This window comes from Mesorhizobium sp. W067, assembly GCF_054719525.1.
In genome coordinates, this window is record NZ_JBTTII010000001.1 from 5,790,811 (window position 1) to 5,848,308 (window position 57,498).

The following is a 57,498-nucleotide window of genomic DNA, read 5'->3' on the forward strand; positions in this document are numbered from 1 at the left end:
AAGCCGTGGACACGCTTGCATGACCAATGTCGCCCTGACCGGACTGGCCCGCGATCTCGCCAGGCGCGCCGCCGAGGGCCGCCCGGTGCGCATCGGCGTCATCGGCTCCGGCGAAATGGGCACCGACCTGGTCACGCAAGGCATGCTGATGCCCGGCATCTCGGTCGCGGCCATCTCGACACGCCGCCCGCACACCGCCCGTGACGCCATCCGCATCGCCTATGGCGATGAGGCGATGGCGGTCGAGGCGGACAGGGGCTCGAAAGTCACCGCGGCGATCGAGGCGGGCAAAATCGCCATTACCACGAACGAGATGCTGGTCACCAATCCGCTGATCGACGTCGTCATAGACGCCACCGGCAAGCCTGGTGTCGCCGCCGATTTCGACTTGAAGGCGATGGAGCACGGCAAGCACCTGGTGATGATGAATGTCGAGGCCGACGTCACGATCGGCTGCTACCTCAAGCAGCAGGCAGACCGGCTCGGCGTCGTCTATTCGGTCGGCGCCGGCGACGAGCCGTCGAGCTGCATGGAGCTGATCGAGTTTGCCTCCGCGCTCGGCTACACCATCGTCTCGGCTGGCAAGGGCAAGAACAACCCGCTCAACCACGATGCCGTTCCGGATGACTATCGCGAGGAAGCCCTTCGCCGCAACATGAACCCGCGCATGCTGGTCGAGTTCGTAGACGGCTCGAAAACCATGGTCGAGATGTGCGCCATCGCCAACGCCACCGGGCTGGTGCCCGATGTGCCGGGCATGCACGGGCCCAAGGCCGACCGCGACCAGCTGGCCAAGGTGCTGATACCGCGCGCCGATGGCGGCATCCTGTCGAAGAAGGGTGTTGTCGACTACACGATCGGCAAGGGTGTGGCGCCGGGCGTGTTCGTCATCGTCGAGGCGACGCATCCGCGCATCGTCGAGCGCATGGACGATCTGCATATCGGCCACGGCCCCTATTACAGCTTCTTCCGGCCCTACCATCTGACCTCGCTGGAAGTGCCGCTGACGGCAGCGCGTATCATGCTCTACGGCCGCCCCGACATGGTGCCGCTGCCGAAGCCGGTGGCCGAGGTCTGCGCGGTCGCCAAGCGCGATCTCGCCATGGGCGAGACCTTCGATGCCATCGGTGAGACCTGCTACCGCTCCTGGACAATGACCGTCGAAGAGGCCCGCGCCGTCAGCGCCGTCGCGGTCGGCCTGCTCGAAGGCGGCAAGGTGCTGAAGCCGGTCAGGAAGGGCGAGCTCATCACCACCGACAACGCCACACCCGACCGCACGACCAGGCTGTTCGCTTTGCGCAAGCTGCAGGATGAGATGCTGTACGGGAGCTGAGATTGGATGACAGGCCAGTCGGGCTGGCCTTGTCATGACAACTCCCTATGTTGTAGTCGCACCGAACGGAGGCTTCCAGAATGAATCTCCAGATCAGAGACCCGCGCGCCCGTGACCTCGCCCGGCAGCTTGCCGAAAAGCGAAAGATTTCCTTGACCGAAGCGGTGATCGAAGCGCTCGAATCCGAGCTTCAGCGCGAACGTGAACGAGTTCCGCTGGCTGAGCGGCTGGCCGCCATATCGAACGATCTGAAGGCCAAGGCGGGAAGCGGCGGCAGGGATTTGACTAAGGATGAGATCGACGAGATGTGGGGACATTCCTGATGTTCATCGACACCTCGGTGGTGATCGCTGTCCTCGCCGGAGAGGAAGACGCCGCCGATTGGAGCCGCCGGATCGGGCAGGCCTCGATACGGATAACATCTCCGCTGGTCGTGCTCGAAGCGGCGATGCGGTTTTCGTCGAAGTTGGTGGTGGAGCCGCTCTCGCCGAAAGGGCAATAGGAGACTTCCTGCTCGAAGCCGCGATCGAGGTGGTTCCGATCGAAAGAGGTGATGCCAAGCTCGCGATCCAGGCTTTTTCGAACTATGGCAAAGGTCGCGGCCACCCGGCTCAGCTCAATCTCGCTGACTGCCTGTCATATGCCTCGGCAAAAAGCCGTGGGATGCCCTCGCTCTACAGAGGGAAAGGCTTTTCCCACACCGATCTGGCCTGATCCTACTCCCCCAGTTCCACGATTCGGTCAGCAGCTTCGTCAGCCGCTCCCGCCCAGCAGACCAAATGCTGCCGCGGTCGCGCCATGGGGCTGTTGACCTGCTCGCGCAACACGCCTGATCATTGCGCTCGTGCTGACGACGCAGACCATCGGCTGCCATTGTATGATCCATTCATATAGTCTGTCTTTTTGATCCGGGTTTTTCAAACGATGCCGAGATGCCAATCTCCGAACGATCAGTTGAACCCCATTGAGGTTGAAATCTTGCAAACCATTTGGACAAGACGCGAAACAATGAAAACCCTTCTGGCAACGGGCATGGTTGCCATGCTTCAGCCTCTGGCTTTTGCAGCCAAGGCCGCCGCCAAGCTGGAATGGACCTATTTTCAGGCTGACGAGAAGGGTTTCCGCCGCACGCCGGTGCTGCTGACCGGTGAGAAGGAAGCCATCCTCCTCGATGGCGGATTTACCCTGTCGGATGGCCGTGCGGTCGCGGATGCGATCAAGGCGACGGGCAAGACTCTGACCACGATCTACGTCAGCTGCAGCGACCCTGACTATTATTTCGGCCTGCGTCCCGTCGCGGATGAATTCCCCGGCGCCATGATCATCGCGGCCGCTGCGACGGTGGCTGCCATCAAAGCCAATGTGCAAGCCAAGCTGGATGTCTGGGGCCCGCAGCTCAAGGACAATGGACCGAAGGTCCTGGCGGATGTCGTCATTCCCGAGGCATCCGATATCACCTCACTTGAAATCGAAGGAAACAAGATCGAGATCGTCACCGTCGCCGATCTGAAAGACCGGCGGTATCTCTGGGTGCCCAGCCTTGAAGCGGTGTTCGGCGGCGTGCTGATCTCGTCCGGCGTACATGTCTGGGTTGCCGACGAGCCAACCGTAGACGACCGCAAGAAATGGATTGCCGCGCTCAACGAAATCGCGTCCCGCAAACCCAACATCGTGGTGCCGTCCCATCAGGTAGCCGGTGCACCGGACGGTCTGGCGGCCGTGGAATTCACCCGCGCCTACCTCGAAGCTTTCAATAAGGAAGCCGAAAAAGCGAAATCCAGCGTCGAGCTGATTGCAGCGATGAAGCGGCGCTATCCCGATCTTCTTGACGTCTCGTCCCTGGAACTGGGCGCAAAGGTCGCCAAGGGTGAGATGAAGTGGGGCTGATACGGCCCCGCGAGCGTCTCGGCTACTTCCCCAATTCCACCGACCGCAGCCGCGCGGCTTCCACCGCCTCGGTCAGCAGCTTCGTCAGCCGGTCTTCGCCCATCAGCACGGCAAGGGCGGCTGCCGTGGTTCCGTTGGGGCTGGTCACCTGCTGGCGCAGGACGCCGGGCTCCTCGCCGCTTTCGGCAGCGAGTGCAGCAGCGCCATAGACGGTCTGCATGGCAAGCAGCCTGGCGGTCTCGACCGGCAGCCCCGCCTTCTCGGCTGCAACCGTCAGCGCCTCGATGAAATGGAAGATGTAGGCCGGACCGGACCCCGAAACCGCCGTCACCGCGTCCATCAGGCCTTCGTCGTCGATCGTCGTCACCACACCGCTCGCCGACAGCAGCTCGGCAACGAAACGCCTGATGTCGTCGGTCACCAGCGGGTTGGAATAGACCACCATCATGCCCTTGCCGATCGCGGCCGGCGTGTTGGGCATGCAGCGGATAACAGGCGCGAGATGGCCGAGGATGTGCTCGAAGGTGGCGACCGGCGTGCCCGCGGCGATGCTGACGAAGGTGGTCCTGCCGTCGCCGAAGCGCTTGTAGGCGGCGGTGACGTCGCGGATCACCTGCGGCTTGACGGCGATGACGACGAGGTCGGGCTCTGCGTCGGCGGGGATCCCGTTCGCGCCCGCGGCGACACTGCAACCGAGGTGCTCGGCGCGCTTGCGCAATTCGGCATTGGGCTCGACCACGAACACGGCTTGCGGGGCAAGCTTGCCGGATTTCAGCCAGCCCGCAAGCATGGCGTAACCCATATTGCCGCAACCGGCGAGAACAAGCCTGATCGTCATTGAGAGCCCTCCGAGACAAGGGTTCTCCTTAGACGCTAGCGGGCAGACGGGAAAGCCCCTCAAGGGGTGCTGGATCAGGCCAGCCGGTCAAGGTCGCCGGCGTACCGCGATCGGCCGCAGCGACACTTGCCGCAAGCCAAGCACGCCGAGCACGAAGAACAGCCACACCGGGTCGCCGCGATGGAAGAAGAAGGTTTCCAGGAACGCGTTCAGCGCCGTGAACAGCACCACCATCATGAAGAAGTCACCGAGATAGATGTTCTCCTTGCGCGGCGGGATGCGCATGTAGTCGCGCAGCGGCGCGATCACGAAAGTGTAGACGGCAACGCACAGCGCCGGGATGCCCATCAGCACCGCAATGTCGAGATAGCCGTCATGGCCATGCACGATGGTCCGGATGTCCCAGGCCCGGTCGAAAGGCTGGTCCTGGCTCAGCAGCAGCGGCGTGCCCCAGAAGCTTTCATAGCCGTAGCCGGTCCAAGGCTTCTTCGCCAGCATCTCGCCGGAGAACTCCCACAGCGTCGTGCGCCCGGTATAGGTGAGGTCGGGGAAATAGGTGGCCGCCAGCTCTTTCACCGGCGGGATGAAGACGATGCCTAAGGTACCGATGGCCGTCGCAATGATCGCCAGTGCAAACAGGATCGGCGTGCCGAACCGCATGCCGATCAGGCCCGGCAGCACGACGATCAGGATCGAGAACGGCACCAGGCCGGCCGTCGTCTTGGATCCGGTGTGCAGCATGAAGATCATCGCCGCGCCGAAGATCGCCACGCCCCAGAATTTCTGGCCGCGCCGGAAGAGATAGAGGCCGGCGAAGCTGAAGCAGGCCATGATTGGTCCGGCAATGTTCTTGTGGGCGAACACACCACGCCACAGGCCGGCATGTTCGGGCTCCTGCGAATCGGCCGTATGCAGGGCCTCATGCGGAAAGACGATGAGGCCGATATAGGACAGGCCGATAACGACGATCGCGCAGAATATGATGACTTTCGAAAAACTGTCGGCATCGCGCGGCAGCACCAGGACCGTCGCTATCGTCAGAACGCCAAGCAGCGTGAAGAAGGCCGCGCGCATGGCCGAGGACGGGTCGGTCGCGTTGATGACCGAAAGCATGAAAAAGCCGAGCATCAGAATCCAGGACGGGCTGAGCAGCGAGCGCACCACCTTGGGGTCGGCGAACGTCAGCAGTGAGAAGATCGAAATGGCGCCGAGCGAACTGAAGCCGAGCTGGTTGACGATGTCGCCGCCGTCGCCGGTCAGTTCCGCGCCTGCCGGCTGAAACGGCCGGAACGACACGATGACGACGGCAAACAACAGCGCGGCAATCGCCGTCGCCACGCCGTCGCGGGTGACGATGCCGCCCAGCAGCAGCTCGTCAGTTCTTCTCAGGCTGCCTGTATTGCTCATTGGCGTATCCGAATTCGGCAAGCACGCGGCCGAGCGAGACATAGACGGGGTAAAGCGCCGTCGACAGCGATCCTGTCCGCGCCAATTTGATTGCGCCGCGCACGGGCGAGGCTATCAGCAGCGCCAGGCTTTTTGCAAACACCTTGGCGCCGGCGAATGGCGTGCCGGCGCGCTTCTTCTTTTCGACCAGCGTCGAGATTACACCGTTGCGTAAGGATCGGGCGCGGATCCAGTCAGCCTCGACGCGCCGGGCCGGAACGCCTTCGCGCACCTTTGCCTCGGCGCACCAGCCAAGCACGAAACCTTTCTGCGCCGAGCGGCTGAGGAAGTCGGAATCGCCGCCGCCCATGAAGTTGAACCGCAGGTCGAGGAAGGGTGGCCCCATGATGGTGAGCACATTGCGCCCGACCAGAAGGTTGCCCGAGGAATAGAGTGCGGCCACGCGCCCGGTCTGGCGATAGGGCGGCGCAAACACCGGGTGCTCGGCCCATTTGGCGTGAGCAGGATCGGTAAACACCGGCACTTGCGGGCCACCGACAATGTCGGCGCCAAGCGTCTCCGCCGTCCTGCACATGCGCTCCAGCCAGTCCGCGTCGGCGATCTCGTCATCGTCGATGACCAGCAGGTGGCGGAAATCCGGAAAATGCAGGATCGCCGTCTGCCAGCCAGCATTGTAGGCACTGCAATTGCCCCGCTCATGCGCGATGATGACCATGCCCTTCATATCGTCGCGTTCGAACAGCGGCACGGCCGCCTGGGCGCCCTCACGCGCCTCGGCCTCGTTTTCGATGACGATGACGGCGAAGCGCCGGCTGGTTTGCTGTGCCTTCAGCGACGCCAGCGTTTCGAGCAGCAGTTGCGGCCGCTTGAAGGTCGGCAGCGTGACGACGGCTTCCATCGTCTCTGCGGCGAGCCCCGGAGAGCGTCCCGCAATCGATACCGAACCGTCCGATGGCAAAGGGATCATCCGCTCCAGCCGCATGTTTTGAATCTGGCTTTCGATAACACCGCGACGATAACGTTTCGTTAATCACCTTTCGCAGCGGCGCCTGCCGGTCCGCGCCTTTCAGCCGTTGCGTTGCGTGATTTAATCAAGGGTTCACCCAGCTTTGCTAGTCGCTGACGCCTGGATAGGTGAGATGCATCTGCTGTTCGCCACATCGATCGTGCCCGACGGCGCTCTCGCTTCGGGCTATGAGATCGCCAATGCTGCGATCATCGCCGCCTTGCGGCGCGCCGGCGTGCGCGTCACCGTCATCGGCTTCATCTGGCCGGGCAAGGCGCCCAGCGACCCCGAAAACACCATCGTGCTCGGCGCCGTCGACGTGCGCACGGAAAGCGCCTCGGCGCGGCAGAAGCTCGCCTGGCTTGGCAAGGCGGTGCTGTCAGGGCTCACCTTCGCTTCCGTGAAGCTGCGCGCGGTTTCCGACAGCGAAGTCCGTGCCGCGATCGAGCGCGCCGGTCCCTTCGACGGCTATGTCCTGAATTCGGTGCAGTTCGCCGGCGCCTTTGACAAACTGTTCGCCGACCGTCCCTCGATTTTCGTCGCCCACAATGTCGAACATGGTTCGGCCAAAGAGAATGCGGCAGCAGCAAACAGTCGCTTCCAGCGCCTGCTGTTTGCCCGCGAGGCCAGGCTGCTCAAGACCATGGAGGAGCGGCTCTGCCGCCGGGCTCGCTTCGTCTTCACGCTGGCCGAGGAAGACCGCGCCGCACTCGGCGTTGCCAGCGACGACCGCTCGGCGGTGCTGCCGCTGGTGACCACTGCCACGGCGCCAAAGCCGGTCAAGCCGCGCCGCATCGATTGCGACGCGGCGCTGATCGGCACTTGGACCTGGCAGCCGAACCGCATCGGCCTCGACTGGTTCCTGGAAAAAGTCGTGCCGCATCTTCGCCGGAGCTTTCGCATCAGGGTCGCCGGCAACATGCCGTCGGATATCACCTCTGCCCATCCCGGTGTCGAATTTGTCGGCCGCGTGTCCGACGCCCAGAATTTCGTGCGCGGCGCCGCCGTCATTCCACTGATCAGCACCGCGGGCAGCGGCGTTCAGCTCAAGACCATCGAAACCTTCGAGCTCGGCCTGCCGTCGGTCGCCACCAGCCGTTCGCTGCGCGGCATCGATCATCGCCCGGCAAATTGCTTCGTCACCGACGATCCGGCCGCCTTCGCCGGCGCGCTGGAGGCAGCGGCGGCCGATGTCAAGGATGTCGATGGCAGCGCCTTTCACCGCCGGCAGATCAAGGCACTGGATGCCGCCATCAGGCTCGGCCTGGAAAAGCTCGGGTCGGTGGGGGAGGAGGTGTTTGCATGAACATGCACACCGCCCGCGCCGCCTTCGGGCTCGATACGCTGAAGACGATCCTTGGCATTTCGGTCCTTGCCATCGGCTGGGATGACGCGATCGCGCTGCTCGCTCGTCTGATTGCCGAGCGGCGCTTCACCAAGGTCAGTTTTCTCAACGCTCACAACGCCAACATCGCCTCTACCGATCCGGTCTTTGCCGAGGCGCTCGACGATTTCCTCATCCTGCCTGACGGCGTTGGCGTCGATCTGGCGGCAAAGCTGCTCTACGGCGCGCCGTTCCCGGACAATCTCAACGGCACTGATCTCATTCCGGCCTTTCTGCAGGCATCGGCGAGGCCGCTGACCGTCGGGTTGCTTGGCGCCACCCGCGCCAACGCCGAGGCGGCGTCGGTCAGGCTAGCCGCGCTGGCGGTGCAGCACGAATTCGTCGTCATCCATGACGGCTATTTCTCCCCCGCCGAAGAGCAGGCGATCGTCGATCGCATCGAGGCATTGCGGCCCGACGTGCTGCTTGTGGCCATGGGCGTGCCGCGCCAGGAATTGTGGATCGCCCGTCATATCGATGCCCGCCACTGCACGCTGCCGATCGCCGTCGGCGCGCTGCTCGATTTTCTCTCCGGCACGGTGCCGCGGGCGCCTCTGTGGATGCGCCAGCTTAGGCTCGAATGGTTGTTCCGTCTGTGCATCGAGCCCGGCCGGCTGTGGCGCCGCTACGTCGTCGGCAATCCGGTGTTCCTGCTGCGTGTCGTCAGGCAGAAATTCTCACATCGGCCCGAGCCCGCCGGAGAGTTGCGGTGAACAGCCGCGTCGTGCCGAGCCCTGCAGCCGAGACCGGTGCCCTGCCGCAAACGCCGACGGCGGCGGTGGTGACCGCCAGCTATGCGCCGGATTTCGAACGCTGCCGCCTGTTGTGCGAGACCCTCGACCGCCATGTCTCCGGCGTGGCGCATCATTACATTCTGGTCGAGCACCGCGACGTGGCGCTGTTTCGCCAGTTGGAAAACGACCGCCGCAGCGTTGTCGACGAGCGCGACCTGCTGCCGCGCTGGCTGCGTGTGTTCGACGATCCGATGAGCCTCTTTCGCCGTCGCATCTGGCTCAGTTTCAAGGCCCAGCCGCTGCGCGGCTGGCATGTGCAGCAGCTGCGCCGCATCGCCATCGCTGCGCATGCTGGAGAAGACGTGCTGGTCTTCTGTGATTCCGACGTCGCCTTCCTCAAGCCATTCGATCTGAGCGCCTTCTGGCGCGACGGCAAGGTGCGGCTGTTCCGGCGCGACGGCGTGCTGTCGAGCGACGGTCACGACGAGCATCGCATCTGGTCGCGCAATGCGGCCTCGGCGATTGGTATCGATGCATCCGAGGTTTCGAACCACGACTATATTTCGACGCTGATCGCCTGGCGCCGTCAGACCGTGACGGCGATGTGCGCCGAGATCGAGAAGGTGCACGCGCGCGGCTGGGTCGAGGTCATCGCTTCAGTGCGCCGGTTCTCCGAATGCATGATCTATGGCCGCTATGTCGACGATGTGCTGAAGCGCGCTGGCCATTTCCACGGCTCGGAGGAATTCTGCCGCGTGCACTGGACCGGCGAGGCGCTGTCGGATGACGAATTCCGCAGCTTCGTCGCCGCCATGGCACCGGGGCAGGTGGCGATCGGCATGCAATCCTTCATCGGCACCGATATCGGCCGCATCCGCCGCCTGATCGGATTGGCTTAGATTGCCTTGGCGGGCTTGCGCAGCGCCGAATAGGTCAGCAGCGCCGAGGCGAGATAGAGCAGCAGGAAGACGACATTGAGCGATACGACAAGCCTGGGCGTGTCGGCAATCGTGGTCAGCACATAGGTCAACAGCACCGCCTTCAGCCCCGCCAGCAGGCCGAGGTTGAGCGCCCTGAGCGCGGTCTGGCCGCGCGCGAACAGCAGCTCGGCCTGGTATTCGACCAGGTTGCGCAGTCCCGGCACGCCGATTGCCAATGCCACCAAGGGCGCCGCCTCGGCGACATTCCGGCCAAGTGCATTGGGGAAGAAATGCAGCACGATGCCGAGTGCGGCCAGCGCCAATGTCGATACCAGGAACACGCCGGCTTCGATACCGCTCTTGACCCGCAGTCGCGACAACAGCTCCGGCGACCGCATCATCTTCTGCACCAGCATCATCGAGAAGGTGCGGATCGGTATTGCCGTCAGGTCGACCAGCCGCATGATGATGGCATAGATGCCGGCCAGATGCGGCCCGCCGATCGCCAGGACGAGCAGCTTGTCGAATTCCGACTGCAGGTAGAACAGCACTTCGGCGCCGGCAACATAGATCGAATCGGCAAGCCGCCTGAGATAGAGCTCGGTGCGCAGCCTCAGCCGCTGGCGTGGATAATAGAAGCCGAAGGCCAGCAGCAGCGAGGCGGCGTTGGCGCCGATGTAGAACAATGACCAGATCCAGACGCTGTGCTGCCCCGACAGCATGAACAGCACGGCGCCCAGCGCACGGAACGCCGTGGTCACGATCGACAGCACCGCGGCGCGGCCGAATTTGCCGAGCCCGTTGTTGACGATCAGCACCACCTCGACCGGCCGCCACAAAAGCGCTTCGGCAAAGACGATTGCGGCAAAGACGGCCAGAGGCACGGTGCTGGCGAAGAAGATCAGGTAGACGCCCCAGGAGGCCGCCGCCAGCAGTGGTAAGGACACGGCGCCAAGCAAAAGGAAGCCGGCGGTGAAGGTGCCGATCAGATTGGGGCGGATGGTGGCTGTGCGGTAAAGCGCCGAGATGAAGCCGAAAGCGAGGATGCGCGACAGCATGACGCCGGCCGCCGAGGCGGTGGCGAACATGCCGAACTCGGCAATCGACAGCGTGTTGGCAAGTGCGATGAAATAGGCAAGCGAGAACACCAGCCGCCCGCCGGCGCCGCTGATGGCTGAAAGATAGTCGCGAACCAGCCCCCGTCTTTCGGCAAGGAAGGTGCCGATGCGGGCGAGTGTCCGCCTTTGCGGTATGTCGCTGGCCTGCGTCATATCGAGGAAAGCCGTAAGCCGGAAAGCTTAACGTGCGGTTCTGACGCCATTTTACAGATCCCGGCAATGCGTGGCGAAGCGAGAAACTTTCACTTGCAGACTTCGGAAATTAACCTTTTGTTTCCCATGCCTGTTTAGCGTGACTTAACGATTGGCCGACCGCCGCTCCCGCGCCGTCGAAGGTAAAGTTTCGAGACAATGGTCGACAGGGAAAACCGTGAAGACTGGAGGCGCGAGCGCTCCCTCCTGGCGCTCGGCAAAGCTGTGCGCGGCGATGAGGCGGCGGATGCGTCGGCGGTCTCGATCGGTGACCTGGTGGATCCGTCATGGCGCGAGGATGCCGCCACGCGTCACCGCATAGCCCGATCGCAACGCGAGGCGCGGTCGAATCCGGCGCCAACGTCACCGCCCGAGCCGCCGCAGTTCCAGGCCGACGGCGAACCCGTTTCGGCCGCCAGCGCGCGTGAGGAGCCTGTTTCCGGCCGGCGTCAGGAGCCTCGCTCCCGCGCGGCCTATGAGCCCCGCTCTTTCCACGAGCAGCAACCGGACCGCGACGACGATGACGGGCAGGAATGGAAACCGCTGATCGATCCGCTCCAGGTCGTCCGCGGCATTAGTCGTTCCAAGTTGCTGATCGTCTCGACGACGATATTGGGGACGGTGCTCGGCGTCGCCGTCGCCGTTTCGACACCGAAGAAATACGAAGCCACCACACAGATGGTCATCGAGCCAGGCGACCTGAAGCTTTCCGACAACGATCTCACCCAACCGGTCGGGCAGCCCGATGCGGCGCTGGCTGTTGTCGAAACCCGCATCAAGATGGTGACATCCGGCAAGGTCCTCGACAAGGTCGTGGCCGATCTCAATCTCGTCGACGATCCGGAATTCAACGGACAGGGCTCTGGCGGCCTTGGCGTCCTGTCGCTCATTCGCTCGATACTGTCGCGCCAGGATGGCCCTGGCGGCGGCGGTGAAGTGCGCCGCCAGGCGCTGGCGGTCGGCAATCTGGCCAAGAGCCTGTCGGTTGAGCGCAGCGGCAAGAGCTTTGTCGTTTCCATCAGCGCCACCACTCAAAGCGCCGACAAATCGGCGGAGATAGCCAATAGGACCAGGGACGTTTTCCAGCAGGAGGCGGCCCAATACCAGTTCGGGATGGCCGGGCGCGCGACGGACCAGCTGACGGCCAAGCTCGATGACCTGCGCAAGAATGTCGAGACAGCGGAGCGCAAGGTCGAGGATTTCAGGGCCACGCATGATCTCGTCGACGCGCAGGGCCATCTGATCAGCGACGACCAGATGCTGAAGCTCAACGAGCAGCTCTCAGTCACCCGGGCCCGTACGCTGGAACTCAATGCCCGGGCCGCGTCGGCGCGTTCGCTGGACGTCAATTCGGTCATCAACGGCACCTTGCCGGAAGAAATCAATTCCAACACGATGAGCGAACTGCGCGCGCAATATGCAGCTTTGAAGCAGGAGGCCGACCGCGCCGCCGTGCGTCTGGGACCGCGTCATCCCGAATACCAGGCGCTCAACGCCCAGCTCGGCGGCTCGCGCGAGCGCATCGCAGGCGAACTGCGCCGCATCGCCTCGTCGCTGCAGGTCGACTTGAAGCGCTCGGTCCAGCTTGAGCAGGATCTCGCTTCCCGCCTGGCTCAGGCAAAGGTCCAGAGCGGCGACGTCAACAGCGATCTGGTCAGCCTGCGCGAACTGGAGCGTGATGCCACGGCCAAACGCTCCGTCTACGAACAGTACCTTCTGCGCGCCAAGGAGACCGGCGAACAGCAAAACATCAACACCACCAACATCAATCTGATGACCCCCGCGCAACCGCCGGTCGAACCCAACGGACCGTCGCGGGCTGTAATAGCGATGGCCGGCCTGCTGCTCGGGCTTGCTTCGGGCATCGGTGTCGGCGCCATGCGCGGCGCCTTTGCCAGCCTGCACGGCGGTGCCAATTCGCGTTCGCGCGGCACAATGGACGAGCGCCGCCCTCCGGTCGAGGACAAGGTCTATCGCGCGCCGCTGCCTGTGGCGCCGCCACCGGCAGCACCTCCGGTGTTGCCGACCGCGGCCGCTCCCGCCCGGAGCCCAGGTCTGTTCGACGGACTGTTCTCGGCGATGCGCAAAGCCGCGCCGGGTAGCGGGACGTCAGGCGAACCCGTCGAGACCTACCGCGCCCAACCAGCCGCCGAATATACAAGGCCGGTGCAGGAGCCTGTGGGCTATCGCCAGCCGGACTTCCGGAACGAGGTTCCGCACGCCAATTCCCCTGCGCAGCAGCCTGGCTACGCGCAGCCTCGTCAGCCGGCTGACTATGCCTATTCGCAGGCTCAGCCGATGCCCGCGGCGTCCGGGCCGTGGTCTTCTCTGCAGCCCGCTGGGGCGGCGCCGGAAGACCAGCAGGCGCAAATCGACGATATCCGCGCCAGCCTGCGCGAATTTCGCGAAGCGGTGCGCGAACTCACCGAAAGCCGTTCGCACCGCCGCTATTTCTGAGCAATTCCAGGAAAAGTGTGAAACGGTTTTCCCGGGAAAAGCGCGTAGCGCGCTTTCCCTTGGGAATTGCGTCAAAACAAGAAATAGAGCGGTTCAGCCTTTCCGTGAAAGGATGAGTCGCTCAGAGCCCGTCAGCACAGAATAAAAGCTGCCGGTTTCGAGTTTACGGCATGTGACGGCGCTTTGACGGGATTGCTTAGGCCAAATTTCGTGACAATGCCGCGCAGCATGGCGCCCAAAAAGCGCTGCCGTCGGGCTTTACCCGAATGGGCGGAACGTTTGGAACAACGACATGCACGAAGCAACGTTCAAGGCGCGCGCCGCGCCTTGGCTGGAATGATGTCGAGGATGGTTCATGGCCGAAGTGATTGACGGAAAGATCGTCGCCGCAGACGTGGTTCAGAAGGTCAAGGCCTTGACCGAGGACCTGGTCGCCAAGGGAAAGGCCCAGCCCGGCTTAGCGGTGGTCATCGTCGGCGAGGATCCGGCAAGCCAGGTCTATGTCGCGTCGAAGTCGCGCACCGCCAAGGAATGCGGCTTTCATTCGCTGCAGCACACGCTGCCGGCCGACACGTCCGAAGCGGCACTGCTGAAGATCATCGGCGAACTCAACGCCGATCCGGCCATCAACGGCATTCTGGTGCAGCTGCCGCTTCCCGCCCATATCGATGCCGGCAAGATCATCCAGGCCATCGCACCGCAAAAGGATGTCGACGGCTTTCATTTCATCAATGTCGGCAAGCTCGGCACCGGCGAACTCGAAACAGCCTTCGTGCCCTGCACGCCGGCCGGCTCCATGCTTTTGATCGAACGCGTGCGCGGCAAGGATCTTTCCGGCCTCAACGCGGTCGTCGTCGGCCGCTCCAACATCGTCGGCAAGCCGATGGCAAATCTGTTGCTTGCCGCCAACTGCACCGTCACCATCGCCCACAGCCGCACCAAGGATCTGCCGGCACTGGCCCGCACAGCCGACATTCTGGTTGCCGCCGTCGGCCGGCCCGAAATGATCAAGGGCGACTGGGTCAAGCCCGGCGCCACCGTGATCGATGTCGGGATTAACCGCATTGCCGCACCCGAGAAGGGCGAAGGCAAAACCCGCCTCGTCGGCGATGTAGCCTATGCCGAAGCGGCCAAGGCCGCCGGCGCCATCACCCCCGTGCCCGGCGGTGTCGGACCGATGACCATTGCCATGCTGATGGCCAATACGTTAGCCTCAGCCTACCTTGCGGCCGGCTTGAAGCGGCCTTCCTTCTGACCCAGAAAGCAGCTTCTTTGCCGAACCTTACTATACCCTCTGAACGGCCGGTCGTGGATGATCCCGTTCAAGGGGGCCGGCAATTCGCGTTCCTGCTGGTCGACAAGTTTTCGATGTTTTCGTTGGCAGCGGCGATCGATACCTTCCGCTCGGCCAACCGCCTGCTCGGCCGCGATTTCTATGGCTGGACGACGGTCTCGGCCGACGGCGATCCCGTCATGGCCTCCAACGGCCTGCCGCTCAAGATCGACTATGCCGTCGCCGATTTGCCACCGGTCGATATCCTGTTCGTGTCGGTGGGCCTGTCGGTCGAGTTCCCCGGCAAGAGCAAGGTGCTGGCGGCGCTGCGCAGCTGGGGCCGGCGCGGCAATGCGCTCGGCGCGCTGTCGGTGGGCTCTTACCTCCTGGCCGAAGCCGGTCAGCTCGAAGGCTATCGCTGCACCATCCATTGGGAAAACCGCGCCGGCTTCGTCGAGCGCTTTCCCGACATCAATTGCACCGGCAACGTCTTCGAGATCGACCGCAAGCGCTACACCTGCGCCGGCGGCACGACCTCGATCGACCTGATGCTGGAGATCGTGCGTGGCGACTTCGGCTCGAACCTCGCCAACGGCGTTGCCAACCAGTTCCAGCACGAGCGCATCCGCTCCGCCGGCGACCGCCAGCGCGTCGGGCCGGAGCGCGACCTGACCGGCAAGTCGGAGAAGCTAAGGCGCATCGTCGAACTGATGGCCGACCATCTCGACGAGCCGCTATCAGCCGTGCAGCTTGCCAAATCGGCGGGCCTGTCGGTGCGCCAGGTCGAGCGCTTGTTCCTGCGCCATTTGAGCGTCACGCCCGGTCGTTACTACATGCGGCTCAGGCTTGAGCGGGCGCGCGAACTGCTGCGCCAGACCAACATGCCGATCCTCGACGTGGCCATTGCCACCGGCTTTACCTCGCACTCCTATTTCGCGCAGAGCTATCGGCTGCAGTTCGGCCGTCCGCCTTCCGAAGAGCGGCGCACCACCTACTGATTTCGTGCTACCAGCTCTGCCGGCGCCGATCCTGTTACACTGCAACCGTTAGAAGCATGATCCCAAAAAGTGGGTGCCGGTTTTTGGAAAAGATCGTGCTCTAACAAAGGGTAGATCATGATGAGATTTCATCCAAATCTCATCATGATCTAGTAACCCGCTCCAGGCTTGTGTCCGGACGCGCTGTCAAATAGCTTCCGGCGCGGATCAGAGGGCGGCCTCAAGGAGATTTCGATGGCGGGACTTTTGCGGAGCGTAGCTGCGGCGCTGCTCCTTTTGTCGATGACTTCGCTCGGCTTTGCCGCCAATAAGGTTATCATCATTCTTGACGCTTCAGGCTCGATGTGGGCCCAGATCGACGGCAAGCCGAAGCTCGAGATCGCGCGCGAATCGCTGAGGACCGTACTGCAGTCGGTCCCGGGCGACGACCAGATCGGCTTAATGGCCTATGGCCACCGCGAAAAGGGCAGCTGCGACGACATCGAGCTGATCGTGCCGCCGCAAGCCGGCTCGGCTAGCGCCATTTCGGCCGCTGCCGACAGCCTGAAATTCCTCGGCAAGACGCCGCTGACCGCAGCCGTCAAGCAGGCGGCCGAAGCTCTGAAATACACCGAGGACAAGGCGACCGTGGTTCTCATCACCGATGGGCTTGAAACCTGCGAAGGTGACCCGTGCGCGCTGGGCAAGGAACTGGAGGCCTCAGGCGTCGATTTCACCGTCGACGTCGTCGGCTTCGGCCTGACCGCTGACGAGGGCAAGCAGATCGCCTGCCTTGCCGACAACACCGGCGGCAAATATATCCAGGCCTCGGACGAGAAGGCGCTGCAGGAAGCACTGGTCGAAACCGTCGCCGCGCCGGCTCCGGCGCCGGCACCCGAACCCGCTCCGGCGCCTGCCCCTGAACCGGCAAAGCCCGAATTCAATTTCATCCCGAGCGTGGTCATGGCGGAAGGCGGCGATCCGATCACCGACGGCAATGCCTGGGAGGTCTACAAGGCCAAGGCCGATGGCACGCGCGGCGAGGCCGTCACCACCCAGTACAACAACTACGAGGCCAATCTCGAGCCGGGCGAATATGTCGTCGTCGCGCGCGCCGACGAAGCTCAGGCGGAACAGAAGGTCAAGATCGAGGCGGGCCAGGTCTACAAGCCGCTCTTCACCTTGAACGCCGGCACCATGCTCATCCATCCGAAGCCAAGCCAGGGCGCCGAGATCAGTGACGAAGCCCATGTCGACTTCGCCTTCCCGGGCGGCAGCACCACCCACTATGGCGACACCAGGATCATCGTGCCGGCTGGTGAGCAGAAGGTGACGGTTGCGATCGGCAGCGGCTCGGTGACCGAGAACATCCAGCTCGCCGCCGGGCAGACTGTGGAAAAAGACATAGTCGTCGGCGTCGGCCATGCCGCCGTCAACGCCTACTACACTGCAGGTGGCGACAAGGCCGACTCCTCGGGCATCAGCGTCCAGATCGTCAAGGCCAAGAAAAAGATCGACGGCTCGCGTGACGATGTCGCTCACTCCTATGGGCCCGACAGCAAGTTCTGGCTGCCGCCGGACGACTATGTCGCGGTCACCTCGCTTGAGCTCGCAACCGTCGAGCAGCCTTTCAGCGTCAAGGTTGGCGACGTCAGGGACGTCAAGGTGACGCTCGATGCCGGCGTGCTGGTGATGTCGGCGCCGGGCGCCTATTCGATCGAGGTGCTGTCGTCGAAGAAGGATATCCAGGGCAACCGCAAAGCGCTCGGCCTGAACTATGGCGACACCTGGCAGCAGACTATCCCAGCCGGCGACTATGTCGTCCTCCGCCACATGTCCGATCAAGGCCATGACAAGGAAATGCCGGTGACGGTCAAGGCCGGCGAACGGAGCGAGATTACGGTTCAGCCGTAATCGCCATCCATCCCTCACCAAAGGGCGGCCTCAAACCGAGCTCGAGCCGCCCTTTTTACAAAATAGGCAATCTGGTCAGGCTGCTCCGAAAGCACTGGCGCCATGGTCGGCGCGGCCGACCAGCTGGCGGAAACCGGCGAACAGCTCGCGGCCGAAACCGAACTCGTTGCCGATGAGATCGATGTCGGCCGTGCGGCGCAGCGCGAGCTCGGGCCCCGGCACCAGCACTTCCAGCGTGCCGGCATCGGCGTCGAGCCGGATGATGTCGCCGTCATGGATCCTGGCGATCGGCCCTTCCTCGACCGCTTCCGGCGTTACATGGATCGCCGCCGGCACCTTGCCGGAAGCGCCAGACATGCGCCCGTCCGTGACCAGCGCGACGCGCTGGCCACGATCCTGCAGGACGCCGAGCACGGTGGTCAGCTTGTGCAGTTCCGGCATGCCGTTTGCCTTCGGGCCCTGGAAGCGGATGACGGCGATGAAGTCGCCGGTCAGCGTGCCGGCCTTGAAGGCTTCGTTCAGTCCCTGCTGGCTGTCGAACACCTTGGCCGGCGCCTCGATGACGCGGCGTTCCGGCTTCACGGCGGACGTCTTGATGACGGCGTGGCCGAGATTGCCGGCGAGCACTTTCAGGCCGCCGGTCGGCTGGAAGGCCTTCTTGAACGGCGCCAGCACCTTCTCGTCGCCGCTCTGCAGCGGCGAGGCTTCACGCACGACGCCGCCATCTTCGCCGAGCCGGGCCTCGACCGCATAGGGCCTCAGGCCTTCGCCCCATACCGTCTGCACATCCTCATGCAGGATGCCTTCGTCGAGCAATTCGCGGATCAGGAAGCCGAGCCCGCCGGCGGCATGGAAATGGTTCACGTCGGCAAGCCCGTTCGGATAGACGCGCGCGAGAAGCGGCACCGCTTCCGACAGGTCGGAAATGTCCTGCCAGGTAAGCGTGATGCCGGCCGCCGCGGCCATGGCGATGAGATGGATGGTGTGGTTGGTAGAGCCGCCGGTGGTGTGCAGGCCGACGACGCCATTGACGAAAGAGCGCTCGTCGATCATGCGGCCGACCGGCGTGTAGGCGTTGCCGAGCGCGGTGATCGCCAGGGCTCGCCTGGTCGCCTCGCGCGTCAGCGCGTCGCGCAGCGGCGTGCCTGGATTGACGAAGGACGCGCCGGGCGTATGCAGGCCCATGATCTCCATCAGCATCTGGTTGGAATTGGCGGTGCCATAGAACGTGCAGGTGCCCGGCCCGTGATAGGATTTGGACTCCGCTTCGAGCAGTTCTGCGCGTCCGGCCTTGCCCTCGGCATAGAGCTGGCGAACCTTGGCCTTCTCGTCGTTGGGCAGGCCCGTCGTCATCGGCCCGGCCGGCACGAACACCGCCGGCAGATGGCCGAAGGTGAGAGCCGCGATCACCAGCCCCGGCACGATCTTGTCGCAGACGCCGAGATAGACGGCGGCGTCGAACATGTTGTGCGACAGGCCGATCGCCGCGGACATGGCGATGACGTCGCGCGAAAACAGCGACAGCTCCATGCCGGGCTGTCCCTGGGTCACGCCGTCGCACATGGCGGGCACGCCGCCGGCCACTTGCGCGATGCCGCCAACTTCCTTCGCGGCTTCCTTGATCAGCGCCGGGAAGGTTTCGAAGGGCTGATGCGCCGACAGCATGTCATTGTAGGAGGTGATGATGCCGAGGTTCGGCACCTTGTCGGCGCCGAGCGCCAGCTTTTCAGACGGGCTGCAGACGGCAAAGCCATGCGCGAGGTTGCCGCAAGACAGGACGCCCCGGTTGGCGGTGCGGCTGGAGGCCTCGGCGATGCGGCCGAGATAGCGCTCGCGGCCGGCTTTCGAGCGTTGGCGGATGCGTTCCGTGATGACTTCGATGTCGCGTCTGGCTGTCATGGTCGGTCCTTTCGAGCCCCGGAAGAACGTCCTCCACCGTCTGCCGGGACTGCTTTGCGTGAAATCAGGGTGCCCAGAACACCTCTACCGGGGTGGGTGCCGCTTCGAGGACTTTGCGGATGGGCTTTTTCGCACCCGGTCCCATCGCATCCTCGAAAGCGGTGCGCTTGTCCTCGCCTTCGATATGCAGCGCGATGAAGCCGGCGGCGACGATGCGCGCCATCGATAGAGTCAGCCGCGGCTCGCCGCCGCTTGGTGCATGCACCGGCAGCACGATCCTGCGCGAAGCTGGATCGAGCAAGGCGGGTAGATTCTCGGCGTCGGGAAAGAACGAGGCGGTGTGGCCGTCGCCGCCCATGCCGAGCACGACGACATCGAGGGGCCAGGGCAGAGCCTTCAGCGCCGCATCGTCGGCCGCCGCGGCGGTCTCGATCCTTGCCGCCTCATGGTAGAGCGGCACGAAGTGCGCGGCAGCCGCCTTGTTCTGCAGCAGGTTGGCCGCGACCAGCCCCGCATTCGAGCGCGGCGAGGAGGCCGGCACGAACCGTTCGTCGACCAGCGTCACCGTCACCTTGTTCCAGGCGATCGGAATGGCCGAAAGTGCTGCAAAGAACTTTGCCGGCGTGGTGCCGCCGGAAACGGCAAGCAGGGCCGTGCCGCGCTCGTCGATGGCCTTGGTCAGGCGCGCCGCGACATTGCCGGCAAGGGTTGCCGCCAGATCCTGGCGCCCGGCAAAGCCGTTCCAGTTGTAGACGGGCTCGCTCAATTGCTTTCGTGCCATGTCCGCCCGTCGCGTTCGATCAGCGCAATCGAGGCCGAGGGACCCCATGTGCCGGCCGTATAGCCTTGCGCCTCCTGCCTGGCGCTTTCCCAGGCGTTCTGGATCGGGTCGATCCACTTCCATGCCGCCTCGACCTCGTCGCGGCGCATGAACAGCGTCTGGTTGCCGCGGATAACATCCATGATTAGCCGTTCATAGGCGTCCGGCGCGCGGCCGTCGAAAGATGTTGCAAAGCTCATGTCGAGCGGAATCTGGCGCAGCCGCATGCCGCCCGGGCCTGGATCCTTGATCATGATGAACTGCTTGACGCCTTCGTCGGGCTGCAGCCGGATCACCAGTTGGTTGGCTGAGATCGGCCCGGCGCTGTCGCCGAAGATCGAATGCGGGATCGGCTTGAACTCGATGACGATTTCCGAAACGCGGGTCGCCAGCCTTTTGCCGGTCCTGAGATAGAATGGCACGCCGGCCCAGCGCCAATTGCCGATCTCAGCCTTGATGGCGACGAAAGTCTCGGTGGAGCTGTCTTTGCCAAGTTCTTCGACATAGCCTTTCACCGCGCCGCCTGCAGAGGCGCCGGCGCGGTACTGCCCGCGCACGGTGTGCTTGGGTGCCTCATTGCCGTTGATGCGCTTCAGCGCCCGCAGCACCTTCAGCTTCTCGTCGCGCACGGCATCGGCATCCATCGACGATGGCGCCTCCATGGCAACCAGGCAGAGCAGCTGCAGCATGTGGTTCTGCACCATGTCGCGCAGCGCGCCGGCCTTGTCGTAGTAGGTGACGCGGTCTTCAAGACCGACGGTCTCGGCCACCGTGATCTGCACATGGTCGATATGGGCAGAATTCCAAAGCGGCTCATAGAGTGCGTTGGCAAAGCGCAGCGCCATCAGATTCTGCACCGTCTCCTTTCCGAGATAGTGGTCGATGCGGAAGATCTGGCTTTCGTGGAAGTCGTCTCCAACCACGTCGTTGAGCTTGCGCGCCGAATCGAGGTCGCGGCCGATCGGCTTCTCCAGCACGATGCGCGAATTCGGCGTGATGAGATTGTGGGCTTTCAGCTGGTGCGAGATGTCGCCGAACAGCACCGGCGCAACCGCCAGATAGAAAGCGCGAATGCGGTCGCTTTCGCCGATCGCCTTTTTCAGCTTGTCGAAGCCGGCACCCGTCGTCGCGTCGGCCGATACGTAGGACAGCCGGGCAAGAAATGTCTTGAGTTCCTCGGCGTCGATGTCGGCCGGCTTAACATGCTGGGAAATCGCCTGCTTGGCGAAAGCCTGGAATTCCTCGTCGCTCATCTTGGAGCGCGAGGTGCCGATGATGCGGGTCGGCTCGGAAAACTGGTGGTCGCGCTGGCGGTGGTAGAGCGAGGGCAGCAGCTTGCGTTCCGACAGGTCGCCGGTGCCACCGAAAATGATGAAGTCGAAAGGCTCGACGGGAATGATCTGGCTGGTCATGGTCTGTCCGCTTTGACGCCGCTCGCTGTGACGCGGCAGGATATAATCTAATCGATTTAAACTATCCAGTGCCATGGTGTCACATCGAGGCCAAATCACTGCATATTGATTCGCTCCAAATGTGCCTTGACACTGGCTGCCACCCGGAGGCTTTTCGTCAAGCGATGGTCCCGGGGCTTTCGCGCCTGCAACATAAAGCGGGAATGTGACGAAAGCTAATGCGTGTCGCCCAGAAGTGCGAAGCGGTTCTGGGAGACAGACACGCATCAAACAAAAAGGAAAATGCGCTTGCGAGGTGGGTCTTCAATGAGCGGAAAAAGCATGCGTCTGGAAAACAAGGTTGCCGTCATCACGGGTGCTGCGTCAGGTTTCGGCGAAGGCATGGCCAGGCGCTTTGCCGAAGAGGGCGCCAAGGTCGTCGTCGCCGACCTCAACGCCAAGGGCGCGGAGCGCGTTGCAGCAGAGATCGGCCAGGCCGCGATCTGGACCCAGACCGACGTTTCGCAGCGTTCCGAATTCGACGAGATGGTCTATGCCGCAAAAAGCGCCTTCGGCCGCATCGATATCATGGTCAACAATGCCGGCTACACCCATCGCAATGGCGACATGCTCGACGTCGACGAGGCGACCTTCGACCTGATCACTTCAGTCAACATGAAGGCGATCTATCACGCCGCACTTGCCGTGGTGCCGATCATGGAGCGGCAGGGCGGCGGCGTCATCCTGACCACGGCTTCGACCGCCGGTCTGCGGCCGCGGCCGGGGCTCACCTGGTACAATGCCTCGAAGGGCTGGGCGATCACCGCGACCAAGTCGATGGCGGTCGAACTCGCGCCCAAGAACATCCGCGTGAACTGCCTTTGCCCGGTCGCCGGCGAGACCGGCATGCTGGAGAAATTCATGGGCACTGACACGCCGGAGATCCGCGAGAAATTCCGTGCCTCGATACCGCTCGGCCGTCTGTCGACGCCGCTCGATATCGCCAACGCTGCGCTTTGGCTTGCGTCGGACGAAGCCGCCTTCATCACCGGTGTGGCGCTGGAGGTCGACGGCGGCCGCTGCATTTGAGCAATTCGGGAAGTACCTCGCTGTTCGCAATGCATGGCAGACAGAGCAATGTCGGCAAGAGTTCGCATCGGTGCGCCGGCCGGCCGAGGAACGAACAGTTGACGTCGTCACGCCGGACCCCAGTTTGACTTCTCGATCCCCCGAAAGGCATAACGGATCGTGGATAGTGTTGGCGGGTGATGAAGATCAGGCAGCAGAAAAGTCGCTACGATCTGGGATGGCGGCTGCGGCTTTACCTGGCCAAGCGTGCGCGGGCGAGAAGCAAGGCAATTTTCATCGGTGTTACCGGAAGCTCCGGCAAGACGACGGCGGGAAGCCTGCTTGGACACATCCTGGCTGGCCAGGGTTCGGTCCACACACAGGTTCTGGCCAACACTATGAAACTGTTGGTCTCGACCCTATCCAGGCGAATGGGAAAGGGCGGCAAAACCGACTACGTCGTCTTCGAGGCTGCTGCATTCGGCCCGGATACAATGAAGCCCATGACCGAGTTGCTTCGCCCCGACGTGGCTGTTGTCACAATGGTCCGGCTGGAGCATCGGGCCAGTTTCAAGACTGTGGAAAACGTCGCTCGAGAAAAGAGCGCCCTAGTCGCGGCGCTGGAGCCGGGCGGCTTCGCGATGCTCAATGCCGATGACCCTCTTGTGATGGGCATGGCCTCGGCGAGCTATTGCCGTTCCGTCACATTCGGCACATCGGGGCAGGCGGATTATCGCGTCAGCGATATCGAGGCAGCCTATCCCAAGCCGTTGCGGTTCTCGCTCCACTGGCGCGGCGGTGTGCTCGATATCGAGACGTCGTTCCCCGGCCAGCATTTCTGGCTGCCGACGTCAGCGGCGGTTGCAACCGCTCTTGAACTGGGCGTTCCTGCGCAGATGGTCAAGGACAGAACCGCGACGTTCCAGCCTCTGGAAAATCGCGGCCAGGTGCTCGTCCCCGCGGGCGGCCCCCACTTCATCGTGGATGACGCCCTGGCATTCGCTGAGCCTTGCCTTCGACATGGTAGCCGGATCGACATTCGGGCGATATCTGTTATTCGAGCCGGAAAAATCCGATAGCTGGCCAAGAACGATACGGCCCATCGCTCCAAGGCGAACCAGGCAGATCGCGACAGCGGCCGCTTCATCGAATTGCGCACGGCCAGGGAAGTGGTCGGACTACATCGCCCAAACCGCGCAGCCTGACGAGTTGATCCTGCTCAAGAGCTCGTCCAATCTGCACCTCGAGCGTGTCGCTCTTGCCTGGACCCACGACGTCCAGTGCTGGGTTTCGGTATGCGGCAAGACCGAGGGAATGATCGCCGGCATAAATCACCTGGTCTGCAATCTCGCGCGCGCTGCTGTAGGCTTGGGCATGCGAGCAATGCGGCCTCTATGAAGTGCCGTTTGAGCAGCACCGTGAGTTTGTGGCGCAGAGAAAATCGAAGCGCCGCAAGCACAGACTGCTGCGGCTCCTCGGCCGCTAGAATCTTTGGCTCAAGCACGCCAGCGCCCGTTTGACTCTGGAACTTGGCACGACGCATATTAGGCTGGGCTAAAAGCTGGCGGGGTGTGAAACTGGAATTGCTGAAAATTCGCAAGGACTTGGGCTGGGCGCTGCGACGGCTGCAGGCGCGCTGGGTGCGGGCGCGTAACAAGGCGACGTTCATCGGCATTACCGGCAGCTCCGGCAAATCCACATCCACCAGCCTGCTTGCACACATACTGGTCGCCCAAGGCAAGGTGCATCTACAGGCCCAGGCCAATACAATGCCTGCGCTCATCCGAACGCTTTACAAGCGCCTGAGGAAGGCCGGCAAAGTCGATTACGTCGTTTTCGAAGCCGGCGCTTCCGACTTCGGCACGATCAGCACCATGGCGCAGATGCTGAAGCCGAGTGTGGCGGTGGTTACGATGATCCGTCTGGAGCATTTCGGCAAGTTCAAGACTCTGGAAGCTGTGGCGGGAGAGAAGCGGGCGCTGGTCGGGGCACTCCAACCTGATGGACTTGCGGTTCTCAATTGCGATGACCCACTGGTGATCGGCATGGCGTCTGGCGCGAAATGCCGGATTGCGACCTTCGGCCAGTCCGGCGAGGCAGACTACCGCGTGAGTGACGTGCATGCCGCGTATCCGGAATTGCTGCGGTTCACCCTTCATTGGCGCGGTGGCAGCCTGAATATTCAAGCGCCTTTTCCCGGCGAGCAATTCTGGCTGCCGACTGCAGCGGCTGTTGCCGCCGCCTTGGAACTTGGCGTCCCGCCAGAGCAAGTCGTAGCGAGAACGGCATCGTTTGCACCACTGCCCAACCGCTCTACGGTGCAAGAGGTATCCGCGGGTCCGAAATTCCTGGTCGATACGGCCAAAGCGCCCTGGCATTCGCTCAACATTGCCCTGGAGATGATTGCAAAGGCCAAGGGTGCTCGCAAGCGCATTGTGCTGGGGCAGATATCCGACTACGCCGGCTCGTCGAGGAAATACGGGGCCGCCTACAACATCGCGCGCGAAATCGCCGATGAGGTCATTTATACCGGCGACAATGCGCATCGCTCGCGCGCCAGCCAGGCCGACCGCGACAGCGGCCGTTTCATTGAGCTTCGCACTGCCAAGGAAGTTTCGGATCATATCAAACGGACGGCAGTCCCAGGAGAACTGATTCTGCTGAAAAGTTCGTCCAACCTTCATCTGGAAAGGATCGCGCTCGCCTGGACACACGACGTCAAATGCTGGGTCCCGATATGCCGCAAGTCGGAAAGCTGCCAAATGTGCGGCCTCTATGAGGTGCCGTTCGAGGAACACCGGGATTTCCTGGCGAAGCGCAAACTTGCTCGCAGGAGACACCGTTTCAGGTGGTTGCTCGGCGGCTGACCAGATCTGGCGCCTTGCGTCTCAAGCCCCGGTCTTGATGTAGCTCTTGTAGATCCAGCCGCGCTTGCCGTTGTAGACGATCTGGCACCATTTCTTGCAACTCACCACCTGCACCGACGACTTGGCGGGCACGGTCCCCATGGCGGCGGCGTTTTTCTGCGGACCGCTGCGCATTGTCACCGCCCTGAGGATGCGTCCGGTGCCGGCGGCAGCAGCCACCTTCTGTGGCTTGGCCTTGGCCTGGGTATCGTTCGTTGCGGCGGAAGATTGCTCGTCTGGAAGTTGCGGTTTTGGCGTCGGTATGGCGGCGGTCTCGGCGTCGTCGTCATTGGCGGGAGCAGCGACCTTTGACAGCTGCGTCGTGGCGTCGCTCTGCGCCGCCGGTTCTTCGAATGCCGCGGCATCAGACGGTTTGGCGGCAGCCTGCTCGGCAGGCGCCTGATCGGATGGCGTCGCGGCAGGGTCGCTGTTGGATTGCGCCGCAGTCCAGCGCGGATCGTTCGCCGACAGCGGCGGCATGGCAGCCCCACCGGCAGCGACCGTCGATGAAACCGCATCGCCCTTGCGCGCGGCTTGTGGCGCCGCTACCGCGGTAGCCGTCGCCGCGACCGGGGCAATCTTGGTCGTCTTGACCGGAAAAGTCGGAACGTTCTGCTGTGTGCTGGCGATCGCTTGCCGGTCGTTGGCCGGCAATGCCAGCCAAAGCGCTATGCCCGCCACACCAAGCAGCGCTGCGGTGCCGACCGCGGCGATCACCAGATGCGAATTCGTGCGCACCCCCTGCCAGAAGGAGGGCCGCATGTCATAACCGAATTGCATGGCGAAGCGCCGACGTTCCGGCGCGCCGAAACTGAAGGGCTCGTTCACTCTTGCCACCTCCAAAAGATGAGCCGGTGTTCTTTCGATCGGCGCCGGCAGCCCGGCATTCGATCGGCATCGGTCCCAACAACAAAGCGGGCAGGCCCGCAGAAATCCCCGTTCAATCGCCCAGAACCGGCATCCTTTGCCCTTGATTGTGGCATCAGTGCGCCCTCAGGGGAATTGTGCGCTCTTGTTAAGGATTCTGCAACGTCTCGCTGCGGCAACCAACAGCTCAATAGAATCAGCTCAGTACTCAGCCACGGCTGATATGAGATACTTTCCCTATATTCGGTCCCTCAGGGCAAACCAGTTCAGTGCCAAGAACAATAATGGCGTTCTAAATCGCCGGCCGCCGGGAAAAGCCGGGATGTTCAGGTCCTCGATCAGCTTCAGTCTGTCGCGGTTGCCGGCGACGGTCTGGGCATAGAGCTTGCCGAAGAAGTTCGACAGCATCACGCCGTGGCCGGAATAGCCTCCGGCCGAGATCACATTGGGCATCACCTCGCGCACGAACGGTTTCCTGGGCATGGTGATGCCGACATAGCCGCCCCAGCCATGGGTGATCTCGACATCGCTCAGTTCCGGATAAAGCTCGGCTATCTGCCGGCGGATATGGACATGGATGTCCTTCGGATCGTTGACGCCATAGACCTCGCGCCCGCCGAACAGCAGCCTTCCATCCCTGGATTTGCGGAAATAACGCACGACGAAACGCGAATCGTCGACCGCCTCGCCGCCCGGCAGCACTTTCGAATCGACGCCCAGCGGCACCGTCGCGCCGATGAAGGAACCGATGGGCATGATGTGCGCGGCACTCACCGGCTCGAGCGTGCCGCCATAGGCATTTACACCGATCAGGCATTTCTGCGCGGTGATGGTGCCTCTCGGAGTCGTCACCCTGACCTTGCCGCCGCTGGAGGTGACACCGGTCGATAGTGTCTGCTCGAACAGGTGCGCGCCGGCCGCTGCCGCGACCTTTGCCGTGCCGATCACCAGCTTCATCGGGTGGATGTGTCCGGTGCCGGTGTCGCGGGTGCCGCCGAAGTAGCGTGTGGAGCCCAGCCGTTCGGCCGTTTCCCTGGCATCCATGAAGGCGATGTGCGGATAATTGAAGCGGCCGGCCATGATCTCGGCATGCGCCTTGTAGTCGTCGAGATAACGCGGCTTGTGCGCCACGGACAACTGGCCGGGCATATAGTCGATGTCGATCTGGTTGACGGCCGCGAATTCGAGCAGGTGTGCTTTCGCCTCCTCGGCAAGGTCGAACAGCGCCTTGGCGCGGGAGAAGCCGTATTCCGCCTCCATCTCTTCGGCCCAGGCGCGCTGGCCCGTGCCGAGCTGGCCGCCATTGCGCCCTGAAGCGCCGTCGCCGAAGCGATGCGCCTCGATCAGAACGACGTCGGCTCCCGCGTTCGCCAAATGAGCGGCCGCCGACAGCCCGGTGAAGCCACCGCCGACGACGACGACGTCGCAGCTGCGGTCGCCGTCCAGGGCAGGGTACTCAGGGCGTGGTCCGGCTGTGTCTTCGTACCAGGAGCGACCGGGGGAGATAGGTGATTGGTAAGGCATGGGGACACCAGCCAATGGTGAATGGTGAATGGTGAATGGTGAATGGCTGCGAGACGCACGTCGTCTGCGCTCATCCATCCAATATGAAACTACTCAGCATTCACTATTCACCATTCACACGACGAAGTCGCCGCTCACACGTTGAGCAACAGATACTCCCGCTCCCACGGGCTGATCACTTCCATGAAGGTCTCGAACTCCGCCCGCTTGATCGCTGCATAGGTTGCGGCAAAGGACTTGCCCAAAAGGGCGCACAGCTCCTCGTCGCCCTCAAACAGGTCGACGGCTTCGAGCAGGCCGCGCGGCAGGTCGATCTCATCGGCGTTTGCGGTGGTCAGCACCGGAGGCTCGGCCTTGATCTTGTTGGTGATGCCGATCAGCCCGCAGGCAAGTGAGGCCGCCAGCGCCAGATAGGGGTTGGCGTCGGAAGACGGGATGCGGTTTTCGACACGCCGCGCCGCCGGATCCGAGCGCGGCACGCGGAACGCCGTGGTGCGGTTGTCATAGCCCCATTTGTTGTTGACCGGCGCCGAGGCCGACTGCGTCAGCCGGCGGTAGGAATTGACGTAAGGGGCAAACATCACCAGCGCGTTCGGCACATGCTTCTGCATGCCGCCGATGAAATGGAAGAAGTCGTCGGTTTCCGAGCCGTCCTTCGCCGAAAAGATATTCAGCCCGGTCTTCTTGTCGATGATCGACTGGTGGATGTGCATGGCAGAACCTGGCTGGCCCTGGATCGGCTTGGCCATGAAGGTGGCATAGATCTCATGCTTGAGCGCTGCCTCGCGGATGGTGCGTTTGAACATGAACACCTGGTCGGCGAGCTCGACCGGATCGCCGTGACGCAGATTGATCTCGAGCTGGCCGGCGCCTTCCTCGTGGATCAGCGTGTCGATCTCCAGGCCCTGGCTTTCGGAGAAATGGTAGATGTCGTCGATCAGTTCGTCGAACTCGTTGACGCCGGCGATCGAATAGCCGGCGCCGCCGCCGATTGCCCGTCCGGAACGCCCGACGGGTGGGGTCAACGGATAATCCGGGTCGGGGTTCTTGCGCACCAGATAGAATTCGATCTCGGGCGCCACCACCGGCTTCAGCCCGCGCTTGTCATAGGCTGCTACCACGCGCTTCAGGACGTTGCGCGGCGTGAACTCGACCGAACGGCCATCCTGATGGACGAGGTCGCAGATGACGGCGGCCGTCGGGTCTTCTTCCCACGGCACGACGGTCAACGTCGACAGATCCGGCATAAGCTTCAGGTCGCCATCATCCTCCGGATAGTGGAAACCGTTGCCATCCTCGGGATAGCCGCCCGAAATCGTCGTCATGAACACTGCCGATGGCAGCGCCAGCGAGGTGTTGGAAGTGAATTTCTTCGACGGCATCATCTTGCCGCGCGCGACGCCAGCCTGATCAGGCGTGATGCATTCTATGTCTTCGATGCCGCGCCATTCCAGCCAAGCGCTGACTTCCTTCCAGTTCTTCACGCCGCGTTGATTTTTCACGAAGGCAGGCGTTCGGACGCGTCCTCCGCGGGTCGACGGACGGACTTCCTTTTTCGCAGGCGGCATCATTCACCAGTTTGGGTTGCAATTATCACAGTATAGCTGTTGCCGGTGATGGAAGGGAAGGGGAGCCGGCCCGATAGGTGCGGCAACGAGGCTGGACGGCCTCTGTCAGACGGCCTTGCCGGGCAGCGCATTTGCATCCAGCCATCTGCGCAAGGCACCGGCATAGAGCCTGCGCCATCCGCTTTGCGGCGCGGTCAGGAACCAGGATTGGCTGAGGTCCCAGCTGTCTGCGCACAGATCCCTGAGCCTTGTGTTGATGATGCCTTTGCCGGATAGCGGATAGACCGAGAATTCGGAAAAGAAGATCGCGCCGTTGATTTCGTAGAAATCGCAACGCATGTGATCGAACGGCACGGTCAGCCGCTCGGCGATGGCAAGCATGCGCGGGAAGGATGCCGGCAGGTCGATCCGGACCCACTGGGGGCCGCTGCCTGGCGGTGGCGGCGCATAGGTTCCGTCCCGGTCGAAATGACATTTCTGTTCGTTGCCGTGCTCATCCCGACGTGCGGCATAGACATAGGCCGTCGTCCCGTTGGACACGTGGAATTTGTACTCCAAAGCGACAGGCTGACTGTCCTGAAGGAGCATCTCTTCCACAAGGATGCGCCTGCTGGCGTACTTGTAGCCCCATTCGCCGAATTTCCTGCCGTAGCGACGGCGCATCCAGCGAGCTGTACGCCGGCGCAGCCTGGCTCTGTCCACCTCACCGTTGCGCACCATCATGTTCCAGCGGCAGCCATGATTGGCCTTCACCATGACATTGCCGGCAAGAACCTCCGCCGGAATCTTTGTTGCGTCTTCCCCGGACCATAGGACCTCGGCAGTCTTTAGTTCGGGGCAGGTGGACAAAGCGTAGGTTTTCGAGGCGAGCTTGTCGCAAGCTGTCGTGAAAAACGGATTGTGATCGAAAAGCTTTCGCCACAGGAACTTGTCTGCATAGGAAGCCGGTCTCGCCGGATCCGGCAGCATGCCGCTATGGTCGAATGTGCGTTTGCAAATCATGGGATGGCGCACCAGGCACCATGCCCGCGCCAGGGCGAGGATCACTCGATCGCTCTTTCCAAGAGCCGACACGATCAGCCCAGCTGCCGGGTCGAAGATGAACCGTCTCGTCGGGCGACGAACACGTCTCTGGTCATGTTTCGCGAGATGCTCGTGCGGCCGATGACCTCTAGCCGAGGGTCAAGTGTGCGTTCCGCATTTTCAGCCCAAAGCCTGCCTAGCGAAACAGGCTCCCACAAAACGATCTGCACAGTCTCGGCCGCGGTATCGGCGATACGAGACACGACAGCTGCCTTAGGCGAAACCATGCTCGCGACATAGACAACCTGAGCGTCGCTGTAATCATAATCGCATCCGTCGCACAGCTCGGCCCGCATGCGCGCATAGCTGAGCTTGGCGGCGAGCCTGTTTGCCGTTTCGACGGCTTCGGGAACGATGTCGAGGCCGATGATCTCAGGGACAGTTGTCTGGTCGTGAATACGGAACATGGTGAACGGTCGCCCGCCGCAGCCGACCATGACAGCGCGGCGGCAATTATTGAAATCGACATGATCGAAGACTTCGTCGAGGCGGTTATAGGCATCCTTTGATGACAGCACGCCGATGCTTGTTTTCCCCGCTGCGATCTGTCTGAACGATGCCGGACCGCTCAGGTCCTGATCCAGCATCTGCCTGATCTCGGCGGCATCTTGCGCCTGCACCATCTTGCCGAATGCGGCGGTCAGCGCCGGTCGGTGCGAAAGGATCTCCGGGTAGGTTTCAAGCAACGCCTCGCCGGTATCGTGTCCCATGGCGATGCCAAGATCTCGGATGGCATTTATGAGTTCGGTCGGAGCGCGACCTGGCAAGGAGCTCAGAATTTGCTCCAGTTCACGCTTCCAGGCGCCCAATTCCGGCATTGTTGCCCACCATTCCCCTTGCCGTAGCTAGCAGTGCGCGGCGACAACGTCTACATCACTGCCTTCACTTGAAACGGGACAGTCGACCATGCCCCTGACCACCATCGGCTTCGACGCCGACGACACGCTGTGGCAGAACGAACAGTTCTTCCGCCTGACCGAGAAGCACTTTGCAGCCCTGCTCGCCGATCATGGCGAGGCCGAGCACATCTCGGCACGGCTGCTCGAGGCCGAGAAGCGCAACCTTGCCGTCTACGGCTTCGGCATCAAGGGCTTTACCTTGTCGATGATCGAGACGGCCATCGAAGTGACCGAGGGCCGCGTGCCGGCCTCGACGATCGCCGAAATCCTTGCCGCCGGCCGCGACATGCTCGGCCATCCTGTCGAGGCGCTGCCGCATGCGCGCGAGACAGTCGAAAAGCTCGCCGGCACCTACCATCTGGTGCTGATCACCAAGGGCGATCTGTTCGACCAGGAGCGCAAGCTGGCGGCGTCCGGCCTTGGCGACCTGTTCGATGCCGTCGAGATCGTCAGCGACAAGAGCGCCGCCACCTATGCCAGGATCTTTGGCCGCCACGGCAGCCCGCAGGACAGCATGATGGTCGGCAATTCGCTCAAGTCGGACGTGGTGCCGGCCATCGAGGCCGGCAGCTGGGGTGTGTACGTCCCGCACGAACTGACCTGGGTGCTCGAACATGTCGAACCGCCGGTGGCAGCACCGCGCTTCCGCCAGATTGTCGATCTTGGCGAACTGCCGGCTTTGATCGAGAGCATCGGCAAGGAAGGCTGACCGCCCCGCACGCGTTCGGGCGGATTGCGATCAGCCGCGCCCGAGACTGATCAGCCGGTCGACCACCGGCTGCAGCCTTTCGGTGGTGATCGGCTTGGTTACCACCACATCGACCACGCTCGACAGGCCCAGGCTGTCGGGCGTGCCGGTCTTGGTTGAAAGCAGGATCACCTTGGGGAGCGACCGCCCAGATGTCCGCCGCAAGGCGTCGATGGCCGCCATCAGCGCGCGGCAGTCCTCGTTGTCGGGGCCGCCATCGAGAACGACGGCGCCCGGAATGAGGGTTCGCAATGTCTTGGCCGCCATTTCGGGCGACTCGGAGATCGGCTTCAGTCCGGACTTCTCGACGATCTTCGACACCACCACCCGGTTGATCGGCGATTTTCCAACGACCAGCACGTGGGAGAAATCCGTTGATATCTCGGAGTTCGCGTCCCTGCTTGACGAATTCAGATGTTTGGCGGTGTCGGTCTCGCGGTTCACAGGGCACATGGGCGGGGCGGGCACTCGGCGCTGCTTCAATGCAGGGTTGAAATCCGAGAGCCAATTGGCGTGAGATCGCCCGCCATGTCAAGCTGAAATGACGGACCTGCGAAATATAGCCGGAAATATTAAACCCCGGAGACAAGGTCTGTTTTCGAACTGTAGTTAAGTTTACGCTCAAAAGCAAAAGTCACCCGCGCTGAAAACCCGCGGGTGACGTTGAAATCGGCCAGTGAGCGGCGGGGTCCATAGGTTCCACAAGCACAAAGCTTCCGTTAGGGAAGATCAGCCGTGACTCTTCTGCGTGACGATCACCGGGATCAGCAGGTCGCCCCAATTGCCGTCGCCGCCATGATGCCGGGCCGAGCGCACCAGTTCCACCGAGACGCCGGCCTCCACTGCCTTCATCACCGATTGATTGAGCCGGTGCAGGTCGTTGGCCAGCATGCGGATTGTCGCCTGTTGGTCGACACTCATCGTGGTGGACTGCTCTTCTGCACGTTCCTTGACGCGGCTTATCGATGCCATTTTCTTCTCCCTTGCCCTTCGGGCGTTTCCTCTGTTGGTTATGTCGATCGGTTCATTCCGCTGCCGGCTTGAACTGGACGTGCTCGGTCGATTCATGCATGGCGGTGGTCGACGACTGGCCGCCGCTGATTGCCATCGACACGGCGTCGAAATAGCCGGTGCCGACCTCGCGCTGGTGCTTGGTCGCGGTGTAGCCGTGGACTTCGGCCGCGAACTCGGCTTCCTGCAACTCGGAATAGGCCGCCATCTGCCGCGCCTTGTAGCCGCGGGCCAGCTCGAACATGCCGAAATTGAGCTGGTGGAACCCGGCCAATGTGATGAACTGGAACTTGTAGCCCATGGCGCCGAGCTCGCGCTGGAACTTGGCGATCGTCGCGTCGTCGAGGTTCTTCTTCCAGTTGAACGACGGCGAGCAATTATAGGCGAGCAGCTTGCCCGGATGATGCCTGCGCACGCCTTCGGCGAATTTCTTGGCCTGCGCCAGATCGGGCTTGGATGTTTCGCACCAGATCAGGTCGGCATGCGGCGCATAGGCAACGGCGCGCGCGATGCACGGTTCGATGCCGTTCCTGACCTGGTAGAAGCCTTCAACCGTGCGGCCGGCATCGTAGTCGACGAAAGGCTGGTCGCGCTCGTCAATGTCGGAGGTCAGAAGCTTTGCCGCTTCCGCATCGGTGCGTGCCACGACTAGCGTCGGCGTGCCCATCACGTCGGCCGCCAGACGCGCCGCGTTGAGGTTGCGGATATGCGCGGCGGTCGGGATCAGCACTTTGCCGCCGAGATGGCCGCACTTCTTCTCAGAGGCCAGCTGGTCCTCATAGTGGACGCCGGCAGCGCCCGCCTCGATGAACGCCTTCATGATCTCGAAGGCGTTGAGCGGTCCGCCGAAGCCGGCCTCGGCATCGGCGACGATCGGCGCGAACCATGTGTCGACCGACAGGCCGTTGCCTTCCGAGGTCTCGATCTGATCGGCGCGCTGCAGCGTGCGGTTGATGCGCTTGACCAGTTCGGGCGCCGCATTGGCGGGATAGAGCGACTGGTCCGGATACATGGCCGACGCGGTGTTGGCGTCGGCGGCGACCTGCCAGCCCGAGAGATAGATTGCCTTCAGCCCGGCACGCACCTGCTGCATCGCCTGGTTGCCCGACATGGCGCCGAGTGCATTGACGAAGTCTTCCTCGTGGATGAGCTTCCACAGCCGGTTGGCGCCCATTTCGGCAAGACTCTGGCGTATCTGGACCGACCCGCGCAGCCGCTTCACATCGTCCGGCGAATAGGCTCGTTCGATGCCGTCGAAGCGGCCTTCGGGCGCGGATGGGACAAGATTGTAAAAATCAGTCATTGGTCACTCCAGATCAATCGATGCCAGTGTCTTGAAACGCCGCGCCCTGGGATGGTGTGCGTCGTCTGTGTGTGACATCATTTACATTGCGCCGCGACGAGAGCGAGGAAAACCGCCATTTCCGGTAGAAAATAAGAGAAAACCTGTGTTGTGTTTGACTGCTTGCCGCTGTAAGTCTGTCATAATTGTAAAAAGATGGTGCGCCGTTCATCGCTCGCAAGTCGTGTAAATTCCTGTCACGGAAAGCCGATGGCCGACCAGAAGATATTCGCCGGGCCGCGCATCCGCCGCATCCGCATCGCCAAAGGCCTGACCCAGACGGCGATGGCCGAGGGGCTCGGCATCTCGCCGTCCTATCTCAACCTGATCGAGCGCAACCAACGGCCGCTGACGGTGCAACTGATCCTGAAGCTGGCCTCTGTCTACAAGGTCGACCCGCATGAATTGCAGGGTGAGGCGAGAGGGTCGATCTCGGCCTTGAAGGAAGTGTTCGGCGACCCGCTGCTTGCCGGTGAGCTGCCGGGCGACCAGGAACTGATCGAACTGGCCGAGGCAGCCCCCAACGCATCGGCTGCGATGATAAAACTGTTTCGCGCTTACCGCGAGCAGGCCGAGCGGCTGTCCGATCTCAACGAGCTTCTGGCGCGCGAGGGCCGCGCCACGGCGCTGTCCGGTGCGCGGCTGCCGATCGACGAAGTGCACGAGATTTTCGAGCGCCGGCCGAACCATTTTGCAGCACTGGAGGAAGAGGCCGAGGCCTTCACCTCGATGCTCGACCCCGGCGACGATCTGTTCGGCGCGCTGAAGGCGTGGCTGAAGCGCGAGTATGGCATCGTCGTCAAGGTTCTGCCGGTCGCCACCATGCCGAACTGGCGCCGCCGTTATGACCGTCATTCGCAGCGTCTTTTTCTATCGGAGCGGCTGTCGCCGTTCGACCAGTTGCGCGAAGTCGCCATGGAGGCCTGCCTGATCCGCATGACGGTCGCGATCGCCGGCGAAATTCAGGCGCTGAAGCTCGGTACGGACGAAGCCCGCCGGCTCGCCCGCTTCGAGTTCGGCCGCTACGCCGCCCATGCCTTGATGATGCCCTATCAGGCCTTTCATGCCGCCGCCGTGCGGGCTCGTTACGACATCGATGTGCTGCGCTCGCGTTTCGGCGTCTCCTTCGAACAGGCGGCGAACCGCCTGACCATGCTGCAGCGTCCTGGCTTGTCCGGAGTGCCGTTCTTCATGCTCGAGGTCGACAATGCCGGCAACCGCTTCCGCAAGGCCGGCGGCCAGGGCTTTCCGCAAAGCCGCTTTGGCGGCGGCTGCCCGAAACTGCCGGTCCATGCCGCTTTCGCTTCGCCTGGCCAGATCCTGGTCGAGGCGGTGGAAATGCCCGACGGCGCCGAGTTCCTCTGCATCGCACGCACGCTCGAGGGGCCGCAGGGTTCGTTCTCCGAGCGCCCGCGCCGCACCGCGCTGCTGTTGGGCTGCGATATCGGCTTTCGCGACGAGAGCGTCTATGGCGCCGGGCTGCCGGCAAAGGCCGGACAGGGCGCCGCCACGCCGGTCGGTCCCGCTTGCCGGCTGTGCGAACGCATCGGCTGCCTCGCCCGCGCCGAGCCGCCGGTGACCCGTCCGCTGGGCCTGGACGAGATGGCGACGGGCCTGAGCGCCTTCGATTTCCAGTGATGCTTCTCGGGCTGGAGGTCGCGGAAGACCGCAGCTGTTTGCGCTAAGCAATAGAGCGCTGCCCGAACCGTCGCCGAACCAAATATTGATTAAGCATCGGCGCTGCGCTATCGAAGGTGAGCTGCAGGGCAGCCAAGGGGGGGATGGCTTATGAACAGGAAAGCTTTGTGGCTTGGCGTGGCGCTTGCCCTTTTGGCGGGGCCTGTTCTGGCAGAAAAATCCTCGGAATTCTTCAAGGACTATCAACAGTATAGTGACGACGGCAAGGCATTCCTGGACAAAATCGATCCAAAGACCGGCGCGGTCGACCTTCCCGAAGGCATCCATCTCGATCTCAAGGACAAGTTCTATTTTCTGGGCAAGAAGGACGCGACGTCCGTCCTGACCGAGGCCTGGGGCAATCCGCCTGATACCGCGTCCGAAGCAATCGGCATGATCTTCCCGGCCAAGTACGAGCCCATCGCCGGCAACGGTTGGGGCATCGAATTGCGCTATGAAAAGATCGGCCATGTCGACGACGCCGACGCCGCATCCATCGACTACACCGAATTGCTGAGCAGCATGCAGGCGGACACATTGTCGGCCAACGATCAGCGGGTGAAGGGCGGCTTTCCCCCGATCAAGCTGATCGGCTGGGCCTCGCCGCCGGTCTATGATTTCGTCCACAAGCGGCTGCACTGGGCCAAGGAACTGCAGTTCGGAGACGATACCGTCCACACGCTCAATTACGACGTCCGTTTCCTCGGCCGGGAAGGCGTCTTCGTGATGAGCTACATCGCTACGGTTGAACAATTGCCGGAGATCAAGCAGAGCCTGGACGAAGTGCTGGGCGTGGCGGACTTCAACACCGGCAAGAAATACACCGATTTTCTGCCAGGCACCGACACGGTCGCCGCGGTTGGCATTGGCGGCCTCATCGCCGGAAAACTCGCGGCAAAGGCCGGCCTGATTGCGGTCGCGCTCATCGCCCTGAAAAAGTTCGGCATTCTGCTGCTGGTACCGTTGGCCGGTCTTTGGCGCTTTATCCGCGGCAACAAGGGCACGTCCTAGAAACGGCGGTGTTTGCCCGTATGGCTGCCGGTTGGCGGTGCGCCAAAGGGAATGCCGGGCTGGATCACCTCCGGCGGTAGCCTATGCGCTAGAGAATGCGGCACGTTTCTGTCGTCCATTGTGCATCATGCCGCCCCGAGATAGCCGACAGTCGCGCCCCATGACCGATACCGCATCTTCTCCAATCGCCGCATCGCCGATCGTCTCGCCGCGCGAAGAGCGGGTCGGCTTGCTGCTGGTGTTCCTGTCGGCGCTGATGTGGAGCTTTGGCGGCACCATCGCCCGCTTCATCGACACCGCTGACAGTTGGACGGTGGTGTTCTGGCGCTCGCTGTGGGCGGCTGTGTTCCTGATTTGCTTCATGGCCTGGCGCGACGGCTGGCGCGGCATGTTGCGGCTGTTTCGCGACATGGGCCTGCCCGGCCTTGCCGTGGCCGTCTGTTTCGCCACGGCGTCGACGTGCTTCGTTGTCGCGCTCGCCTACACCACCGTTGCCAATATCCTGTTGATGCAGGCCGGTGTGCCGCTGCTGGCGGCATTGCTTGCCTGGGTGCTGTTTCGCGAACGCGTCGCCGTCGCGACCTGGGTGGCGATCGCCGCCGTCATCGCCGGCGTCGCCATCATGGTGTCGGAATCGCTCGACGGCGCCGTATCGCCCATCGGCGACGGGCTGTCGCTGCTGATCGCCGTCATGTTCTCGATTGCCACCGTCATCACCCGGCGCTTCGCCCATGTGCGCATGACGCCGGCGACGTGCCTCGGCACGATGCTGGCAGCGGCTTTCGCCGCATCGCAAGCCACGCAGTTTGCCACGTCGGCCCACGACATGGCTTTCCTGTTTGCCTTCGGCGTCATCAATCTCGGCCTGGGCCTTGCCTTCTTCGCCACCGGCGCGAGGCTGGTTCCGGCGGCGATCGCAGCACTCCTCGGCACGTTCGAGCCGATCCTCGGACCGATCTGGGTCTGGCTCGTTCATGGCGAGGTGCCCTCGGTGCGCACCATCATCGGCGGCGCGGTGGTGGTCGCCGCGCTGCTCGTCCATATCGCGCTTGAATTCAAGCGCCAGGCGAGACCTGCACGGCCGGGGACCACCGGCCTGCCATCCCCTAATTGACCCGCCTTTCCCTTGGTTGAGCCCGTCTTCCCTAATTACGCCCGTCTTTCCCCAATTAGCGAAGCCGCACGCCCTATTGACCGAGCTTCCCCGCGCGGGCCATTGACAACCTTGCTGCGGCACGGGCAGGCTGGGGGCACGGCAACAACAAGACAGGCTTATCTTGCCAAGTGTCCCCGCCGGTCGGACCAAGACCGGACCACAGCGTCGTATCCCTGCCCGCGCCGCGGCGAAAGCCTCTGACGGCGTCAGCGCGCCCGCCATGCGGGCACACAGAGCCATCATCTGCCGCTCGTCGAACCGCCCGGATGGCGCCGGCAGTTCATGCTTGTGGCTGCCCGGAAAGCTCAATACTCTGAAGCAAATGCCCAATCGCGCTCGAACAGCGACGACTTGGCGAAGGAACACTCATCAAAGGAGAACAGCATGATCCGCAAAGCGCTCTGGCTTTCGGCAACCTCGGCATTTCTGACGCTTTTCGCCGTCGGCGGCCATGCCGAGGATCGCGTCGTCAACGTCTTCAACTGGTCGGATTACATCGACAGTTCGATCATTGACGACTTCACCAAGGAGACCGGCATCAAGGTCGTCTACGACACCTTCGATTCCAATGAAATCCTCGAAACCAAGCTGCTTGCCGGCGGCAGCGGCTATGACGTCGTCGTGCCCAGCGGCAACTTCCTGGCCCGCCAGATCCAGGCCGGCGTGTTCCAGAAGCTCGACAAGTCGAAGCTGCCCAACATTTCCAACATGTGGGACACGGTTTCGGAGCGCACCGCCAAATACGATCCGGGCAACGAATATTCGATCAACTACATGTGGGGCACGGTCGGCATCGGCTACAACATCAAGAAGGTGCAGGCTGCACTCGGCACCGACAAGATCGACAGCTGGGATATTTTCTTCAATCCCGACAGCCTGGCCAAGCTGAAGGATTGCGGCGTCTATGTGCTGGACTCGCCGGCCGACATCATCCCGGCGGCGCTCAAATATCTCGGCCTCGATCCGAACAGCACCTCACCTGACGACATCGCAAAGGCCGAGGAGACGTTGCTGAAGGTGCGGCCGTATATCCGCAAATTCCATTCGTCCGAATACATCAACGCGCTCGCCAACGGCGACATCTGCCTGGCGGTCGGCTGGTCGGGTGACGTCTTCCAGGCACGCAACCGCGCGGTCGAGGCCAAGCAAGGCGTCGAGATCGGCTATTCCGTGCCCAAGGAAGGCGCCCAGATGTGGTTCGACCAGATGGCGATTCCCGCCGATGCGCCGCATGCCGCCGAGGCACTCGAATTTCTCAACTACATGATGAAGCCGGAAGTGATCGCCAAGTCGTCCAACTATGTGCTGTATGCCAACGGCAACAAGGCTTCGCAGCAGTTCGTCGACAAGGCGCTGCTGGATGATCCGGCGGTCTATCCGGACGCCGAGACCTTGAAAAAGCTCTATACGGTCCAGCCCTACGATCCCAAGACCCAGCGCCTGATCACGCGCAGCTGGACCAAGATCGTCACCGGCCAGTAAGCAATGCGACATGGTCCCGGCAGCCACCTGCCGGGACCATTCTTCTCTGGGGCAAGAAGCAAAAAAATAGGACGGAGTGGGACATGAAATCGCTTGGCAGCATCCGCAGGGATTTCGCGCCATGGAACGACCCGAACGCCAAGCCATATATCCAATTCGAGAACGTCACCAAGAAGTTCGGTGACTTCACCGCCGTCAACAATCTGTCGCTGACCATTTTCGAGCGCGAGTTCTTCGCCCTGCTCGGCGCGTCGGGCTGCGGAAAGTCGACGTTGCTGCGGATGCTTGCCGGCTTCGAGGAGCCCACCGCCGGCCGTATCCTTCTCGACGGCCAGGACTTGCGCGGCATCCCGCCCTACCGCCGCCCGGTCAACATGATGTTCCAGTCCTATGCGCTGTTCCCGCATATGAGCGTGGAAAAGAACATTGCCTTCGGCCTCAAGCAGGAAGGCATGCCGGGACCGGATATCGAAAAGCGCGTCGCCGAGATGCTGAAGCTGGTGAAGCTAGAGCAGTTCGCCAAGCGCAAGCCGCACCAATTGTCGGGCGGCCAGCGCCAGCGCGTCGCGCTCGCCCGCTCGGTTGCCAAGCGGCCAAAAGTCTTGCTGCTCGATGAGCCGCTCGGCGCGCTCGACAAGAAGCTGCGCGAGGAAACGCAGTTCGAGCTGATGGACCTGCAGCAAAATCTCGGCCTTACCTTCGTCGTCGTCACCCACGACCAGGAAGAGGCGATGACCATGGCCGACCGCATCGCCATCATCGACAAGGGCGAGGTGATGCAGGTGGCGACGCCGGCGGAAGTCTATGAGGCGCCGAGCTCACGCTTCGTTGCCCACTTCGTCGGCAATGTGAACATGTTCGAAGGCAAGGTCGCCGAGCGTGCGGCAAACACCACGCGCATTACCGGCGCGACAGGGGCCCAGATCGTCGTCGAAAACAGCACCGATACAAAGGCCGGTTCCGACATCGTCTTCGCCATCAGGCCGGAGAAGATCAAGGTGTCGTCGAAGAAACCGGCCGACGCAGTCAATGCGCTTGAGGGCGAGGTCTACGACGTTGCCTATCTCGGCGACATGACCGTCTACCACATCCGGCTGGATGACGGCCAGATCATCAGGGCAAGCGCGCTCAACGCGGCGCGAGTCACCGAGGACCCGCTGACCTGGAACGACCGCGCCTGGGTCTCCTTCCGGCCGGATGCCGGCGTCGTGCTGACGCGGTAGGGGGCGGGCATGTCCAACATCGCCATCACCGGCACCGGCCCATCGACAGCGGCCAAACCGTTTCTGACACGGCTCGGCGCCGGCTTCGTCAGCCGGCTCGTCATCATCGTGCCCTATCTCTGGCTGCTGTTCTTCTTCCTCATCCCGTTCATCATCGTTTTCAAGATCTCGCTGTCGCAGACGGCGATCGCCATGCCTCCCTACACGCCCGTGCTCGATTTCAGGGACGGCATGTCCGGTTTCTTCGCCGGCTTCCGCGAACTCAACTTCGACAATTATACCTTGCTGGCGCAAGACGCGCTTTACTTCAAAGCCTATGTGACCAGCGTCATCATCGCCGCGATATCGACGGTCCTTACGCTGCTCGTCGGCTACCCGATCGCCTATGGCATGGCGCGTGCGCCGGCAACGATCCGCCCGACCTTGATGATGCTGGTGATCCTGCCGTTTTGGACGTCGTTCCTGATCCGCGTCTACGCCTGGATTGGCATCCTCAAACCTGAAGGCCTGCTCAACCAGCTGCTGCTCGCCACCGGCATCATCGACGAACGCTTGATCATTCTCAACACCTACTATGCGATCTTCATCGGCATCGTCTATTCCTACCTGCCATTCATGGTGCTGCCGCTCTATTCCTCGCTGGAAAAAATGGATTATTCGCTGATCGAGGCGGCCAAGGATCTCGGCTGCCCGCCGACATCAGCCTTCTGGAAAATCACCTTCCCGCTGTCGCTGCCCGGTGTCATTGCCGGCTGCCTGTTGGTGTTCATTCCCGCGGTCGGCGAGTTCGTCATTCCCGACCTGCTCGGCGGATCGCAGACGCTGATGATCGGCAAGACGCTCTGGAACGAATTCAACAGCAACCGCGACTGGCCGGTATCGTCGTCGGTGGCGGTGATCCTGCTATTGCTGCTGATCGTGCCGATCATGCTATTCCAGCGAGCCCAGGCGCGCGCCCAGGAGCAAGACAAATGAACACCAGCTGGAGCCGCTTCAACGTCACCTCGGTCGTGCTGGGCTTTGCCTTCCTCTATCTGCCCATCGTGCTGCTCGTCATCTTCTCCTTCAACGAGTCGAAGCTGGTCACCGTCTGGGGCGGCTTCTCGACCAAATGGTATGCCTCGCTGTTCCACAATCAGGGGCTGATGGACGCCACCTGGGTGACCGCGCGTGTGGCTCTCATCTCCGCCACTGTGGCAACCGTGCTCGGCACGCTGGCGGCACTGACCTTGACCCGCTACACCCGCTTCCGCGGCCGCATCCTGTTTTCCGGCATGGTGTTTGCGCCGCTGGTCATGCCGGAAGTCATCACCGGCCTGTCGCTGTTGCTGCTGTTCGTTGCCGTCGGTCTCGACCGTGGCTTCCTGACCGTGACGCTTGCTCACATCACCTTGACCATGTGCTTCGTGGCTGTCGTCGTGCAGTCGCGCCTGGTGTCGTTCGATCGTTCGCTGGAAGAAGCTGCCTTGGACCTCGGCGCAACGCCGGTAAAGACCTTCTTTCAGATCACGCTGCCGGTCATCATGCCGGCCATCGTCTCCGGCTGGATGCTGGCCTTCACCCTGTCGCTTGACGACCTGGTCATCGCCTCCTTCACCTCCGGGCCTGGCGCCACCACGCTGCCGATGAAGATCTACAGCCAGGTGCGTCTCGGCGTGACGCCGGAAATCAACGCCGCCTGCACCATCCTGATCGCCGTCGTGGCGGTAGGCGTCATCATCGCTTCGGTCGCCAACAAGCGGCGTGAGGTGCAGCGCCAGCTCGACGAACAGGCCGCGCAGCGCGGTTGATTGCGTCAAACGAGGGATAGGGCGGTCCCGGTAAGGGTCCGGCTATTCGCCTGAGACGCCGCGGCTGATCGGCGAGATGAACGGCGTGCTCCAGGTGCCGCCGACGAAGAATGACGACTGGTTGGATCCCTGCTGGCCATTGACCGGTGCCGCTGCCGGGTCGGCCTGGGTGACACCGCCCGACAGCGCCAGCCCGCGTCCGCCGTAAGAGGCGATGCCGGACAGCCAGACCTTGTATTTCGCCGAATTGGCCTCGGCCTTGTCCAGCCTTGCCACACCCATCGAGATGGTGGCCTTGAGCTCGGCGCCGTCCATCGGCAGTGTCCCGTCCGAGACGTCGTCGAGCGCGAAGAAGCCGCCCTGTTCCGTGTGCTTCAGAAATGCCGGCAAATTGAGCCCGCTCAGCGCGCCCGGCCCGAACGTCGCAGAGACCGAGCCGTCCGCGTTCTCGAAGATCGAGTCCCAGGATTTGCCCGGCCCTTTGAGAATGACCGAGACAGTGCCGGTGCTGGCCGGCACCAGCCGCGTCATTCCGGCCGCGGTGCCGAAAGCGGCGCCGTCAATGTCGGAGGCGAGCAGCCGGATCTCGACCTGCGAGCCCTCCGGTTTGCGGTCGAAACGCAGGCTGCTTTGCACGTTGCCGCCAAAGGCCGACGCATCGGAGATATCGAAGACGGCAAGCCCGTTCTTCACCTGCGCCGTGGCGGCGACGTCGGCAAGCTGGATTGCGCCGGCCGAGGCATGTGCCGCTGACAGCCTCAGATCGAGATTGATCCGGTCGGCGAAGCTGGTGTCGATTTCGCCGGGACCGGTCTCGCCGGTCGGCGCCAGCGGCGTGAAGGCCGAAAACAGCGACCTGAGGTCGAGCGTATCGAAGGCGAGTGTGCCTGATATCACCGGCAAGGCGTCGCCGAACGAAAAATCCAGCGCCCCCATTCCCGGGTTGTTGTCGAGCGTCACCGCGGTGTTTTCGAATTTGACGCGGCCGGCGGTCGCCGTGATCTTGCTCGAAATCGAGACCGAACCGATCGCCGTACCAGGAGCAATGCCGGCCTGCGACCATTCCAGCACGCGCCGCAGCGAGGGCGCGGCGAATTTCGCCTGGCCATCGAAATAGGCGTTTTGCGACATGCTGGCCGTGCCGTCGAACGAGAAGCTGGCCGGCGCTGCCTTGAACGAAAACGTGACCGGTGCGGCGCCGCCGGCAAACAGCACCAGCGGCTTGGGCGAGGCGGCATCGACGGTGACGCTCTCGCCGCGCCAGATTCCGGTCGCCGACAAGGTCGCGTTGCTGTTCATCGCTGCCCAGCTCGCCTGGCCGGACAGGCTGGTCAGCAATTCGACGTCCTTGCCGCCGACGGAGGCGACCATACGGCCGTCCCTGAATTCCACGGTGCCGAACGGATCGGCGGGCAGCTTGCTCAGATCCGGCTTCGTCGGATCGGCGTTGACCACGCTGCGCGCCGTGTCGATGGAGCGGGTGATGCGTCCGCCCGTTGGTATGGCGGGCAGGAATATGCCGTTTGCGGCGCGCTGGACCCGGATCGTCGGCCGCACCAGCCGCGCCGTCGAAAACACCACATCGCCCTGCAGCGCCGCCATGGCCGAAAGGTCGACCTCGACCCGTTCGGCCTCGATCACCGGCGGCGCGTCGGTCTCGGTCCACTGCGACAGCGTGACGTCGCTCAATATGGCGCGGAACTTCGGCCACACCTCGATGCGCGGCGAACCGGCGATGGTGACCCTGAATCCGCTCCACGCGCTCATCTCCCAGGCAATGCGATCGCGCACGATCCGGGTCGAGGCAATCAGCGGCAGAGCGGCGACGACCAGCGCGATGACGAGCACGGCAACGCCGATCGCCCATATTCCGCGCCGGATCAAAGGTGATGGCATATTGCCCCGGTTGCTTTCATTCCGATAAAAATCGCCTGACGGGTGTAACCGTCAGTTGTCACCACGCCTTCCAGTCGTCACTACGACTTAGGGCTGAGGCATTTCAAGTCTTTATGGCCCGGCGATGGCAATTGCGAACATATGGCCGAGTTTTAGCGGAACAAAATCTTGCTCTGCCGCACGGTGGTAGGCATAAGCGATGCAGCTTCAGCCTGCTACGAGGCGCGGCGTTTTTGGGACAGCGGCGCCTGTAAAGCTGAGGCTAGTGCATGTCGCCCGGAAGAGTGCAGCGGTTCCGGGACAACGACGTGCATCAAAACAAAAGCATATCTATCTTGCGACGCGACGGGCTTCAAGGAGGATCGATCATGGCTGCCGAAGCACCGCTCTGGACCCCGACGCAAGACCAGATCGACGCAGCACCACTGACCGCGTTCATGAAGGCAGCAGCGGCCAAAAGCGGCACATCCTTCGCCTCCTACGCCGACCTGCACCGCTGGTCGGTCGAGGATCGCGAAGGCTTCTGGAGCCTGCTGTGGGACTTTTGCGGCATTGTCGGCGACAAAGGGACCGATGGGCCGGTGCTCGTCGATGGCGACAAGATGCCCGGCGCATCGTTCTTTCCCGAAGCGACGCTGAACTTCGCCGAGAACCTGCTGAAGAAGACCGGTTCCGGTGACGCGATCGTCTTTCGCGGCGAGGACAAGATCGAGCGGCGGCTGTCGTGGAGCGAACTGCACCAGCTGACCTCGCGCTTTCAGCAGCTTTTCCTGTCGCTCAAGGTGAAAAAGGGCGACCGCATCGCGGCGATGATGCCCAACATGCCGGAAACCGTCGCCGCCATGCTGGCGGCCGCCTCCATCGGCGCGGTCTGGTCGTCCTGTTCCCCCGATTTCGGCGAGCAGGGCGTGCTCGACCGTTTCGGCCAGATCGAGCCGGTCATATTCATTGCGCCGGATGGCTATTGGTACAATGGCAAGGCAATCGAGGTCGCCGACAAGATCGCTGCCGTTGCAGCGAAGCTCGAAACAGTAGCCAAGGTCCTGATCGTCGACTATCTCGGTACGTCGCGCGATATCGCAGCGATCATCGACAAGGCCGTGGCGCTCGAAGGGGCGCTGTTACCCTTTACCGCCAAAGCGGTCACGTTCGAGCGGCTGCCGTTCGCGCATCCGCTCTACATCCTGTTCTCGTCAGGTACCACCGGCATTCCCAAATGCATCGTCCATTCGGCCGGCGGCACGCTGGTCCAGCACGTCAAGGAACACCGGCTGCATGCCGGACTCATCGAAGGCGACCGCTTCTTCTACTTCACCACCTGCGGCTGGATGATGTGGAACTGGCTGGTGTCGGGCCTGGCCTCGGGCGCCACGCTGCTGCTCTATGACGGCTCGCCCTTCCACCCCGACGGCAATGTGCTGTTCAGCTTCGCAGATGCCGAGAAGATGACCTTTTTCGGCACCTCGGCCAAATTCATCGATTCCGTACGCAAGGCCGGGCTCAAGCCGATCCGCAGCCATGATCTGTCGAGTGTGCGGGCTATTTCCTCCACCGGCTCACCGTTGTCGCCGGAGGATTTCCGCTTCGTCTATGACGGCATCAAGAAGGACGTACATCTCGCCTCGGTTTCCGGCGGCACCGACATCGTCTCCTGTTTCGTGCTCGGCGTACCGACGCAACCGGTCTGGACCGGCGAGATCCAGGGTCCCGGCCTCGGCCTTGCCGTCGATGTATGGGACGATGACGGCATGCCGATCCGCGAGCAAAAGGGTGAGCTGGTCTGCACAAAAGCGTTCCCGTCGATGCCGATCGGCTTCTGGAACGATCCTGAGGGCAAGAGATACCAGGCCGCCTATTTCGAGCGCTTCGACAATGTTTGGTGCCACGGCGACTTCGCCGAATGGACCGCGCATGGCGGCATGATCATCCACGGCCGTTCTGACGCGACGCTCAATCCGGGCGGTGTGCGCATCGGCACGGCGGAGATCTACAATCAGGTCGAACAGATGCCGGAGATCCTTGAGGCGCTGTGCATCGGTCAGGATTTCGACAATGACGTCCGCGTCGTGCTGTTCGTGCGGCTGGCCGCCGGCGTGACGCTGGACGAGGATCTGGAAAAGCGCATTCGTTCCAAGATCCGCAGCGGCGCCAGCCCGCGCCACGTGCCGGCAAGGATCGTCGCCGTCAGCGACATTCCGCGCACCAATTCGGGCAAGATCACCGAGCTTGCAGTGCGCGACGTGGTGCATGGCCGCGCCATCAAGAACAAGGAAGCGTTGGCCAATCCAGAGGCGCTGGAGCTGTTCAGGAACCTGCCGCAGCTGGCTGAGTGACGCGGCCGGGATGGTTAACCAGATATGTCGGTCGAATTTACCTAGATTTCATGAGTGGTACACATTCGTAAATTTTTTGGACGGCCGGTAAGGAGTTGTTAAGGCCCGGCGTCGATAGTCGCACGTAACTTGAGGGAGAAATCCCGTTCCTCGTCCCCTGAGGATCAGATTCGCTCAAGCCCCGTTGTGACAGCAAATCCCATTTAAGGCGTCCTGTTGGACGCCTTTTCTTTGTCCGGGATTCTCGCCCGGAAATCGCCGGCCTATTCGGCCAGCACCCGCGTCGACGGGAAGGCGACCTCGACCAGCGTCCCTTCGCCCGGCGTCGAGGTGATGGTGAAGCGGGCGCGGTTGGCTTCCACCATCGCCTTGGTCAGCGGCAGGCCGAGACCGGTGCCGTCGCCACGCCCGCGCTTCAGCGCATTGATCTGCTTGAACGGCTTCAGCGCCTGCTCGATCTCGGCATGGCTCATGCCAATGCCGGTATCGCGCACCCGCATGACAACGTCGCCGGAGGTTTCATAGGCGGTCGACACGATCACCTGTCCGCCGGCTTGCGTATAGCGAATGGCATTGGACAGGATGTTGAGCGCGATCTGGCGCACGCTTCTGAGGTCGGCGACGACTTCCGGCAGTCGCGAGGCGAAGCTGGAGCGGATGATGACACGCTCGCGGTTGGCCTGCGGCTGCATCATCGCCACCGTCTCGGCCAGCGTATCGTTGAGCGACACCGCCTCGTAGTCCATTTCCTGCTGGCCGGCCTCGATCTTCGAAATGTCGAGGAGGTCATTGACGAGATCGAGCACATGGTTGCCCGAGCGGTTGATGTCTCTGAGATAGTCGCGGTAGCGGTCATTGGCTACCGGGCCGAACTTCTCGTCCACCATCAGCTCGGAAAAGCCGATAATGGCGTTGAGCGGCGTGCGGATCTCGTGGCTGATGCGGGCGAGGAAATCGGTCTTCTGCGAGGAGGCGCGCTCGGCCACCGCGCGCGCCTGGGTCAGATCCTCTTCGGCCCGCTTCCACTGCGTGATGTCGCGCACCACGGCGCAGAAGCCGCTGTCATTGGGCAGCCTGCCGATGGTCATGAACAGCGGGATGAAGCGCCCTTGCGCCTCGCGCCCGATCACCTCGCGGCCATCGTTCATCACACTCGCCACGCCGGGCTCGGACAGGCCGTTCAGATAGTCGCGCGCCGCGCGCTGGCTTTCGATGGCAAACAGCGAGGCGAACGGTTTACCGGTGACGTCGTCGCTGTCGAAGCCGAACAGCGCCTCGGCCGGCCGGCTGATCGAGCGGATGTCGCCGTCGCGGCCGATCAACACCACACCATCGGTCGCGGTGTCGATGATGGTGCGCATCTCGGCAATGCGCGCTTTGAGTTCGGAGACATCGGGCTGCGTCTGCTCCTCGGCTGCGAGATGCGCAACCATCGGCGGCTCGTTATCGCCGGTACGTCGCACCACCAGCATCAGCGCCTTGCCGGCGCGCCACGGCACCGAACGCAAAATGGCTTCGATCGGAAATTCCTGGCCCTCGCGCGTCTTCAGTTTGAGTGTGTGGTCGCTTTCGCCGGCCATTTCTGAATAGGGATCGGCAAACAGCGCGTCGAGCCCGCCGGCGTCGCTCAGGTCCTCAAGCGTGTCATAGCCGGTCAGGCCGAGGAATTCCTCATTGGCGTAATGAAGCTCGTCGCCCGAATGGATGAGCAGCGGCACCGGCAGCTTGCCGAGGATCGACGTGTCAGGGGCCTTGTGTTCATCTCCGGCCGAGAATGCCGAAGGCATGAACCCCTCAAGCTTGAGCGGCGGCACTTTCAGGCGCTGTGGTTCTGCCGGCACTGTGTCCGCATCGCCGGCCTTGTCCCCGTCTTCCACGGCGGAATCGGTCGCCTCGTCGGACGGCGCCCAATCCTCATTGTCCTCGGCATCGCGGAAGTCGGCCGACGTCATGCTGTCGTCTTCACCGGCATTGGCCGGCGTCTCGGCAACAACCGGCTGTGGCTCTGCGGCCTCGACGATCTCTTGGGCTTGCGTATCATCCGGTTCGGAAGCCGGCGCAAGTTCGTCGTTGGACGACGTTGCTTCCGTACTGTCTTCGGTGACGGAGCCTGGTTCGGGATCGGCATAGTCGAGCAGGGAGCGCGACACTGTCGGCGCCTTCGCCTCGCCTGCTTCGCTGTCCGCAAGGCCGTCGTCCGGCTGCTCGCCGTCAAGCCGCGTCAGGTCCTTTTCGTCCTCGGCATCGCTTTCCGGCGGTTCGGCCTCAGCCGTTTCGCTTTCGGGTGCGGCTGCCGATGGTTCAGCCACGGCAGCCGGGCCGGCTTCGTCCGGACTCGAGACCTCGGCGGGTTGTCGGGCTGGCGCGGCTGTTTCAGGCTGGTCCGCCTCGACATGATCCGGCTTGGGCTCATCTGCCTTGGCCTGGTCTGGCGTTACCTGATCCGGATTGGCCGGTTCGGCCTGCTTGGCAGTCTCCGGCTGCTCCGGCGGGGGATTGTCCTTCTTCAGCCGCTCGCCGATTTCGCGGAAAGCGCTGCGCTCCAGCGTCGACAGGCCCCTCTCGCTTGTCGGCTGCTTGTCGTTGGCGGGCTGCCGATGCTCGGCCAGCCGGATGACCTTGTCGGCAAAACGACGTTCCTGCTTCGGCACGATGGTCAGTGCCGGCACTTCGCCCTCGAACGGATCGGCCGCCTTGGGAGCTTCCGCCACGGGCTGTTCCGGGGCCGGCTCGGCTGCTGCCGCTGGCGCGCCATTGGGGACCAGCGCCATGCCGATTGCTTCCGGATCGACCACCGCATCGCCGGCGCGGGCGACGCCGAAACCACGAAAACCTTCGAAGGCGCGGCTGCGGCCATAGACAGGCAGTGCTGCCAGATCGACCGGTATCTTCAGGTCGGAGCCGGCAACCGGCCACAGTACCGAGCGGCCCGACCAGGTGTCGCGCCGTTCAAGCAGGCCCGCGATCTCGCCCGAGGCGTCGAGGCCGAAAATTGTCGCGACGTCCTTGAAGCGGCGGCCGATCACGTCGGCGGCGGCTTTGCCGACAATGTCGCCGAATTCCGGCGACAGCGCGCTGAACTTGCCCTCGGCGTCGGTGCGCCAGACGAAGCGCAGCGGCGGCGCCGAGCGGTCGATCTCACGTTTGGCGGGAGGCGCAGCCGGTGGGGCTGCGTCAGAGGGCAGGGCGGGCGCAGCGGCACTGCTGTCCAACTGCGCACTCTCGGCCGGGGAAACAGAGTCCGGCTCGGCCTGCGCCGGGCTGTCCGGCTCGCCCGCCTGCGGCTCTTCGCCGGCATGGAAGTACCAATGATCATGTTGCGCCGGCGCGCTGTCATTCGCCGCCTGCTCGCGGCCGGTCGTCTGCTCGCGATCGTCCGCCTTTGTATCGGTTGACGCCGAAGCATCATGCTCGGTGGCAGCCGGACCTGTCTCCCCGACATCAGGCGCGGCCGCGAGTGGGGCGCCCTGATTCCCGCTTGCGGGGGGGTGGTCAGCCACCGCATCCACCGTTACCGCGTTCTCCGCGGCGGCTTGCGCCGGGCCATCGTCGACCCGCGCTGCAGCAGGTTCGGCATCCAGCTCGCCGACAGGATTTTCCTCATCGAGCTGATCCTCGTCGATGACCACCAGCAGATGCCTGGACTCGGTCAGGCGCGCGAAGCCGGCCGGATAGGACGTGGCGCCGCCGGGGACCAGCCGCTTGACGATGCGGTCGTCCTGGCTCGCCACGTCGGCGACAAGCGCGGCCAGCGTCTCAGGCCGGATGGCGAGCGCGCCAAAGCCATCCGAAGCCGCCTCGACAGTGCCGGCGGCGTCGACAAAGGCGATGAAATGGCCGTCTTCGGTAAAGCCGCTGATCGCGCGGGCCGCAATGTCGGCAGCACTGCGCGAGCCGGCCTGCGCTGCCGGCACCACCAGCATGATGGCGCTTTCGCCGTCCGGCATAGTCACCGCACTGGCCAGGAAGCCGACGGCGCGGCTGGTGATGCCGGTCGCCAGCCGTACCGTAATGGCGCGGTCGCTGCCGATCTGCGGGAAGCCCGCGGTCGCCATGATCTGACGCCTGGCGATCAGCGGCAGCTGTGCCGAGGCGCCGATGATGGCCTCGATGTCGGGATAGCCGAACACCGCAGCGCCCGGGCCGTTGGCCCAGATCACCTGTTCGAGGTCGGCCGACAGAATCGCGATCGCGTCGCCGGCGGCGAAGCGCTGGCGAACCGCATCAAGCACGGCGACATCGAGGAAAGAGTAGTTCTCGGAAGGCATGCGCTTGGCGGACCCTTTCGGTGAAATCTTGGCGAACCCCTCTTGGCGAACCTACAAGGCGGGCAATTTGCAGTTAACGCTTTGTTAATAAAAGCCCGCGCGGCGAAGGTCCACAAGCCATGGCGGGAAGCAGGTGGAATCTCTGGCCACTTGGTTAACAGCCCCTCGGAATGCCGTTGGGTAACCTCTTGGGGTAACGCATGGGAAGAAATTATGGTGCACTGCAACAAAGATATTGCATCGCACAAAAAAACCGCTATATTGCCATCATACATGAACGAGACGGCTTTTTGTCAAAGCCGCTACCCCGAAAGGATGGAAAATGACCAAGGCCAAGACCGCTGAGACCTTCGAAAACGTTGAATTCCCGAGCTTCGACGCTTCCAAGGCAACCGACCAGATCCGCGCTTTCGCCGAAAAGGGCGTCGAGCAGTCGAAGGAAGCCTACTCCAAGCTGAAGACCGGCGCCGAAGAGACCCAGAAAGTCCTGGAATCGACCTTCGAGACTGCCAAGACCGTTTCCAGCGACCTGTCGCTCAAGACGATCGCCGCTCTGCGCGCCAATGCCGAAGCCGGCTTCTCGCATCTCGAGGCCCTCATCGGCGCCAAGTCGCTGTCGGAAGTGGTCGAACTGCAGACCGCCTTCCTGCGCAAGCGCGTCGAGACCACCGTCGAGCAGGCCAAGGACTTCCAGGCTGTTGCTTCGAAGGCTGCCGAAGACGTCTCCAAGCCGGTCAAGACCGCTTTCGAGAAGGCCCTGAAGGACATCAAGGCCGCCTAATAATTGCGCACAACTCTGCGATGCATCAAAACGTCGCATTTCGTCAGACAAATAGGTGTGCGATAGAGTTGTCCAAATGAATACCCGGCGAGTGGAACCTCCTCCCTCTGCTCTCCGGGGTGACCAGCCAGCACCTCCTCCCGCTGGCTCGTAACAGGAAAAGGCCGGCACCTCCTCCCGCCGGCCTTTTTCTTTTGCCGAAGAAACGGGCGTCTGTTGGGAGACCGGCTTTGCCTTATCAAAGGCCTTGAATTAGTCTCTGATAGACCGTATTGGACGCATCGCCGAACGACAGAGCGGATCTCGGAGAATGAATTTTCACCACGATCTGGCTCAGGCGAACGTGCCGTTGTAGCTCAGATGGTTAGAGCGCCGGATTGTGGATCCGGAGGTCGCTGGTTCGATCCCAGCCAACGGTACCATCGAATTTTCCGCTAAAGTAAGCCGATCCCGGCGATCCACGGGAGATCAAGACCTGTATGGCGCTGTCGGCAGGGCAGGAAGACCCTGACTGCACACACACCGCGGTGCAGATACCCGCGCCGCATCTAAGGTTTCATTTTACTCCAGCGGTTCGTCGGTCGGCCGAGGCGTCGTGCCTGCCTGACGAGGACGGCCGGCATTGCGATTTGCAATACGGCTGTCGAGCGGCGATCTGGACGCTTGCTGGGCGCCAGCGGTCTTGGGCGCCGTCGGCTTGGCGCCGGAATCGCTGTTTTCAGCGTCGCGACGGGGATGTGGCAGGCCGGTGGCCTCAGGCGATCTGACCGAAGGTGTGGCGGCCGGGTTTGTCGATACGGGTTTGTCCTTGGCCATTTTCAACTCTCGCCTTTTCAGCATGCAGACGGCCGGACAACATAGTCGGGCCACTGAGGCAGAACGGTCAGCCGTGCGGGCGCATCACGACTTTGATGCAGCCGTCCTCCTTGTCGCGGAAGGTTTTGTAAAGTTCGGGCCCGGCCTTGGGGCCAGCCCGATGAAATGACGGGTCGATATCGCCGTTCCGAACTTTCTGCAGCGATGTCGCGTTCATCCTGGATCGTCGGATCGGCCACCTGATCGCAGCGTATCTCGCCTTTGCCGTGCCATGTGAGGGCCTGCATGTGCTGTTCCTTGACGACAAGCTCTGCGAGCCCGAACTTGGCTCGATGTGAAATGTTCCCGCTTCCAACGAGCATCCGGCCTCAACCCTTGGCGACCGAACGGGGTTCGGCCATGCCGCAATGCTGCTCGGTCGGGGTGCCGGCCGGCGTGGCATGCGCGGCTGCAACCTGCTTTTCCAGCCGCTGATCGCCTGTTGCCCACGGCCACATCCTTGAACGCGTCCAAGGGCAGAGGTTTGGCGCAAGCGCAGGATCTGCTATCGCGCCAGCATCGCGGCGACAACGAACACGACGGCGGCAACGACGACAAGCGCGACAATGGCCAGCACCGGGCCGTTTTTACTCGGGGCCGGGGCGCTCTCGTCGTCCGGCCGCCGCATCGCATTGGCGAAGCTTGCTTGATTAGCGAAAGCCGGCGTGCCCGTCGCTGCGGGAACCGGCACGGCGCCGGTGTCTGCCGCTTCGGCATCGGTTTCCATAGGCGCCGCCGCCGGGTCGAATCCCGGCGTCTTGTCCTCTGTCGCCCCAGACTGAATATCGCCTCTGTCTTCGGCCGGGTTACGTTCGACGTTCATGATGATGCTCCTGAGCTGGCCCGGGCTTCCCCAACCGCGAGCGGATCAGGATGTTCCATTGGGCGGAATCGCCGACAACGAGGAGCAAATTTCAGATAGCCTTCAAACAGATGTCCCTGGTGGCAACGCGGGCCTTGCAACCGGTCAGCACCGGATTGGTGGTCTCGTTGTAGTCGGCCATGGTCGGCAACGCGGCAGATTCGGCAAAGTTCCAGTCTGGCTGCCCGCTTACGCACACCGCCGCTCGTTGACCTTGAGCTGGCTCGTTCCAGCCACTCCAACCCAAATTGCCAGTCCGGCTCCCGGCGGCGCGCTGTTTGTATTCCGTGGGAACATCAACAGCGCCAGCGAGTTCGGTATGTGCAGCGAGTTCCCTGTTCGCCGCATGGCCAACGTCCGGAACTCTTGACCGTCTCGCGTCTTCGCTCCTGGAGCGCGGGCCACTCCTCTTAGCCCAAGGTTGCGATCATGAGCAGAAACATTCCGGAAAAGCGGGCCAGGCAGGGTGGCTTGGGGCGACCGGTCCTTGGCGTGCTCTTGGCAGGCCTTGTCTTGGCGCTCGTTGCCTGGGGGATCGCTGAAATCTATGGCGAGCAGGCTAAGACACCGGCGACACAGCAAAACAGCCGGGTTCCATCGCCAGATACTTACAGCCCAAATCCTGGCCAAACGGACCCTGCAAACTCCAAGGCCGATGATGTGAATGGCGAACCGGTGGACCGAAATCCCAAGCTCGACAAGGATCCCACGCCGCGATCAAGCACTGGCGGGGATCAGCCAGGAACGCCGCCAGCTCAACCTGCTTCGCCATAGCGTTCGCACTAGTTGATAAACACAATTCAAACAGATGCGGAAATGTGGAGCGGCGATTTCAGCCAATTTCAAGAGCCGGGTCTGTCAATAATCGCCGGCGCTCTCTGATAGCTGGGGAGCCACAAAACCTCCGCTGATTCTTACCGCTTGCTGGATGGCACTGGCGGCTCCAGACCGACTGCGCGCTGTGTCACGCCGGCAGACCTTTGCACCTCTGGGCGCTTTTGAAGTTGCAAGTCGATGGAATCGGGCAAGCTGGGTGTAGATGATGCAGTCGTCATCTTATCGAGGTCCGGCAGCAACACCATCTTTGCGTAGCGTGGAGGAACCAGATGGCCTCCGAAAACAGCGAATATCCCGCACACGAATAAAGCGAGAAGCAGGGCCGTAAGCACATCTGTGAAAATCTCGACAAATCTCATGTGCTCGCTCCGCGCGTAAGGATTCGCCGCGCTCTCGACAGTAAGAGCGGCGGGATCCTCAACCGGCGATGAAGGGACTTTGATCGACGGTCTTCTCCTAATGTGGCTTCCGGTTGCGTGTTCCCTGGTTCGGACCTTATCCACCGACTATGGGACTAAGGTCCGGAACCTAAATGGAACAATGGGGAAGAGCGGAATCCATGTGCCTTTAAGAGGCTTCAACCTGAGGGCACGACGGCTGATCGTCAGCCTCCCGCCAGAGACAGTCCACGGGCGCGCTCGCGCAGCAACGCAAGCAGTTCGTCGCGCCGTGGCTCCGGCGTGTCGACGGGTAACACCAAACACAAGGTCCTTTTGATGGCGCCGTGGCCGTCACGGATGGGGGCCGCCATGCACCAGGTGAAACGGTCGGCCAAGGCTGTGGTCTCGCTGAAACCCTGCCGGTGGGCCAAGGCAACATCGGCAAAGAATTCGGCTGGTGCAATGATGCGGCCGTCGGGAAGCTTGTAGTCGCCAGATGGGATGAAGTCCCTCAACTCTTGCTCGTTCATATGGCCGAGGAGCAGCCGTCCGGATGCCGTCCATGGGATCGGCACCTCGACCCCGACATCGCTTGAGATCCGGAACGGGCCCGGCGAATCTCGGCAGTCCAGAACGACGTATTTGTTGCCACGCAGGCCGCATAGCTGGACCGTCTCGCCTGTCTCGGCGGCCAACTTATCCAAGGTCTCGATGATGCGACGGTAATGGGCGTTGTGATGTGAGTAGGCCCAGCCGAACAGATGCATGGCGCGTCCGAAATAGACGTAACCTTCACCGCCGACGTTTTCGAGCATTTCGGCGTCGAGCAGGCTGTTGACGATCTCGTAGGTGGTCGAACGCGGCGCGCCGATCATCTTGGCGATGTCGCCGACGCGCATTGGCGCGCGGTGCCGCAGCAACGCCTCGAGCAGCATGATGACGCGGTCAATGCCGCGTCGTCGTTCGCCGTTGCGCGGCTCCGCGCCGGCTTCCTTCCCGATCGCATCGTTAGTGCCGTCGCTCATGACCATCCGCCAAAATCATTTCGGTTCTCGTCTCAAGGCGCTTGAAAGATGTCAAGGCTCGGTCTAGCATCCAATTTGTCCGATATACAGACACATTGTCTGAAATACCAGACAAACTAACGAGCCGGACGCAGACAAATCCCGAGAGGACACACGGTTTCCAAGACCCGGCGACCGACGGGTTTCCTCGCCCTTGTTCTGCACGTCGAGGCCACAACCTCTGAAGGGAACAGTCATGATGAAATCACCGTTTTTCGCATCCGCCAGCGCGCTTTGCCTCGGTCTCGTGCTGAGCTTTGGCGTCGCCTCGCAGGCCAATGCTGCCGCCAACTGCATCAAGGGCGACCGCAAGGCGCCGTACACGATCGGCTGGGCCAACATCTATTCCGTGCCGACCTGGATGAAGCAGACCCAAGGCACGATCGAAGCCGAAGTCGAGACCCTGAAGAAGCAGGGACTGGTCGACAAGCTCGTCGTCACCGACGCTCAGGGCGATGCCAACGTCCAGATCCAGCAGATTCAGTCGATGATCGATTCCGATGTCGACGCCATCATCCTGATCGCCGGTTCGTCGACCGCACCGGCACGCGTTCTGGCCGACGCCTGCGCCAAGGGCATCGCCATCATCAACTTCGACAGCCTCGTCGACACCGACAAGGTCACCGCCAAGGTCAACACCGATTCTTCGCAATGGGGCGACCAGGCCGCCAAGTTCCTGATCGACGCCATCGGCGGCAAGGGCAAGATCCTGATCCTCAATGGCCCCGCCGGGGTTTCGGTCAGCGATGACAGGCGCAAAGGCGCCGACGCTGAGCTCAAGGCCCATCCCGACGTGACGGTGCTTGCCGAGACCAACACGCCCTACAACGTCGCGCCGGCACAGGAAGCCGTCACCAGCCTGCTCTTCGCCAACCCCGAGATCGACGGCATCCTGTCGCTCGGCGGCGCTCTGTCGGCAGGCGCCGTGCTGGCCCTCGACAAGCAGGGCCGTGAACAGGTGCCGATCACCGGTGAGAACGCCCGGCAGTTTTTGGAACTCTGGAAAGAAAAGGGCTTGAAGAGCTGGGCGACGATGCAGCCGAACTGGCTCGGCGCCTTCGCCACCTACACCGCCGTTCAGGCGCTGGAAGGCAAGGATGTGCCGGCTTTCGTCAAGATTCCGCTGCCGGTGATCGACAATTCCAACATCGACGAATACCTCGCCCGGGCCAAGGACTTCCCGGCTGACGGCTACATCTTTTCTCCTTACGATGAGGAGCTGTTCAAGAAGCTGCTGGCTCAGAAATAAGCCTGAAGGGTTGTAGCGTTGACAACCATGGCTCCGCTGCTCGCGGCGCGCGGGGTGTCGAAGTCTTT

Annotated in this window: 48 protein-coding genes, 1 tRNA gene and 1 pseudogene (1 of these 50 only partly in view); 29 read left to right on the forward strand and 21 right to left on the reverse strand. The window is 62.7% G+C overall.

Annotated features, from left to right (window positions below):
• Positions 1–19 precede the first annotated feature (19 nt).
• The 5 genes from ACYG97_RS28145 to ACYG97_RS28165 all read left to right on the forward strand — a co-directional run bounded on the left by ACYG97_RS28145 (position 20) and on the right by ACYG97_RS28165 (position 3,220).
• On the forward strand, positions 20–1,333 hold the full coding sequence (locus tag ACYG97_RS28145) for an NAD(P)H-dependent oxidoreductase (RefSeq protein WP_023732375.1): 1,314 nt from the start codon (positions 20–22) through the stop codon (positions 1,331–1,333).
• A gap of 80 nt (positions 1,334–1,413) precedes the next feature.
• The gene (locus ACYG97_RS28150; RefSeq protein WP_023689347.1) at positions 1,414–1,656 is read left to right on the forward strand and encodes a type II toxin-antitoxin system VapB family antitoxin; all 243 of its coding nucleotides are present in this window, start codon (positions 1,414–1,416) and stop codon (positions 1,654–1,656) included.
• On the forward strand, positions 1,656–1,835 hold the full coding sequence (locus tag ACYG97_RS28155; RefSeq protein ID WP_280940043.1) for a type II toxin-antitoxin system VapC family toxin: 180 nt from the start codon (positions 1,656–1,658) through the stop codon (positions 1,833–1,835). Before ACYG97_RS28150 ends, ACYG97_RS28155 begins: the two co-directional genes overlap by 1 nt.
• Positions 1,832–2,047, forward strand: a complete 216-nt coding sequence (locus tag ACYG97_RS28160) for a PIN domain-containing protein (RefSeq protein WP_460221633.1) — start codon at positions 1,832–1,834, stop codon at positions 2,045–2,047. The genes ACYG97_RS28155 and ACYG97_RS28160 overlap by 4 nt, the downstream gene beginning before the upstream one ends.
• Before the next feature lie 273 nt (positions 2,048–2,320).
• Entirely contained in the window at positions 2,321–3,220 is a 900-nt protein-coding gene (locus ACYG97_RS28165) for an MBL fold metallo-hydrolase (protein ID WP_023732374.1), read from the forward strand.
• A 22-nt stretch (positions 3,221–3,242) separates the two neighbouring features.
• Here ACYG97_RS28165 and proC read toward each other — a convergent pair whose 3' ends face one another.
• The 3 genes from proC to ACYG97_RS28180 all read right to left on the reverse strand — a co-directional run bounded on the left by proC (position 3,243) and on the right by ACYG97_RS28180 (position 6,432).
• Entirely contained in the window at positions 3,243–4,058 is an 816-nt protein-coding gene (gene proC / locus ACYG97_RS28170) for a pyrroline-5-carboxylate reductase (RefSeq protein ID WP_023732373.1), read from the reverse strand.
• Between the two features lie 87 nt (positions 4,059–4,145).
• A complete protein-coding gene (locus tag ACYG97_RS28175; protein ID WP_023732372.1) occupies positions 4,146–5,465 on the reverse strand; it encodes an O-antigen ligase family protein in 1,320 nt (439 codons plus the stop codon).
• Complete coding sequence (locus ACYG97_RS28180) at positions 5,434–6,432, reverse strand: glycosyltransferase family 2 protein (RefSeq protein ID WP_023692395.1); 999 nt, start codon at positions 6,430–6,432, stop codon at positions 5,434–5,436. The genes ACYG97_RS28175 and ACYG97_RS28180 overlap by 32 nt, the downstream gene beginning before the upstream one ends.
• 172 nt (positions 6,433–6,604) lie before the next feature.
• Between ACYG97_RS28180 and ACYG97_RS28185 the strand changes: the two genes are divergently transcribed.
• The 3 genes from ACYG97_RS28185 to ACYG97_RS28195 are packed head-to-tail and all read left to right on the forward strand — an operon-like array spanning position 6,605 to position 9,488.
• Positions 6,605–7,777, forward strand: coding sequence for a glycosyltransferase (locus ACYG97_RS28185; RefSeq protein WP_023732371.1), 1,173 nt, complete (start codon positions 6,605–6,607; stop codon positions 7,775–7,777).
• Complete coding sequence (locus tag ACYG97_RS28190; protein ID WP_023681898.1) at positions 7,774–8,568, forward strand: WecB/TagA/CpsF family glycosyltransferase; 795 nt, start codon at positions 7,774–7,776, stop codon at positions 8,566–8,568. The genes ACYG97_RS28185 and ACYG97_RS28190 overlap by 4 nt, the downstream gene beginning before the upstream one ends.
• Complete coding sequence (locus ACYG97_RS28195; protein ID WP_023681897.1) at positions 8,565–9,488, forward strand: DUF6492 family protein; 924 nt, start codon at positions 8,565–8,567, stop codon at positions 9,486–9,488. The genes ACYG97_RS28190 and ACYG97_RS28195 overlap by 4 nt, the downstream gene beginning before the upstream one ends.
• Here ACYG97_RS28195 and ACYG97_RS28200 read toward each other — a convergent pair.
• A complete protein-coding gene (locus tag ACYG97_RS28200) occupies positions 9,485–10,780 on the reverse strand; it encodes a lipopolysaccharide biosynthesis protein (protein WP_023681896.1) in 1,296 nt (431 codons plus the stop codon). The genes ACYG97_RS28195 and ACYG97_RS28200 overlap by 4 nt on opposite strands.
• 198 nt (positions 10,781–10,978) lie before the next feature.
• On the opposite strand from ACYG97_RS28200, the gene ACYG97_RS28205 reads away from it, so the two are divergent.
• The 4 genes from ACYG97_RS28205 to ACYG97_RS28220 all read left to right on the forward strand — a co-directional run bounded on the left by ACYG97_RS28205 (position 10,979) and on the right by ACYG97_RS28220 (position 17,440).
• Positions 10,979–13,276: a GumC family protein gene (locus ACYG97_RS28205; protein ID WP_023732370.1), complete on the forward strand. Its 2,298-nt coding sequence runs from the start codon at positions 10,979–10,981 to the stop codon at positions 13,274–13,276.
• 355 nt (positions 13,277–13,631) lie between these two features.
• Positions 13,632–14,531: a bifunctional methylenetetrahydrofolate dehydrogenase/methenyltetrahydrofolate cyclohydrolase FolD gene (gene folD / locus ACYG97_RS28210; protein WP_023669302.1), complete on the forward strand. Its 900-nt coding sequence runs from the start codon at positions 13,632–13,634 to the stop codon at positions 14,529–14,531.
• 17 nt (positions 14,532–14,548) lie between these two features.
• Positions 14,549–15,547: a GlxA family transcriptional regulator gene (locus ACYG97_RS28215; RefSeq protein ID WP_032888631.1), complete on the forward strand. Its 999-nt coding sequence runs from the start codon at positions 14,549–14,551 to the stop codon at positions 15,545–15,547.
• 234 nt (positions 15,548–15,781) lie between these two features.
• Positions 15,782–17,440, forward strand: a complete 1,659-nt coding sequence (locus ACYG97_RS28220) for a vWA domain-containing protein (RefSeq protein WP_023732369.1) — start codon at positions 15,782–15,784, stop codon at positions 17,438–17,440.
• Positions 17,441–17,515: 75 nt separating this feature from the next.
• Here the strand turns inward: ACYG97_RS28220 and edd are convergent, their stop codons facing one another.
• The 3 genes from edd to zwf form a co-directional block, all read right to left on the reverse strand.
• Positions 17,516–19,339, reverse strand: coding sequence for a phosphogluconate dehydratase (gene edd, locus ACYG97_RS28225; RefSeq protein ID WP_023711782.1), 1,824 nt, complete (start codon positions 19,337–19,339; stop codon positions 17,516–17,518).
• Between the two features lie 64 nt (positions 19,340–19,403).
• Positions 19,404–20,120 (reverse strand): 6-phosphogluconolactonase, encoded by a 717-nt coding sequence (gene pgl / locus ACYG97_RS28230; RefSeq protein ID WP_023697310.1) that lies wholly within the window; start codon positions 20,118–20,120, stop codon positions 19,404–19,406.
• Positions 20,102–21,571 carry a glucose-6-phosphate dehydrogenase gene (gene zwf / locus ACYG97_RS28235; RefSeq protein WP_023732368.1) on the reverse strand — a complete coding sequence of 490 codons (1,470 nt, stop codon included), beginning with the start codon at positions 21,569–21,571 and terminating at the stop codon, positions 20,102–20,104. Before zwf ends, pgl begins: the two co-directional genes overlap by 19 nt.
• Before the next feature lie 321 nt (positions 21,572–21,892).
• Between zwf and ACYG97_RS28240 the strand changes: the two genes are divergently transcribed.
• The 3 genes from ACYG97_RS28240 to ACYG97_RS28250 all read left to right on the forward strand — a co-directional run bounded on the left by ACYG97_RS28240 (position 21,893) and on the right by ACYG97_RS28250 (position 25,485).
• On the forward strand, positions 21,893–22,639 hold the full coding sequence (locus ACYG97_RS28240) for an SDR family oxidoreductase (RefSeq protein WP_027049416.1): 747 nt from the start codon (positions 21,893–21,895) through the stop codon (positions 22,637–22,639).
• Between the two features lie 179 nt (positions 22,640–22,818).
• A complete protein-coding gene (locus tag ACYG97_RS28245; RefSeq protein ID WP_023732367.1) occupies positions 22,819–23,697 on the forward strand; it encodes a Mur ligase family protein in 879 nt (292 codons plus the stop codon).
• Between the two features lie 492 nt (positions 23,698–24,189).
• Positions 24,190–25,485: a Mur ligase family protein gene (locus ACYG97_RS28250; protein WP_023732366.1), complete on the forward strand. Its 1,296-nt coding sequence runs from the start codon at positions 24,190–24,192 to the stop codon at positions 25,483–25,485.
• A gap of 21 nt (positions 25,486–25,506) precedes the next feature.
• On the opposite strand, the gene ACYG97_RS28255 is transcribed toward ACYG97_RS28250, so the two are convergent.
• The 5 genes from ACYG97_RS28255 to ACYG97_RS28275 all read right to left on the reverse strand — a co-directional run bounded on the left by ACYG97_RS28255 (position 25,507) and on the right by ACYG97_RS28275 (position 31,384).
• Positions 25,507–26,352, reverse strand: a complete 846-nt coding sequence (locus ACYG97_RS28255) for an SH3 domain-containing protein (protein ID WP_023732365.1) — start codon at positions 26,350–26,352, stop codon at positions 25,507–25,509.
• A 276-nt stretch (positions 26,353–26,628) separates the two neighbouring features.
• A complete protein-coding gene (locus tag ACYG97_RS28260; protein WP_023732364.1) occupies positions 26,629–27,915 on the reverse strand; it encodes an NAD(P)/FAD-dependent oxidoreductase in 1,287 nt (428 codons plus the stop codon).
• Between the two features lie 134 nt (positions 27,916–28,049).
• Positions 28,050–29,486, reverse strand: coding sequence for a glutamine synthetase family protein (locus ACYG97_RS28265; protein WP_023669313.1), 1,437 nt, complete (start codon positions 29,484–29,486; stop codon positions 28,050–28,052).
• Between the two features lie 102 nt (positions 29,487–29,588).
• A complete protein-coding gene (locus tag ACYG97_RS28270) occupies positions 29,589–30,530 on the reverse strand; it encodes an ATP-grasp fold amidoligase family protein (protein WP_156937152.1) in 942 nt (313 codons plus the stop codon).
• A gap of 29 nt (positions 30,531–30,559) precedes the next feature.
• Positions 30,560–31,384 carry a class I SAM-dependent methyltransferase gene (locus ACYG97_RS28275; protein WP_023711778.1) on the reverse strand — a complete coding sequence of 275 codons (825 nt, stop codon included), beginning with the start codon at positions 31,382–31,384 and terminating at the stop codon, positions 30,560–30,562.
• Between the two features lie 88 nt (positions 31,385–31,472).
• Here ACYG97_RS28275 and ACYG97_RS28280 point away from each other — a divergent pair, with 88 nt between their 5' ends.
• Entirely contained in the window at positions 31,473–32,174 is a 702-nt protein-coding gene (locus ACYG97_RS28280; RefSeq protein ID WP_031199286.1) for an HAD family hydrolase, read from the forward strand.
• Between the two features lie 30 nt (positions 32,175–32,204).
• Here the strand turns inward: ACYG97_RS28280 and ACYG97_RS28285 are convergent, their stop codons facing one another.
• From ACYG97_RS28285 to aceA, 3 genes are all read right to left on the reverse strand, one after another.
• On the reverse strand, positions 32,205–32,666 hold the full coding sequence (locus tag ACYG97_RS28285; protein ID WP_023669317.1) for a response regulator: 462 nt from the start codon (positions 32,664–32,666) through the stop codon (positions 32,205–32,207).
• Between the two features lie 276 nt (positions 32,667–32,942).
• The gene (locus ACYG97_RS28290; RefSeq protein WP_023669318.1) at positions 32,943–33,185 is read right to left on the reverse strand and encodes an SMc00767 family acetate metabolism repressor; all 243 of its coding nucleotides are present in this window, start codon (positions 33,183–33,185) and stop codon (positions 32,943–32,945) included.
• 52 nt (positions 33,186–33,237) lie between these two features.
• Complete coding sequence (gene aceA, locus ACYG97_RS28295) at positions 33,238–34,527, reverse strand: isocitrate lyase (protein WP_023689327.1); 1,290 nt, start codon at positions 34,525–34,527, stop codon at positions 33,238–33,240.
• A gap of 249 nt (positions 34,528–34,776) precedes the next feature.
• On the opposite strand from aceA, the gene ACYG97_RS28300 reads away from it, so the two are divergent.
• The 7 genes from ACYG97_RS28300 (at position 34,777) to ACYG97_RS28330 (ending at position 42,905) form a co-directional block, all read left to right on the forward strand.
• Complete coding sequence (locus tag ACYG97_RS28300; RefSeq protein ID WP_023681875.1) at positions 34,777–36,204, forward strand: helix-turn-helix domain-containing protein; 1,428 nt, start codon at positions 34,777–34,779, stop codon at positions 36,202–36,204.
• 150 nt (positions 36,205–36,354) lie between these two features.
• Positions 36,355–37,254 carry a DUF2167 domain-containing protein gene (locus ACYG97_RS28305; protein WP_031261879.1) on the forward strand — a complete coding sequence of 300 codons (900 nt, stop codon included), beginning with the start codon at positions 36,355–36,357 and terminating at the stop codon, positions 37,252–37,254.
• A 160-nt stretch (positions 37,255–37,414) separates the two neighbouring features.
• Positions 37,415–38,368, forward strand: coding sequence for a DMT family transporter (locus ACYG97_RS28310; RefSeq protein ID WP_023689324.1), 954 nt, complete (start codon positions 37,415–37,417; stop codon positions 38,366–38,368).
• Between the two features lie 426 nt (positions 38,369–38,794).
• Positions 38,795–39,892: a polyamine ABC transporter substrate-binding protein gene (locus ACYG97_RS28315; protein ID WP_023689323.1), complete on the forward strand. Its 1,098-nt coding sequence runs from the start codon at positions 38,795–38,797 to the stop codon at positions 39,890–39,892.
• An 83-nt stretch (positions 39,893–39,975) separates the two neighbouring features.
• Positions 39,976–41,115, forward strand: coding sequence for an ABC transporter ATP-binding protein (locus ACYG97_RS28320; protein ID WP_023697298.1), 1,140 nt, complete (start codon positions 39,976–39,978; stop codon positions 41,113–41,115).
• Positions 41,116–41,124: 9 nt separating this feature from the next.
• Positions 41,125–42,090: an ABC transporter permease subunit gene (locus ACYG97_RS28325; RefSeq protein ID WP_031199416.1), complete on the forward strand. Its 966-nt coding sequence runs from the start codon at positions 41,125–41,127 to the stop codon at positions 42,088–42,090.
• Positions 42,087–42,905, forward strand: coding sequence for an ABC transporter permease (locus ACYG97_RS28330; RefSeq protein WP_023689320.1), 819 nt, complete (start codon positions 42,087–42,089; stop codon positions 42,903–42,905). Before ACYG97_RS28325 ends, ACYG97_RS28330 begins: the two co-directional genes overlap by 4 nt.
• Before the next feature lie 42 nt (positions 42,906–42,947).
• On the opposite strand, the gene ACYG97_RS28335 is transcribed toward ACYG97_RS28330, so the two are convergent.
• Positions 42,948–44,801 (reverse strand): AsmA family protein, encoded by a 1,854-nt coding sequence (locus ACYG97_RS28335; RefSeq protein ID WP_023732361.1) that lies wholly within the window; start codon positions 44,799–44,801, stop codon positions 42,948–42,950.
• A gap of 368 nt (positions 44,802–45,169) precedes the next feature.
• Between ACYG97_RS28335 and ACYG97_RS28340 the strand changes: the two genes are divergently transcribed.
• Positions 45,170–47,134 (forward strand): acetoacetate--CoA ligase, encoded by a 1,965-nt coding sequence (locus ACYG97_RS28340; protein WP_023732360.1) that lies wholly within the window; start codon positions 45,170–45,172, stop codon positions 47,132–47,134.
• Between the two features lie 263 nt (positions 47,135–47,397).
• On the opposite strand, the gene ACYG97_RS28345 is transcribed toward ACYG97_RS28340, so the two are convergent.
• A complete protein-coding gene (locus ACYG97_RS28345; protein WP_023732359.1) occupies positions 47,398–51,402 on the reverse strand; it encodes a PAS domain S-box protein in 4,005 nt (1,334 codons plus the stop codon).
• A 322-nt stretch (positions 51,403–51,724) separates the two neighbouring features.
• On the opposite strand from ACYG97_RS28345, the gene ACYG97_RS28350 reads away from it, so the two are divergent.
• A complete protein-coding gene (locus ACYG97_RS28350; protein WP_023715623.1) occupies positions 51,725–52,183 on the forward strand; it encodes a phasin in 459 nt (152 codons plus the stop codon).
• A 345-nt stretch (positions 52,184–52,528) separates the two neighbouring features.
• Positions 52,529–52,605, forward strand: a tRNA-His gene (locus ACYG97_RS28355).
• A gap of 139 nt (positions 52,606–52,744) precedes the next feature.
• Here ACYG97_RS28355 and ACYG97_RS28360 read toward each other — a convergent pair.
• The 3 genes and pseudogenes from ACYG97_RS28360 to ACYG97_RS28370 all read right to left on the reverse strand — a co-directional run bounded on the left by ACYG97_RS28360 (position 52,745) and on the right by ACYG97_RS28370 (position 53,861).
• Positions 52,745–52,999, reverse strand: a complete 255-nt coding sequence (locus ACYG97_RS28360) for a hypothetical protein (RefSeq protein WP_023681865.1) — start codon at positions 52,997–52,999, stop codon at positions 52,745–52,747.
• A 67-nt stretch (positions 53,000–53,066) separates the two neighbouring features.
• A pseudogene (locus tag ACYG97_RS28365) lies at positions 53,067–53,186 on the reverse strand (zinc-binding dehydrogenase); the annotation flags it as partial.
• Positions 53,187–53,543: 357 nt separating this feature from the next.
• The gene (locus tag ACYG97_RS28370) at positions 53,544–53,861 is read right to left on the reverse strand and encodes a hypothetical protein (protein ID WP_023715626.1); all 318 of its coding nucleotides are present in this window, start codon (positions 53,859–53,861) and stop codon (positions 53,544–53,546) included.
• Between the two features lie 58 nt (positions 53,862–53,919).
• Here ACYG97_RS28370 and ACYG97_RS28375 point away from each other — a divergent pair, with 58 nt between their 5' ends.
• Positions 53,920–54,270, forward strand: coding sequence for a hypothetical protein (locus ACYG97_RS28375; RefSeq protein WP_156931535.1), 351 nt, complete (start codon positions 53,920–53,922; stop codon positions 54,268–54,270).
• A gap of 1,071 nt (positions 54,271–55,341) precedes the next feature.
• On the opposite strand, the gene ACYG97_RS28380 is transcribed toward ACYG97_RS28375, so the two are convergent.
• Positions 55,342–56,148 (reverse strand): IclR family transcriptional regulator, encoded by an 807-nt coding sequence (locus ACYG97_RS28380; protein ID WP_155923913.1) that lies wholly within the window; start codon positions 56,146–56,148, stop codon positions 55,342–55,344.
• A gap of 229 nt (positions 56,149–56,377) precedes the next feature.
• On the opposite strand from ACYG97_RS28380, the gene ACYG97_RS28385 reads away from it, so the two are divergent.
• Both ACYG97_RS28385 and ACYG97_RS28390 read left to right on the forward strand, forming a co-directional pair.
• A complete protein-coding gene (locus tag ACYG97_RS28385) occupies positions 56,378–57,430 on the forward strand; it encodes an ABC transporter substrate-binding protein (protein ID WP_023748647.1) in 1,053 nt (350 codons plus the stop codon).
• 27 nt (positions 57,431–57,457) lie between these two features.
• Positions 57,458–57,498: the start of a sugar ABC transporter ATP-binding protein gene (locus tag ACYG97_RS28390; RefSeq protein WP_198029674.1), read on the forward strand. Its footprint extends 1,459 nt past the window's final position; only the first 41 of its 1,500 coding nucleotides appear in the window; its start codon is at positions 57,458–57,460; the stop codon falls past the right edge of the window.

Excerpts from the sequence above, each read along its gene's own strand:
- ACYG97_RS28145 (WP_023732375.1), top strand. The coding sequence starts at position 20 with ATGACCAATGTCGCCCTGACCGGACTGGCCCGCGATCTCGCCAGGCGC.
- ACYG97_RS28150 (WP_023689347.1), top strand. The coding sequence starts at position 1,414 with ATGAATCTCCAGATCAGAGACCCGCGCGCCCGTGACCTCGCCCGGCAG.
- ACYG97_RS28155 (WP_280940043.1), top strand. The coding sequence starts at position 1,656 with ATGTTCATCGACACCTCGGTGGTGATCGCTGTCCTCGCCGGAGAGGAA.
- proC (WP_023732373.1), bottom strand. The coding sequence starts at position 4,058 with ATGACGATCAGGCTTGTTCTCGCCGGTTGCGGCAATATGGGTTACGCC.
- ACYG97_RS28175 (WP_023732372.1), bottom strand. The coding sequence starts at position 5,465 with ATGAGCAATACAGGCAGCCTGAGAAGAACTGACGAGCTGCTGCTGGGC.
- ACYG97_RS28180 (WP_023692395.1), bottom strand. The coding sequence starts at position 6,432 with ATGATCCCTTTGCCATCGGACGGTTCGGTATCGATTGCGGGACGCTCT.
- ACYG97_RS28185 (WP_023732371.1), top strand. The coding sequence starts at position 6,605 with ATGCATCTGCTGTTCGCCACATCGATCGTGCCCGACGGCGCTCTCGCT.
- ACYG97_RS28190 (WP_023681898.1), top strand. The coding sequence starts at position 7,774 with ATGAACATGCACACCGCCCGCGCCGCCTTCGGGCTCGATACGCTGAAG.
- ACYG97_RS28200 (WP_023681896.1), bottom strand. The coding sequence starts at position 10,780 with ATGACGCAGGCCAGCGACATACCGCAAAGGCGGACACTCGCCCGCATC.
- ACYG97_RS28205 (WP_023732370.1), top strand. The coding sequence starts at position 10,979 with ATGGTCGACAGGGAAAACCGTGAAGACTGGAGGCGCGAGCGCTCCCTC.
- folD (WP_023669302.1), top strand. The coding sequence starts at position 13,632 with ATGGCCGAAGTGATTGACGGAAAGATCGTCGCCGCAGACGTGGTTCAG.
- ACYG97_RS28220 (WP_023732369.1), top strand. The coding sequence starts at position 15,782 with ATGGCGGGACTTTTGCGGAGCGTAGCTGCGGCGCTGCTCCTTTTGTCG.
- edd (WP_023711782.1), bottom strand. The coding sequence starts at position 19,339 with ATGACAGCCAGACGCGACATCGAAGTCATCACGGAACGCATCCGCCAA.
- pgl (WP_023697310.1), bottom strand. The coding sequence starts at position 20,120 with ATGGCACGAAAGCAATTGAGCGAGCCCGTCTACAACTGGAACGGCTTT.
- zwf (WP_023732368.1), bottom strand. The coding sequence starts at position 21,571 with ATGACCAGCCAGATCATTCCCGTCGAGCCTTTCGACTTCATCATTTTC.
- ACYG97_RS28240 (WP_027049416.1), top strand. The coding sequence starts at position 21,893 with ATGCGTCTGGAAAACAAGGTTGCCGTCATCACGGGTGCTGCGTCAGGT.
- ACYG97_RS28245 (WP_023732367.1), top strand. The coding sequence starts at position 22,819 with ATGAAGATCAGGCAGCAGAAAAGTCGCTACGATCTGGGATGGCGGCTG.
- ACYG97_RS28260 (WP_023732364.1), bottom strand. The coding sequence starts at position 27,915 with ATGCCTTACCAATCACCTATCTCCCCCGGTCGCTCCTGGTACGAAGAC.
- ACYG97_RS28265 (WP_023669313.1), bottom strand. The coding sequence starts at position 29,486 with ATGATGCCGCCTGCGAAAAAGGAAGTCCGTCCGTCGACCCGCGGAGGA.
- ACYG97_RS28275 (WP_023711778.1), bottom strand. The coding sequence starts at position 31,384 with ATGCCGGAATTGGGCGCCTGGAAGCGTGAACTGGAGCAAATTCTGAGC.
- ACYG97_RS28280 (WP_031199286.1), top strand. The coding sequence starts at position 31,473 with ATGCCCCTGACCACCATCGGCTTCGACGCCGACGACACGCTGTGGCAG.
- ACYG97_RS28285 (WP_023669317.1), bottom strand. The coding sequence starts at position 32,666 with ATGTGCCCTGTGAACCGCGAGACCGACACCGCCAAACATCTGAATTCG.
- ACYG97_RS28290 (WP_023669318.1), bottom strand. The coding sequence starts at position 33,185 with ATGGCATCGATAAGCCGCGTCAAGGAACGTGCAGAAGAGCAGTCCACC.
- aceA (WP_023689327.1), bottom strand. The coding sequence starts at position 34,527 with ATGACTGATTTTTACAATCTTGTCCCATCCGCGCCCGAAGGCCGCTTC.
- ACYG97_RS28300 (WP_023681875.1), top strand. The coding sequence starts at position 34,777 with ATGGCCGACCAGAAGATATTCGCCGGGCCGCGCATCCGCCGCATCCGC.
- ACYG97_RS28305 (WP_031261879.1), top strand. The coding sequence starts at position 36,355 with ATGAACAGGAAAGCTTTGTGGCTTGGCGTGGCGCTTGCCCTTTTGGCG.
- ACYG97_RS28310 (WP_023689324.1), top strand. The coding sequence starts at position 37,415 with ATGACCGATACCGCATCTTCTCCAATCGCCGCATCGCCGATCGTCTCG.
- ACYG97_RS28315 (WP_023689323.1), top strand. The coding sequence starts at position 38,795 with ATGATCCGCAAAGCGCTCTGGCTTTCGGCAACCTCGGCATTTCTGACG.
- ACYG97_RS28320 (WP_023697298.1), top strand. The coding sequence starts at position 39,976 with ATGAAATCGCTTGGCAGCATCCGCAGGGATTTCGCGCCATGGAACGAC.
- ACYG97_RS28325 (WP_031199416.1), top strand. The coding sequence starts at position 41,125 with ATGTCCAACATCGCCATCACCGGCACCGGCCCATCGACAGCGGCCAAA.
- ACYG97_RS28330 (WP_023689320.1), top strand. The coding sequence starts at position 42,087 with ATGAACACCAGCTGGAGCCGCTTCAACGTCACCTCGGTCGTGCTGGGC.
- ACYG97_RS28335 (WP_023732361.1), bottom strand. The coding sequence starts at position 44,801 with ATGCCATCACCTTTGATCCGGCGCGGAATATGGGCGATCGGCGTTGCC.
- ACYG97_RS28340 (WP_023732360.1), top strand. The coding sequence starts at position 45,170 with ATGGCTGCCGAAGCACCGCTCTGGACCCCGACGCAAGACCAGATCGAC.
- ACYG97_RS28345 (WP_023732359.1), bottom strand. The coding sequence starts at position 51,402 with ATGCCTTCCGAGAACTACTCTTTCCTCGATGTCGCCGTGCTTGATGCG.
- ACYG97_RS28350 (WP_023715623.1), top strand. The coding sequence starts at position 51,725 with ATGACCAAGGCCAAGACCGCTGAGACCTTCGAAAACGTTGAATTCCCG.
- ACYG97_RS28360 (WP_023681865.1), bottom strand. The coding sequence starts at position 52,999 with ATGGCCAAGGACAAACCCGTATCGACAAACCCGGCCGCCACACCTTCG.
- ACYG97_RS28370 (WP_023715626.1), bottom strand. The coding sequence starts at position 53,861 with ATGAACGTCGAACGTAACCCGGCCGAAGACAGAGGCGATATTCAGTCT.
- ACYG97_RS28380 (WP_155923913.1), bottom strand. The coding sequence starts at position 56,148 with ATGGTCATGAGCGACGGCACTAACGATGCGATCGGGAAGGAAGCCGGC.
- ACYG97_RS28385 (WP_023748647.1), top strand. The coding sequence starts at position 56,378 with ATGATGAAATCACCGTTTTTCGCATCCGCCAGCGCGCTTTGCCTCGGT.